Annotated in this window: 52 protein-coding genes (2 of these 52 cut by a window edge); 15 read left to right on the forward strand and 37 right to left on the reverse strand. The window is 35.6% G+C overall.

The features are described from left to right. The 5 genes from ACSVH5_RS10285 to ACSVH5_RS10305 form a co-directional block, all read right to left on the reverse strand. Positions 1-2,946, reverse strand: partial view of a T9SS type B sorting domain-containing protein gene (locus ACSVH5_RS10285; protein ID WP_438061351.1) — the 5' portion only. 11,313 nt of this gene lie to the left of the window's left edge; the window shows 2,946 of its 14,259 coding nt (coding positions 1-2,946); it begins with the start codon at positions 2,944-2,946; its stop codon lies off the left edge, out of view. A 158-nt stretch (positions 2,947-3,104) separates the two neighbouring features. Continuing rightward, complete coding sequence (locus ACSVH5_RS10290) at positions 3,105-6,185, reverse strand: PorP/SprF family type IX secretion system membrane protein (protein WP_438061352.1); 3,081 nt, start codon at positions 6,183-6,185, stop codon at positions 3,105-3,107. Between the two features lies 1 nt (position 6,186). Beyond that, positions 6,187-7,677 carry a gliding motility-associated C-terminal domain-containing protein gene (locus ACSVH5_RS10295; RefSeq protein ID WP_438061353.1) on the reverse strand — a complete coding sequence of 497 codons (1,491 nt, stop codon included), beginning with the start codon at positions 7,675-7,677 and terminating at the stop codon, positions 6,187-6,189. Between the two features lie 95 nt (positions 7,678-7,772). Then, positions 7,773-9,065, reverse strand: a complete 1,293-nt coding sequence (locus ACSVH5_RS10300; protein ID WP_438061354.1) for a hypothetical protein — start codon at positions 9,063-9,065, stop codon at positions 7,773-7,775. Between the two features lie 134 nt (positions 9,066-9,199). After that, positions 9,200-9,640, reverse strand: a complete 441-nt coding sequence (locus ACSVH5_RS10305) for a hypothetical protein (protein WP_438061355.1) — start codon at positions 9,638-9,640, stop codon at positions 9,200-9,202. Between the two features lie 353 nt (positions 9,641-9,993). On the opposite strand from ACSVH5_RS10305, the gene holB reads away from it, so the two are divergent. From holB to recA, 4 genes are all read left to right on the forward strand, one after another. Beyond that, complete coding sequence (holB, locus tag ACSVH5_RS10310; protein WP_438061356.1) at positions 9,994-11,142, forward strand: DNA polymerase III subunit delta'; 1,149 nt, start codon at positions 9,994-9,996, stop codon at positions 11,140-11,142. 5 nt (positions 11,143-11,147) lie between these two features. Beyond that, positions 11,148-11,531 carry a DoxX family membrane protein gene (locus ACSVH5_RS10315; protein WP_438061357.1) on the forward strand — a complete coding sequence of 128 codons (384 nt, stop codon included), beginning with the start codon at positions 11,148-11,150 and terminating at the stop codon, positions 11,529-11,531. A gap of 25 nt (positions 11,532-11,556) precedes the next feature. Continuing rightward, positions 11,557-12,066, forward strand: a complete 510-nt coding sequence (locus ACSVH5_RS10320) for an acyl-CoA thioesterase (protein ID WP_438061358.1) — start codon at positions 11,557-11,559, stop codon at positions 12,064-12,066. Positions 12,067-12,228: 162 nt separating this feature from the next. Continuing rightward, complete coding sequence (gene recA, locus ACSVH5_RS10325) at positions 12,229-13,236, forward strand: recombinase RecA (RefSeq protein ID WP_438061406.1); 1,008 nt, start codon at positions 12,229-12,231, stop codon at positions 13,234-13,236. Positions 13,237-13,439: 203 nt separating this feature from the next. Here recA and ACSVH5_RS10330 read toward each other — a convergent pair whose 3' ends face one another. The 11 genes from ACSVH5_RS10330 to ACSVH5_RS10380 all read right to left on the reverse strand — a co-directional run bounded on the left by ACSVH5_RS10330 (position 13,440) and on the right by ACSVH5_RS10380 (position 27,294). Then, a complete protein-coding gene (locus ACSVH5_RS10330) occupies positions 13,440-14,174 on the reverse strand; it encodes a lysophospholipid acyltransferase family protein (RefSeq protein ID WP_438061359.1) in 735 nt (244 codons plus the stop codon). A gap of 805 nt (positions 14,175-14,979) precedes the next feature. Then, positions 14,980-16,368: a murein hydrolase activator EnvC family protein gene (locus ACSVH5_RS10335; protein WP_438061360.1), complete on the reverse strand. Its 1,389-nt coding sequence runs from the start codon at positions 16,366-16,368 to the stop codon at positions 14,980-14,982. 106 nt (positions 16,369-16,474) lie between these two features. After that, positions 16,475-17,698 (reverse strand): murein hydrolase activator EnvC family protein, encoded by a 1,224-nt coding sequence (locus tag ACSVH5_RS10340; protein WP_438061361.1) that lies wholly within the window; start codon positions 17,696-17,698, stop codon positions 16,475-16,477. Between the two features lie 23 nt (positions 17,699-17,721). After that, positions 17,722-18,495, reverse strand: a complete 774-nt coding sequence (locus tag ACSVH5_RS10345; protein WP_438061362.1) for a DUF4292 domain-containing protein — start codon at positions 18,493-18,495, stop codon at positions 17,722-17,724. After that, positions 18,495-19,844 (reverse strand): tetratricopeptide repeat protein, encoded by a 1,350-nt coding sequence (locus ACSVH5_RS10350; protein WP_438061363.1) that lies wholly within the window; start codon positions 19,842-19,844, stop codon positions 18,495-18,497. The genes ACSVH5_RS10345 and ACSVH5_RS10350 overlap by 1 nt, the downstream gene beginning before the upstream one ends. Positions 19,845-19,857: 13 nt before the next feature. Beyond that, a complete protein-coding gene (locus ACSVH5_RS10355; RefSeq protein WP_438061364.1) occupies positions 19,858-20,874 on the reverse strand; it encodes a sugar phosphate nucleotidyltransferase in 1,017 nt (338 codons plus the stop codon). A gap of 135 nt (positions 20,875-21,009) precedes the next feature. Beyond that, on the reverse strand, positions 21,010-21,444 hold the full coding sequence (gene dut / locus ACSVH5_RS10360; RefSeq protein ID WP_438061365.1) for a dUTP diphosphatase: 435 nt from the start codon (positions 21,442-21,444) through the stop codon (positions 21,010-21,012). Positions 21,445-21,520: 76 nt separating this feature from the next. Continuing rightward, positions 21,521-22,984, reverse strand: a complete 1,464-nt coding sequence (locus ACSVH5_RS10365; RefSeq protein ID WP_438061366.1) for a lipopolysaccharide biosynthesis protein — start codon at positions 22,982-22,984, stop codon at positions 21,521-21,523. A gap of 185 nt (positions 22,985-23,169) precedes the next feature. Continuing rightward, a complete protein-coding gene (locus tag ACSVH5_RS10370; RefSeq protein ID WP_438061367.1) occupies positions 23,170-23,613 on the reverse strand; it encodes a GNAT family N-acetyltransferase in 444 nt (147 codons plus the stop codon). Positions 23,614-23,734: 121 nt separating this feature from the next. Next, on the reverse strand, positions 23,735-25,438 hold the full coding sequence (locus tag ACSVH5_RS10375) for a S8 family peptidase (RefSeq protein WP_438061368.1): 1,704 nt from the start codon (positions 25,436-25,438) through the stop codon (positions 23,735-23,737). Between the two features lie 134 nt (positions 25,439-25,572). Then, positions 25,573-27,294 carry a helix-turn-helix domain-containing protein gene (locus ACSVH5_RS10380; protein WP_438061369.1) on the reverse strand — a complete coding sequence of 574 codons (1,722 nt, stop codon included), beginning with the start codon at positions 27,292-27,294 and terminating at the stop codon, positions 25,573-25,575. Positions 27,295-27,662: 368 nt separating this feature from the next. Between ACSVH5_RS10380 and ACSVH5_RS10385 the strand changes: the two genes are divergently transcribed. The 3 genes from ACSVH5_RS10385 to ACSVH5_RS10395 all read left to right on the forward strand — a co-directional run bounded on the left by ACSVH5_RS10385 (position 27,663) and on the right by ACSVH5_RS10395 (position 28,749). Further along, the gene (locus ACSVH5_RS10385) at positions 27,663-27,830 is read left to right on the forward strand and encodes a hypothetical protein (RefSeq protein ID WP_438061370.1); all 168 of its coding nucleotides are present in this window, start codon (positions 27,663-27,665) and stop codon (positions 27,828-27,830) included. A 3-nt stretch (positions 27,831-27,833) separates the two neighbouring features. After that, complete coding sequence (locus tag ACSVH5_RS10390) at positions 27,834-28,046, forward strand: hypothetical protein (RefSeq protein ID WP_438061371.1); 213 nt, start codon at positions 27,834-27,836, stop codon at positions 28,044-28,046. A 433-nt stretch (positions 28,047-28,479) separates the two neighbouring features. Continuing rightward, entirely contained in the window at positions 28,480-28,749 is a 270-nt protein-coding gene (locus ACSVH5_RS10395) for a hypothetical protein (RefSeq protein WP_438061372.1), read from the forward strand. 54 nt (positions 28,750-28,803) lie between these two features. Here the strand turns inward: ACSVH5_RS10395 and atpG are convergent, their stop codons facing one another. The 10 genes from atpG to ACSVH5_RS10445 all read right to left on the reverse strand — a co-directional run bounded on the left by atpG (position 28,804) and on the right by ACSVH5_RS10445 (position 39,619). Further along, entirely contained in the window at positions 28,804-29,664 is an 861-nt protein-coding gene (gene atpG / locus ACSVH5_RS10400; RefSeq protein WP_438061373.1) for an ATP synthase F1 subunit gamma, read from the reverse strand. A 73-nt stretch (positions 29,665-29,737) separates the two neighbouring features. Beyond that, complete coding sequence (gene atpA, locus ACSVH5_RS10405; protein WP_438061374.1) at positions 29,738-31,315, reverse strand: F0F1 ATP synthase subunit alpha; 1,578 nt, start codon at positions 31,313-31,315, stop codon at positions 29,738-29,740. A gap of 38 nt (positions 31,316-31,353) precedes the next feature. Beyond that, the gene (atpH, locus tag ACSVH5_RS10410; RefSeq protein ID WP_438061375.1) at positions 31,354-31,887 is read right to left on the reverse strand and encodes an ATP synthase F1 subunit delta; all 534 of its coding nucleotides are present in this window, start codon (positions 31,885-31,887) and stop codon (positions 31,354-31,356) included. A gap of 2 nt (positions 31,888-31,889) precedes the next feature. Further along, positions 31,890-32,390: a F0F1 ATP synthase subunit B gene (locus tag ACSVH5_RS10415; protein ID WP_438061376.1), complete on the reverse strand. Its 501-nt coding sequence runs from the start codon at positions 32,388-32,390 to the stop codon at positions 31,890-31,892. An 85-nt stretch (positions 32,391-32,475) separates the two neighbouring features. Then, a complete protein-coding gene (atpE, locus tag ACSVH5_RS10420; RefSeq protein ID WP_077374818.1) occupies positions 32,476-32,667 on the reverse strand; it encodes an ATP synthase F0 subunit C in 192 nt (63 codons plus the stop codon). Between the two features lie 96 nt (positions 32,668-32,763). After that, positions 32,764-33,915 carry a F0F1 ATP synthase subunit A gene (atpB, locus tag ACSVH5_RS10425; protein ID WP_438061377.1) on the reverse strand — a complete coding sequence of 384 codons (1,152 nt, stop codon included), beginning with the start codon at positions 33,913-33,915 and terminating at the stop codon, positions 32,764-32,766. A gap of 513 nt (positions 33,916-34,428) precedes the next feature. Next, positions 34,429-34,656 carry an AtpZ/AtpI family protein gene (locus ACSVH5_RS10430; protein ID WP_438061378.1) on the reverse strand — a complete coding sequence of 76 codons (228 nt, stop codon included), beginning with the start codon at positions 34,654-34,656 and terminating at the stop codon, positions 34,429-34,431. 60 nt (positions 34,657-34,716) lie between these two features. Next, positions 34,717-37,332 carry a tetratricopeptide repeat protein gene (locus tag ACSVH5_RS10435; protein ID WP_438061379.1) on the reverse strand — a complete coding sequence of 872 codons (2,616 nt, stop codon included), beginning with the start codon at positions 37,330-37,332 and terminating at the stop codon, positions 34,717-34,719. Between the two features lie 86 nt (positions 37,333-37,418). Then, positions 37,419-38,114: an ABC transporter ATP-binding protein gene (locus ACSVH5_RS10440; protein WP_438061380.1), complete on the reverse strand. Its 696-nt coding sequence runs from the start codon at positions 38,112-38,114 to the stop codon at positions 37,419-37,421. A gap of 44 nt (positions 38,115-38,158) precedes the next feature. Beyond that, a complete protein-coding gene (locus tag ACSVH5_RS10445; protein ID WP_438061381.1) occupies positions 38,159-39,619 on the reverse strand; it encodes a DUF5687 family protein in 1,461 nt (486 codons plus the stop codon). Positions 39,620-39,752: 133 nt separating this feature from the next. On the opposite strand from ACSVH5_RS10445, the gene ACSVH5_RS10450 reads away from it, so the two are divergent. Both ACSVH5_RS10450 and ACSVH5_RS10455 read left to right on the forward strand, forming a co-directional pair. Further along, complete coding sequence (locus ACSVH5_RS10450; protein WP_438061382.1) at positions 39,753-40,805, forward strand: 2Fe-2S iron-sulfur cluster-binding protein; 1,053 nt, start codon at positions 39,753-39,755, stop codon at positions 40,803-40,805. A gap of 46 nt (positions 40,806-40,851) precedes the next feature. After that, positions 40,852-41,160, forward strand: a complete 309-nt coding sequence (locus ACSVH5_RS10455; RefSeq protein ID WP_159688993.1) for a hypothetical protein — start codon at positions 40,852-40,854, stop codon at positions 41,158-41,160. Positions 41,161-41,274: 114 nt separating this feature from the next. Here the strand turns inward: ACSVH5_RS10455 and ACSVH5_RS10460 are convergent, their stop codons facing one another. Next, on the reverse strand, positions 41,275-42,270 hold the full coding sequence (locus ACSVH5_RS10460) for a glycosyltransferase family 9 protein (protein WP_438061407.1): 996 nt from the start codon (positions 42,268-42,270) through the stop codon (positions 41,275-41,277). A 118-nt stretch (positions 42,271-42,388) separates the two neighbouring features. Beyond that, entirely contained in the window at positions 42,389-42,994 is a 606-nt protein-coding gene (locus ACSVH5_RS10465) for a DUF4254 domain-containing protein (protein ID WP_438061383.1), read from the reverse strand. An 89-nt stretch (positions 42,995-43,083) separates the two neighbouring features. Here ACSVH5_RS10465 and upp point away from each other — a divergent pair, with 89 nt between their 5' ends. Continuing rightward, on the forward strand, positions 43,084-43,737 hold the full coding sequence (gene upp, locus ACSVH5_RS10470) for a uracil phosphoribosyltransferase (protein WP_438061384.1): 654 nt from the start codon (positions 43,084-43,086) through the stop codon (positions 43,735-43,737). Here the strand turns inward: upp and ACSVH5_RS10475 are convergent. Further along, on the reverse strand, positions 43,732-44,661 hold the full coding sequence (locus tag ACSVH5_RS10475; protein ID WP_438061385.1) for a DUF6427 family protein: 930 nt from the start codon (positions 44,659-44,661) through the stop codon (positions 43,732-43,734). The genes upp and ACSVH5_RS10475 overlap by 6 nt on opposite strands. Before the next feature lie 143 nt (positions 44,662-44,804). On the opposite strand from ACSVH5_RS10475, the gene ACSVH5_RS10480 reads away from it, so the two are divergent. Further along, positions 44,805-45,035 (forward strand): DUF6341 family protein, encoded by a 231-nt coding sequence (locus ACSVH5_RS10480; protein ID WP_438061386.1) that lies wholly within the window; start codon positions 44,805-44,807, stop codon positions 45,033-45,035. A gap of 77 nt (positions 45,036-45,112) precedes the next feature. Here ACSVH5_RS10480 and purD read toward each other — a convergent pair whose 3' ends face one another. Further along, positions 45,113-46,387, reverse strand: coding sequence for a phosphoribosylamine--glycine ligase (purD, locus tag ACSVH5_RS10485; protein ID WP_438061387.1), 1,275 nt, complete (start codon positions 46,385-46,387; stop codon positions 45,113-45,115). 153 nt (positions 46,388-46,540) lie between these two features. Between purD and ACSVH5_RS10490 the strand changes: the two genes are divergently transcribed. From ACSVH5_RS10490 to ACSVH5_RS10500, 3 genes are read left to right on the forward strand one after another with little or no spacing between them, the layout of a single operon-like run. Beyond that, positions 46,541-47,860 (forward strand): phenylacetate--CoA ligase family protein, encoded by a 1,320-nt coding sequence (locus tag ACSVH5_RS10490; RefSeq protein WP_438061388.1) that lies wholly within the window; start codon positions 46,541-46,543, stop codon positions 47,858-47,860. A 32-nt stretch (positions 47,861-47,892) separates the two neighbouring features. Continuing rightward, the gene (locus ACSVH5_RS10495) at positions 47,893-48,132 is read left to right on the forward strand and encodes an ORF6N domain-containing protein (RefSeq protein WP_438061389.1); all 240 of its coding nucleotides are present in this window, start codon (positions 47,893-47,895) and stop codon (positions 48,130-48,132) included. 36 nt (positions 48,133-48,168) lie between these two features. Continuing rightward, positions 48,169-48,696, forward strand: coding sequence for an ORF6N domain-containing protein (locus ACSVH5_RS10500; protein ID WP_438061390.1), 528 nt, complete (start codon positions 48,169-48,171; stop codon positions 48,694-48,696). Between the two features lie 143 nt (positions 48,697-48,839). Here the strand turns inward: ACSVH5_RS10500 and ACSVH5_RS10505 are convergent, their stop codons facing one another. Genes ACSVH5_RS10505 through ACSVH5_RS10515 form a run of 3 tightly spaced genes read right to left on the reverse strand, consistent with a single transcriptional unit; the run spans position 48,840 to position 51,975 of the window. Then, a complete protein-coding gene (locus ACSVH5_RS10505) occupies positions 48,840-49,616 on the reverse strand; it encodes a glycosyltransferase family 2 protein (protein ID WP_438061391.1) in 777 nt (258 codons plus the stop codon). 1 nt (position 49,617) lies between these two features. Then, positions 49,618-50,967, reverse strand: a complete 1,350-nt coding sequence (locus ACSVH5_RS10510; RefSeq protein WP_438061392.1) for an exopolysaccharide biosynthesis polyprenyl glycosylphosphotransferase — start codon at positions 50,965-50,967, stop codon at positions 49,618-49,620. A 24-nt stretch (positions 50,968-50,991) separates the two neighbouring features. Next, a complete protein-coding gene (locus tag ACSVH5_RS10515) occupies positions 50,992-51,975 on the reverse strand; it encodes a UDP-glucuronic acid decarboxylase family protein (RefSeq protein ID WP_438061393.1) in 984 nt (327 codons plus the stop codon). A gap of 291 nt (positions 51,976-52,266) precedes the next feature. On the opposite strand from ACSVH5_RS10515, the gene ACSVH5_RS10520 reads away from it, so the two are divergent. Then, a complete protein-coding gene (locus tag ACSVH5_RS10520) occupies positions 52,267-53,391 on the forward strand; it encodes a glycosyltransferase (RefSeq protein WP_438061394.1) in 1,125 nt (374 codons plus the stop codon). Here the strand turns inward: ACSVH5_RS10520 and ACSVH5_RS10525 are convergent. From ACSVH5_RS10525 to ACSVH5_RS10540, 4 genes are all read right to left on the reverse strand, one after another. Then, positions 53,318-54,613 (reverse strand): O-antigen ligase family protein, encoded by a 1,296-nt coding sequence (locus tag ACSVH5_RS10525; RefSeq protein ID WP_438061395.1) that lies wholly within the window; start codon positions 54,611-54,613, stop codon positions 53,318-53,320. The genes ACSVH5_RS10520 and ACSVH5_RS10525 overlap by 74 nt on opposite strands. Then, complete coding sequence (locus tag ACSVH5_RS10530) at positions 54,585-55,649, reverse strand: hypothetical protein (RefSeq protein WP_438061396.1); 1,065 nt, start codon at positions 55,647-55,649, stop codon at positions 54,585-54,587. The genes ACSVH5_RS10525 and ACSVH5_RS10530 overlap by 29 nt, the downstream gene beginning before the upstream one ends. A gap of 30 nt (positions 55,650-55,679) precedes the next feature. Next, on the reverse strand, positions 55,680-56,939 hold the full coding sequence (locus ACSVH5_RS10535; RefSeq protein ID WP_438061397.1) for an MATE family efflux transporter: 1,260 nt from the start codon (positions 56,937-56,939) through the stop codon (positions 55,680-55,682). A 77-nt stretch (positions 56,940-57,016) separates the two neighbouring features. Further along, positions 57,017-57,671 carry the 3' portion of a hypothetical protein gene (locus ACSVH5_RS10540; protein ID WP_438061398.1) on the reverse strand. 329 nt of this gene lie beyond the right edge of the window, so the window shows 655 of its 984 coding nt (coding positions 330-984); its start codon lies off the right edge, out of view; the stop codon is at positions 57,017-57,019.

Genomic DNA, 57,671 nt, shown 5'->3' on the forward strand with positions numbered 1-57,671 from the left:
AATCACATAAGTACCCGAAGCTGAAATTGGAAGGACAAGGGTTCTTGAGGGATCATTCAAACTCACACTAGTACCATTGACATAATAGTTAAAATTTGGTGTTCCGCCAGTTACAGTAACGGTAACTTCGCCATTGGTACAGGTTAAAGGTTTGGTCAAATTGGCTTGTATCTGTACAGGAGCCGGGTCGATGATATTAATAGTAGCCGTATACGAACAATTTGCTGGGCTAGTGGATACATTTACAGTATAAGTCCCAGCTCCTAAATTGGGTAAGGTATAATCATTGGCCATTATAGGTCCAACACTATTGACTAAAGTCGCTCCTTTATACACACTAAAAAAGTATTGCGGATCTACATTTTCAGCGATCAACTTGATGGAAGCATCAGCAGCTCCATTACAAGTAGGTTGTGTTACAAAGGTTCTCACATTCATTTGACGGTTATTGATCACAATAGCCGGAATGGTAAAAATACATGGGAAAGTAGGTACTCCTATTTGCTTGATATAAACAGTATATACTCCAGGAGTTGTGATGGCAAAAGTAGGCGAATTGGGTACATAATTGGTACCATCTAAACTGAATTCGTAGCCTGTAGGAATGCCACCAACACTAATTTCACCAGGAGAACCACAAATCATGTCTTTCTTGGTAAAAGTTGGATTCAAAGGATTTTGGTAGACGTTAAAGTAAAATATACTCTGACAACCGTTGGCATACCTTAAGATCACTCTAAATTGTCCAGAAGTATTGGCTACATAATTAGGTCCTGTACCTACCGAATTCCAACACGAAGGGGCAAAACTTTCATTGGCGCAATCATTGGGCGCTACTGAAGGACAGCTGGCTTCGTTTAATTTTTCCCAAGTAATGGATTGGGCATCACTTATACCGGTAACTATAGATCGTGTAGCATTGGCCCCACAAAGGAAAATATAAGGTAATGCCTTCCCGTCGTTAGGACAAGTAGCTACTTTATCTGCAAAAGGAATCACTGGATTGGTATTGGTCACCCCAAAATAACTTACTGTAATTTCTTCAACAACATCTTTGCAAGTAAGCGGTGCTGTATTATGAACGTAATAAATTCCGGGTTGTGTTGCAGTAAAAGTTTGTCCTGTTCCGATAGGATTGCTTCCATCTCTATTTCTAGACCAAGAATAACCAGCATACCCATCTGCCGCTTTCAATACCACACTGGCCCCACACAAATAAACGGTTCTTGCAAAGGTACATTTGCTAATGTCTACCAAAAAGTTAGTCGAATCCGGTGAACCTAATTTACAAGCCACCGAAGCAAAACTTCCTTCTTCTTTAACCACAGTTGGATTAATGACCCCTTGGTAAGTGGCAAAAGCTTGGTTTTTGATTTCATTGGAACAAGCGGTTACCAAAGAATTACAATCGGTTGCCACTCTAACATTTAATCGAATGGTAAAAATTCCATCATTTACTTGTACAGAGGCATCTGGAATTTTAAAAATCAAGGTTCTAGTTACGGGATCGTACGATTGCAAAGTAGCTCCACCAGCCGTACTTAAATCAATATCGGTTAATGGATTGAAAGTAACATTTACAGGAAGTACATCTTTAATAGTAAAATTGGTTACATTATCATTACCCACACTTTGATAGCTGATTTCATAGGTTAAGTATTGCCCTAAATTGACATTACCACCCCCTATGTTTACACCACCACTTTTAACAAGTTTGGTTAAATCTACTTTAGGTGCAATAATATCTACGGCGTACGCTGCAAAAAAAGCGAAAACGGGATCAGACTGTCCTTTCGCTACTTGTAGAGTAAAACTAGTAGAGGTTTGATTATTTTTAACATAAGCAGGATTAGCCCCCAGTATTTCAAGCACTCCAGTATCATAGCCTAAAGTATTTGAACCCGATGGATTTCTAGGGGTTTGAACTCCATTGGTGTTTTCAATAGATGCGTTAAAAAAACGATTGGAGGGCGATCTAAATGGAGTAGTTACTTCTTTACCATCAATCTCAAGTTTTGTTCCGGTAACGGTTTTATCTCCATCCAAAGAAGCATAAGCCATTTGCAAATCAACATTACCAGAGGGTGGTGTTGTAAAACCTGAAACATCCATTTGCTGTATTTTTCCATCGAAAATGGCACTAAACCCATCAAAAACATTAAAGGATTTCATGGTCAGTGTAGGATCTTCATATACTACATAAAGTGACCAACCAGCAGATAAACCGGTCGAACCATTAGATCCTTGACTAGCCAACACATCAGCAACAGTATAGGTTCCAGAAATGCTTGATAAAGAATTAATCAAATTCGTCACATCAGCATAACAAGCATAAGGGGTATTAGGAAGCTCACCACTTCCTGCTGGAATAGGCGATACTATTGCATCATATATTACTTGACCTGTAATAGGAGTATAGGAAGCAGCTCCAGGTAATTTAAGTTTAACTTGATTAATATTGGCTCTGTTACCGTCGCCTGATTTTAAAGTGGCTGCCCAATACAATGCTGCATATTGTACTCTATAACAGGTAGTAACACTCCCATTGGATTGATTAGGAACCACTAAATCCGCACTACTGGAACTAAAAGTAGTAGCATCAGTGTCAATATCAATGTATTTCATTGATATATCTTGATTGTTTATAGTATTGTTATTGTTAGGCAAGTTATTTTGTCCTAAAATAGTATTACCCGCCAAAATCATTTTCCCTCTGGTTTCAATCTTTTTCCTAATGGTAAAATCCTTGAATTCTTGCCCATACAACCCTTGTATCATAAAAAACAAAATCCCCAATAGCGCCAAGGTATGGGATAGACCTCTTTTGGCATTGGAGAATTGCTTTGGTTGGTTGGGCGTGTTACTGTTGTTAAAGTAGCCAACTGTAGTAACAAGAAATGATAAACAAACCATAATAGGTTGCAGCAAATGGGTAGGTTTCTTCATGGTTGGGGCCTTTTTTTTTAAAGTCTTTCGCTGCTTTTATGGGGAAAAGCAGCGAAAAGAATGCGCTATTTATTTTTTAAAAATTCCTTTGGTAATACTATGCATTTTTTATGTCTTTTCCCTTGGTTAGAGGAAAAAAACGATATTTTTTTTTGTTTTTAATTCTCTACTTTAATGATCACCATTTTACTGTTGTAAGGTGTTTTTCCTTTGTTGGTCATTTCAGTCTGAGCTTCTTGTATGCTTTCAAATTTATTCACATAAATATAGTAACTGCTCGTACTAGCATCAAAGAAGAACGAAACCTCACGTTGTCCTGAAGCTACCATCTGAGTTAAGAATTTATCACGCTTAGCCGCATCTTTATGTACTGCTACAACAGCATAGAAAGCACTTTCGGTATTGGATATACGTTTCAAAATTTGCATGTTCGACTGTTCTTCTCCAAAATCAAAATCATTTACACTAAGTGGAGTAGCACTTGGTTTAGTGGTTTCTTTAATACGTTTCAAAGCCGCTTGGTCTTGTACATAACGGTCGGTATCATTTAGTGAATTGGCACGTTTGATTCTACGTTTTTTCTCTACCTCAACCGCAACTTTAATATTTTCTAAGGATTGTACCAATTTCGCATTTGTTTGAACACTAACGGCTTGTTCCGCTTTTAATTGATCGATGGATTTTAAATAACTCATACTTAAAGCATCGGTTGCACTCGCTCCTTTTTTGATGCGTTCGTCATACAAATTCTTGATTTTCGCAAGATTGTCCTCTTGCATTTTATTCATCATCGCTAATTGTGATTTTAAAGACTCAATGGCCGCATTGTCATTAGAAGAACTCTTGATTTCTTGTGGTTCTTTCACAATTCCTTTTTCACCCAAATCATTTTCTTCTTTCATATCGCGTAACTCCTTCGCTTTAGCGGCCACTTTCTGATCCAGCTGCGCCAATAAGGATTTTTGCATTTTACTAGATTCTTCGGCTTGTTTGGCGGCATCATCAATTGCTTTGGCACTCTCATCTTTTACCAACGGAACAGCAACTGCAGCGGCGGCTAACTTGGCTAATCGAATTCTTTCGGTCTCAGCATCGGCTTTCGCTTTAGCATCGGCAGCAGCTTTGGCGTCCGCAGCTAGTTTGGCTTGACGTAAACGTTCGGCTTCTGCATCGGCTTTCGCTTTGGCATCGGCAGCAGCTTTGGCATCCGCAGCTAGTTTTTCTTGACGTAAACGTTCGGCTTCTGCATCGGCTTTGGCTTTGGCATCGGCGGCAGCCTTGGCATCTGCAGCTAGTTTTTCTTGACGTAAACGTTCGGCTTCTGCATCGGCTTTGGCTTTGGCATCGGCGGCAGCCTTGGCATCTGCAGCTAGTTTTTCTTGACGTAAACGCTCGGCTTCTGCATCAGCTTTCGCTTTAGCATCGGCAGCAGCTTTAGCATCCGCGGCTAGTTTGGCTTGACGTAAACGCTCGGCTTCTGCATCGGCTTTCGCTTTAGCATCGGCAGCAGCTTTGGCATCTGCAGCTAGTTTTTCTTGACGTAAACGCTCGGCTTCTGCATCAGCTTTCGCTTTAGCATCGGCAGCAGCTTTAGCATCCGCGGCTAGTTTGGCTTGACGTAAACGCTCGGCTTCTGCATCGGCTTTCGCTTTAGCTTCTGCGGCAGCCTTGGCATCTGCAGCTAGTTTTTCTTGACGTAAACGCTCGGCTTCTGCATCAGCTTTGGCTTTGGCATCGGCAGCAGCTTTAGCATCCGCGGCTAGTTTGGCTTGACGTAAACGTTCAGCATCGGCTTTCGCTTTAGCATCGGCAGCAGCTTTAGCATCCGCGGCTAGTTTGGCTTGACGTAAACGTTCAGCATCGGCTTTCGCTTTGGCTTCGGCTGCTAGTTTGGCTTCGGCTGCTAGTTTGGCCAGACGTGCTTTTTCAGCGGCTTCTTTTTGAGCTGCTGTTGGAACTGCTGCTTTAGCTTCAGCATCCGCTTTCGCTTTGGCTGCTGCCGCGAGTTGTTTGGCTTCGGCATCCGCTTTGGCTTTGGCCTCTGCAGCTAATTTGGCTTTGGCTTCAGCATCGGCTTTAGCTTTAGCATTTGCAATTTCTTTTAATTTTTCTTGACGTAATCTTTCTCTTTCGGCTTGTGCCTCTAAACGAGCGGCATCCAACTTGGCCTTATCCTCTGGAGACAATAAAGTACTAGACGTTGGTTTGGGAGTAGGTTTGGGCGCTGGTTTTTGTGTAGGTTTTGTTACGGTACGAGTTGGAGTTTCATTGGCTTGGATTAAGGCCCCTTCCTCCTCATCATCACCATAGTAATAGTTGCTGTTTTTGAAACGATAGGCCAAAACAATATCATGGGAAGACCCAAAAGTATCGAATCCACCCATTGCTTTTTCAAAATTATATTCGATTGAAATACTAGAAGTAATATTCATTCCAATACCTGCAGACATGCCATATAAGGTATTGTAACCCGCTTGAGCCCAAACCCCTAAAGGGATGGAGAACATCGCTACACCCGATAGAACGGTCTTGTCTTTTTTAAACTCAGAACGCACTAAGGCTGAAAATTTGCTTTTATCAAAAAAACCATAGGTGTCCAAATAACCGGTATACATCACATGAGCTTGTAATCCTTTTTCAGGATCCTCTTTAAGCATTCCAGAGGTAGAAAAATTATAGGTCACCATATTATTAAAAGCCAATCCGAAATCTAAAAATGTTGTTCCATAATTAATTCCAGGACTCACTGTCATAAGAAAATTGGAAGGAATAGTATTCAGAGAAGGATCCGAAAGGCCGTTAGCAATTACTTGACCAGCATCTAAACCACTCTTATAAGCTCCTAAATTTATACCAAAAGTAAGGTTGCTCTCTTGTTCTAAAACTACATTATGTGTAAAATTGGCCAAGGCACCAAAAGTAGTCAACACACCATAATTTTGTTTAAAAACACCCAAACCAATCCCTTGATTTTCTAAAAACCGACCGGCATAACTTCCAAAATAAGTGGTAGGTGCATTATCAAATTGTACCCATTGTCTTTTGCTATAAATACTAGCAACACGGTTTTGTTCCCTTACAAAACTAAAGGTAGGATTGAGCACAAAACGATTGAATTTTAAAGAATTCCGAACCGGTAGTGAAAACGAAACCACTCCATCCTCCGCTGGATCAGCTTGAGCATAGAGTGCTAGGTGCATCCCATAAAAAAAGGCTATGAATAGTAATAGTTTCTTCATGTTATTTTAGTACCGTTATTGATCCTTTTTTCACTGTATTATCGGTAGTGGTAATAATGTAATAATAAATAGGATTCACTTGAGAAAAAGATAAAGGTTTGGCAACCGATGGCCAATCATTTTGATAATTATCGGTATCTAGAACGAGCTCACCCAAACTACTAATAATCTGAACTTTGGCTTTGGTACCATTCACATACTCTAATGGAATCTCCCAAGTATCATTGATACCATCTCCGTTGGGACTAACAATATTGGGAATTGCTGCCACATCTGGAAAAGGATTACTAGTGGATGTAATTTCAAATAATAAATCATTTGTAATGTTACAAGTCCCAGCTTGTGTAATCGAAACCTTATACTTTCCTCTAGCGGATGCAGTATAGGTGTTCGAGCTAGCTGAAGGAATCAGTACATCATTCAAATACCACTTATAGCTTGGATTCACAGCCGAACTGCTCACTATAACGGTAATATTTTGTCCAGGGGCTACTTGATTGATGGCAGGTACATTTAAACTGCTGGTAAACGATACTTCTTGCAAGTTAATACTTGCATTGGCCTCACAAGTACCAAAACCTACTTTGACGCTATATTGACCAATTGAAGTGGCAGTATAGGTTTGATTCGTGGCATTGGCAATCGCAACATTATCTTTATACCATTGATAAGTACTCCCTTTGGTAACCGACAAAATTGTTGGACCTTGACTAGCACAAAAAGGATTACCTAAACTGGAGGTAATCACGGCTGTAGCGCCAGAGCTTGAAGACGTTACCGTAACACGATTAGAATAAGAATTAGAGGTACAACTGCCATAATTGGTTTCAGCATAATAAATACCGGGAGTAGTGACTGTATAATTACCACCTGTAGCTGAGGCTACCTTTGTTGGTAAAGCGGTTGGTCCATTATCACGAAACCAATTGAAGGTAAGTCCAGGGTATTTTAAAGGAGAATCATTAGTGCCTATTCCCGGATTGTCTATTGATAGCACGTACGATCCACCTGTACAAACTACCACATTCGCCACACTGTTATTGATCGTAAATTGACTGTCTTGTGGTTTATAATACGCAGGAAACGGATTAGAGGGTTGAAACGTTGAGCCGGGTATCGTACTGCGTACTCGCAATCTATAGGCCTCACCACTGGTAGTAACCGGTACACCAAAAGAAATTGTGGCAGGAGAAGTTGTTATAGCTCCTGCAGCAGAAGTAAACACTACGGTAGGTGCGGCAAAACTGCCATTACCATCTGATAGTTCTACAATAAATTGATTCGAAGGGCTAATTCCAGTAGTTGGTGTAAAGCTAAAATTTATTGTAAATTTATCATTATTGAATGATGGATTGGCACAAATCTGTGTAAATGCGAAAGTAGGTTTTCCTATTGCTATTTGTGCCTGAATTTTATTGACAAAAGGAGCTAAGCCAATTGAAAAATAAAAAAAAATCTGTACTAAAAAAAAGACCTTATTATACCTTTTCATGTTAAAATCTGTGGTTTTTACTAAGGTTTTAAATAAAAAAAATAAAAACTTCGATTGTTGGGGGGCAACCAAAGTTTTTATTTTTTAAAAACAATCTAGTTATTATTTGAAGCTGTAATTTTTGAAATTTTCAATCTGAAATCAGGTCTCTTTTCATTAAAAAATTCTAAGAAAGCATCGGCATTACTCTTTTTATCATATACATTAAAAAAAGCACTGTTGCCATACCAATTTTCTAACTCTTCGTTATTGGGATTAAACTCGGTAAAAATATTTCCTTTACAGTAGTTGATATACAATTGTTCTAATTTAACTTTTTTCAAATTAGGAACAGTAATGTCAATTTTAGCATCTAAAACAACCGCTGGATTAAATCCAGAAATCACACTTCGTTTTAATTCTAAAAAAGTATTTTCAGCGACACGAACAGCATCTTTGATTAATCCATTTTGTGTATCGGCAGCCAAATCATCACTATCATTCACAAAAGTCATATTGCTTGCCACAATATTCGTTTGTTTTTTAGTGAAATCCACTTCCGCTTTTTGATCATAGGACGCTAAGTCAAAGCATCTTGAAGCACCGGTATTACTTGAAATGTAAGAAGAGCGAATCGCAATAGAGTTATCAATTTTACCCTGTGCACCGAAGTTGAATTTATAATCAATTCCGTTAGTTTTTAACGAAACCATTTTATTCATCACTACATCGCCACCATATACTTCAAAGGCATCGCCCGCACAGAAACTCACCATCACATTTTCCAAAATGGTTTTGTTTCCAACACCACCCATGAATAATCCGCTAAAGTTTCCGCTTCCTTTTACTTTTTTACCAGCATACTCGATACGTACATAGCGTAATATTCCTGAAGATGCCGCAGGATTATTACCACCGTACACCGTTAAAGCATTGTCTAAATCGTAATTTATAGATCCAACACCACCAAATTTATTAATTGGAGCATCACCTAAAATCACCAATCCTCCCCAATCACCCGCTTTTTTAACAGAGCGATTAGAAGTAAACACTATAGGATCTGTCTCTAAACCATCAGCGATGATAGTAGCTCCTTTAGTAATCACCAAAGCAGCACCTGAAACAAAATCTCCAATAATTACTGTTCCTGGTTCAATCGTCAAAACTGCATTATTGGTAACATAAACCGGTCCTTGTAAAGAATATATATTTTTCTTTAACAATTTGGTATTCTCCGTGATGTTTCCTGCCAAAATTTGATTTGGCTCACCATAGTCTACTTTAGAAGGCTTAAACTCCGTCCAGTTATTCATCCAATTGGTTGACCCAATGATACCTTTTTCTTGCTGCGCGGTGGCACTACAGACCACTAGCAACAATAATGCTAAAACTTGAATACTTTTTTTCATGAGGTTAAGATTTAGGGGATTATTTTAATACTCAATGCGTCGCAATATTTGATTTGAAATCCTAATTAGGTAGACAACAAATCCAACCAAAACTTGTAAAGAACAATAAAAAAACTTAACAATAAATAGGGCTCTTAATTTTCTCCAATACTATTCAGAGACTTTAAAGTTTCTTCATAGAATAAAATCGCGGTAATCAAATTGCCTTTATCAGCATAAGGAACCATTTTTCTTTGAAAATCAACGGTTACATCGATAAAAGCATTCATTCCTTCTGTTTGTGTGTTTAATGCTTTAGTGTTGTTAGCATCTTCAGGGATTCCTAAATCAGTTAGGGTAACTCCTGGCTTGCTTACTAAGGCTATATAAGGTAAGGTTTTTACTAAAACTTTAATTCTTTCGATATACAATTCCAACAATGGACCTTTTTGCATAGTTTCTAACTCCGGCTTCGTATAGTATTTTTTAATGATAGCCGTTCTACTGATAATACTCTGAGGAGCTTTAGTCTGTGCTGAAGCTACTCCTACAGTTAATAATGCTACTAACCCTAAAAAAATAATTTTCCCTTTCATGCTTTTCTTATTTGTTAATTAAAATGTTAATAACAAAAATAAACAAATTAACTTAACTCACAACTTTTTACGATAATTTTATGAATAAAAAATAGTACATTTTTGAAATAATAATGCACTTCATCGATAAAAAAGAACTTTAATCCTTTATTTTGCAAGTGTTTACAGATTTTTATCCTTCTGAAATTTTCCTAAAAAAAAGTAAAAAAAAGACAAAATTTAACACTCCAAAATTGTTAATAACAGTAATTATTTACAAAATAAAAAATGCCTTTTTTTTTCTAAAATAGGCTTTTTATAAAGATTAAATCTCTAAAATTTTCACCTCTGTCAATTTCTATTATCTTTGCTTTATGCAATTCTCAACTGTACTAGGTCAACAACACATTATCAAACACTTACTGAATAGTGCCGAATCTGGAAGAATTCCACATGCGCAGTTATTTGTAGGACCTGAAGGTTGTGGCACATTAGCTGTAGCAATTGCATATGCACAATATATATTATGCCAAAATTCTAATGGAGAAAATCTAAATGGCAATGAAAGTTGCAATTTGAAGTTCCAAAATTTAGCACATCCTGATCTTCATTTTGTGTATCCTACGGTTACAACCGAAGAGGTAAAAACCAAACCCAAAAGTATTGACTTCCTTTCGGATTGGCGCACTTTTGTCCTAAAAAACCCTTATGGAAGCCTTTTAGATTGGTATTCTTTTTTAGGTGTACAAAACAAACAAGGTGAAATAAGGGTAGATGATGCTCAAGAAATACTCAAATCTTTAGCCTTGAAAGCCTATGAGGGCGGTTACAAAGTAATGATTGTTTGGATGGCCGATAAACTGAATACCGCTGCAGCCAACAAATTATTGAAACTCCTAGAAGAGCCCCCTGCAAAAACAATATTCTTATTGATTACTGAGAATGAAGAAGCGATCATTTCTACGATTCGTTCTAGATGTCAAGCAATTCATTTTAATGGAATTCCGGAGCAAGATGTTGCCCAAGCCTTAATCCGTAACCATCAATTAGATCCAAAATCAGCACAAAATATTGCCCATCAAGCCCAAGGAAATTATAACAAAGCGTTGCATTTGTTACATCAAGACGCTGATGATTTGGTTTTTGAAGAATGGTTTGTGGTTTGGGTTAGAGCGGCTTTTAAAGCCAAAGGCAATGCGGCAGCCATTCAAGACTTGATGCAATGGAGCGAAGAAATTGCCCAATTAGGAAGGGAAAAACAAAAAAAATTTTTGGAATTTTGTATTGAAATGTTCCGACAAGCCTTACTGCTAAACTATCAAGCCGAAGCATTGGTTTACCTTGCGCCCAAAGTTGACAAATTTAAATTAGAAAATTTTGCCCCTTTTATCCACGGAAACAATATCAATGCTATTTTTACACAACTTTCTGAAGCCTTGTATCATATTGAAAGAAATGGCAATGCCAAAATAATAATAACTGATTTATCCATTCAATTAACCCGATTACTACATAAAAAATAATACTAATGAACAATACCGCCTCACTGCTACTGCTTGTCTTTCTGGCCATTACTTTTATCCAATCTGGCTATGATAAACTTTTTTATTGGAAAGATAACTTAAGTTGGCTAAAAGAACACTTTAGCCAAACCCCTTTAAAAAACCAAGTCCCTTTAGCCTTGGCCAACATCTTACTATTGGAATTGATTGCTGGCATTTTATGTATAGTAGGCAGCATCGAATTGTATTGGACTAATGGAAAACTTTATGGTTATTATGGCGCCTTGTTTTCTTGCATCACCTTATTAATGCTTTTGTTTGGTCAACGCATGGCCAAAGATTATGATGGAGCAAGAACTATAGTAATCTACTTTGTACCTGCTGTTATCGCTGTATATTGGCTTAATTAATGTAAATAAATTGTACGCTACTGATATGATTCCAAAACATCCTAAAGAATCTTTAACGATATTGACCGATCTGGTTTTGCCTAGTGAAACCAATCCATTGAACAACCTTTTTGGTGGTGAATTATTGGCACGCATGGATCGTGCCGCTAGTATTGCCGCTCGTAGACATTCGAGAAGAATTGTAGTTACCGCCTCAGTCAATCATGTGGCGTTTAATAGAGCCGTTCCAATAGGTAGTGTAGTTACGGTGGAAGCCAAAGTGTCACGATCCTTCAAATCCTCCATGGAAATTTATATTGACGTTTGGATTGAAGATAGAGAATCTGGAAACCGAACCAAGGCCAACGAAGGTATCTATACTTTTGTAGCCGTTGACGATACTGGTAGACCTGTTGAAGTCCCTACCATAGTACCCGAAACCGAACTAGAGCAACAACGTTTTGATGCCGCCTTAAGAAGAAAACAACTGAGTCTTGTGCTTGCGGGCAAAATGAATCCGCATGATGCTACAGAATTGAAAGCTTTATTTAGCTAGACAATCTCTCCCATTTTTTTTGTTTTGAATTGGTAACGTGAACAACAAAACCATTAAAAAAAAATGTATTTTTACCGTTCCGCATGGTAAACCAACTCAAGCTGCAAAGCTTAACCTATTCGCCAAAAAATTAGTGATAACCAAAAAAAGATGAAAGAAAAGATGAGTTCAGACAAAGAAGCCAAATTAAAAGCGTTACAATTAACACTTGATAAATTAGACAAAACCTACGGCAAAGGTACCGTGATGAAAATGGGGGACAAGGCCATTGAAGAAGTAGAAACCATCTCTTCTGGATCACTTGGAATAGACTTAGCTTTAGGAGTGAATGGGTATCCCAAAGGGAGGATCATTGAAATATTTGGACCTGAATCTTCAGGAAAAACCACACTAACGTTACACGCCATTGCAGAAGCTCAAAAAGCAGGAGGCATAGCGGCATTTATTGATGCAGAACATGCTTTTGATAGAAATTATGCTGAAAAATTGGGTGTTGATATCGAAAATTTAATCATTTCTCAACCCGACAATGGTGAGCAAGCTTTGGAAATTGCAGAAAATTTAATACGATCGGGTGCCATTGATATTGTGGTTATTGACTCGGTAGCTGCCTTAACACCAAAAAGTGAAATTGAGGGAGAAATGGGAGATTCCAAAATGGGGCTACATGCACGTTTGATGTCACAAGCTTTACGAAAATTAACAGGAACCATCAGTAAAACAAATTGTACCGTTTTCTTTATCAACCAATTAAGAGAAAAAATAGGGGTAATGTTTGGTAATCCTGAAACAACAACTGGAGGAAATGCGTTGAAATTTTATGCTTCAGTACGTTTAGATATTCGTCGTTCTACCCAAATTAAAGATGGGGAAAATGTCTTAGGAAACCGTACCAAAGTTAAAATTGTAAAAAACAAAGTAGCACCACCATTTAAAGTGGCGGAGTTTGACATCATGTATGGTGAAGGAATTTCTAAAACTGGGGAAATTTTGGATCTTGCAGTTGAATTTGAAATTATCAAAAAAGCAGGTTCATGGTTCAGTTACGGAGAGACCAAATTAGGTCAAGGTCGTGATGCGGTTAAAACCTTAATCAAAGATAACCCAGAATTAGCCGAAGAATTAGAAGTAAAAATAAAAGCACATATCAAAGAATTGGCCAACGCCTAATTGCTTTTTTTAACACCTAAAGCTATTTATTCATGAAATCATCATTGGATAAGTAGCTTTTTTTTAGAAAAAAAATTCATAAGTAGGAAAAATAACAAAGTTGTAATTGATGAGAATCGTCTATTTAAAAATAATAGGACCTTAGTTTCAAATTCTTAAAAAATAACCGACACTAAATTGTTAGGATTTCGCACAAAAAAATGCTAGACCCTAGAAAGTTGTTTCAAAATAATCCCTCGCACTTTTTCTTTCACTGTTTTTTTAGCCTCTTGAGTTAAGCCCTCAGTTTCAACTACTTCATGTACAAAGGCTCTAATCAAACCTGGACTACCGCTAAAAAAAGTATAGGAAAATCGTTTTTTGTTATCCGGAAAGGTAATGGGCACAATAGGCATTTGATGCTCAATGGCCAATCTAAAAGCACCATCTTTAAAATGATCTAAAACTATCGATTCATCATCAGGAACACCGCCTTCAGGAAAAATGCAGATGCTAAATCCTCTATTGATGCGTTGTTGAGCCGCTTCAAACACTTCTCTTCTGCTTTTGGCACATCCTCGGTCTACTAAAATACAGGTTCTTTTGTAGAAAAAACCAAAAAGCGGAATTTTTGCTAACTCCTGTTTACCTACAAAAACAAAGGGATTTTTAACAATAGCTAACATTAACATGATATCTAACATAGAGGTATGATTAGCAACAATCATATAACTCGAATGGGATTTTAAAAAAGTTGCGCGTTCTACAGTATAGGAAAATCCCATCCCAAATAGAATTGCTTTCGCCCAAAAGCGTGCCATTTTAAAAAAGTATGGATAACCACTTTCTGTAAGTATTGATACCAACAAAAAGGGAAACATTATTACTATAAGTAGGCCCATCAATAAATAAAACCATACCCTCCAAAAAATCCAAAAAGCAATTTTCAATAGTCTCATAATTCCAAAAGTAATGAATTTAGACTGTTATTTGCAAAAATAAAACACTACGGACAGGGCAACGCACCATTTATTTTTTCGCCACGAATTAAACTTTGATGGCAGATTGGCTAATATTGTTTACCACTGATTCGCTGATTTTCAAAGATTTAACCCAGAATCCGCATTAGAAATCTACTACAACTAAATTACTTCACCATTTTTTTATTTTTTAGGGGAGTTCAGTGAATGAATTTCTTCTTCAAAACCAAGTGCTTTTTTCACGAGTTTATATTTTTTGAGAGGAGTTCAAGATACGCTACGCTTGATTCTCCTATTTTTAAATTCAAAATACAAAAGTAGTAGCTCATTGGTTTATATTAATATAGGTATTCGCTGAACGTTGTTTCCTTCTTCAAAAATAGTCCGTGAGCTCTTGCTTTTATTGAATAATTCAGTTTCGCTACGAAGTCTAATGCGGATTCTGGGTTTAAAAAAGTGTTAGATAGAATTAATTTGAATGACACGAATCTTATCTTTCTTTGGCAGATTTGTGCTATTTATGATATTCAAATTTGTGTTAGTTTGTGGCTAATTGTTGTTTTTTTAAACTCATACGTTTGCCCTGACACTACGGAAGTAAAGTTTCTTGTTTGGGTTGGCAGACTTAAGTTGAAATGTTTGAGAACAAAAAAACCGAATATTCGCAAATTACAATCGTAAAAGCTTACAATAATTTGCGAATTTGCGGCAATCAATTTTAGAACCTAGAAGGGAAATGCCGTTCTAGATCAAAATCAAGACCAATAACAACCCTGCCCTTTAGCTATTTGGGAGACAACCACGGTTTTGGATTGATATAATGTAAATTCTGACACAAAGTGAATTTCAAAATGGTTTTGCCCTCTCCATTGGTACGAATAGTCCCTAAACTTTGTTTTGTACTCACTTTGTCACCCTTGCTTACATTGATATTACTCAAGTTTTGGTACACCGTAAAATAATCCCCATGTTGAATCATGACTGCTTTGTTATTGGCAATAGCTATTACTGAAAACACTTCTCCTGCAAAAACCGCTCTTGCATGGGCACCATTATAGGTTGCAATAGACAAGCCGCTATTTTGAATCATTAATGTTTTATAAACAGGATGGGCTTGCGTCCCAAAACCTAAGAAAACGGTTCCTTTATCAACCGGCCAAGGCAGTCTACCTTTGTTAGCTTTAAAATTATCCGAAACCAATTTGCTTTCTGAGGTCAATTCCATTACTGTTGATGAAACGGGTGCGATAGCTACAGCTTTGGAGGGATTGTCTTTAACAGAAACCATTATTTCTTTCGCTTTTGCATCTTTCTTAGGACCACTTTTGGCTTTTTCTGCCAAGGCTTTTTCCTTTGCCAATTTATCTGCTAAAGCCTTCTCTTTGGCAATCTTATCTTTGAGTGCTTTTTCTTTGGCTGCTCTTGCTAAAGCTGCTTTTCTATTAGCTTCAGCAATGGCTTTTCGGATCAATCGGTCAATTTCTCTGTCGATGTTACGAGCTTCTTGCTGCTTCTTTTTTATGTCTGCGATAATTCTATTTTTATCTTTTTGGAGCAAAAGCACAATTTTTTGTTGCTCTTTTTTAGCCTCTTCTAAAGATTTTTTTTCGGTTTCGTTCTCTGCAATTAGTTGTTCTTTTTGAATTTTTTGAGCTTTCAACTGCTCATAATAGCTCATTAATTCTTTGGATTTGAGTTCAATTTCTTTGCCTTGTGCTTTGCGATAACTCGCATATTGCTTCATGTATTGAAGTCTTTTATAAGCTTGTAAAAAACTAGAAGAGGACAGTATGAACATCGCCTTACTCTCTTCTGAACGACTCTTGTAGGATTTGAGAATCATTTCAGCATAATCTACTTTTAGCAAATTCAATTCATTGTCCAAACGGTCAATTTTCAACTCGTTGGCTTGCATGTCATTGCTCAATAATTGGGCTTGTTTTTCGGTAGTTTGAATTAAGTTTTCTTTGAGTTTAATTTTTTGAGTTTGCAAATCCATCACGTTGACAGCTGTTTTTTCTTTCTTTTTAACAGTCTGCAACTTTTTCTCATTCAGTATAATTTCTTTTTGAATCTTAGCTTTTCGGAGTTCTAGATTTTCTTGTGGGGATTTTTGAGCAAATACAAAAGTGGTAAAACCAAGTAATACTAAACTAAAAAGAGACTTAGGCATGTAGCTTTATTTTTTTTGCAAAAATAGGTATTTCTGAAGTAGCATTTAAAAAAGCACTATCTAATCTTTTGAGAAAATAGTGCTTTTAGTATAACTCAAAAAATGATTACATATTGTACAACCAACTCGCAGGATTATTATAGATAGCATTTTGGGAGATGGTAAATTTAAGGACGGTTTTCCCTTCGCTATTGGTTCTAATTTTTCCTAAATTTTGTTTGATCCCCACTTTATCACCTTTGGAAACCGATACAGAACTCAAGTTTTGGTACACTGTAAAACAATCTCCATGCTGAATCATTACCGCTTTGTTTACAGGAGAAAGCACCATAATATTGGTCACTTCTCCTGCAAAAACAGAACGTGCAAAAGCTCCTGATTCTGTAGTAATCTCTACACCACTATTGTTGATTACAAGAGTTGGATAGACAGGATGAGGCTGCTTACCATACCCCAAAGAGACAAACCCTTTTTCTACTGGCCAAGGTAACTTGCCTTTGTTGGCTCTAAAGTTATCGGCCAAAATTTTAGCCTCAGCTGTTAATGCTATTCTTGAGGATGAGCCCCCTGTCGCCGTTCCATCTTTGGCCGCTTTTCTATTAGCCTCGGCAATGGCTTCTCTAATCAATCGATCTATCTGACGGTCTATGGCTTTGGTCTCGGCTTGTTTTTTACGAATCGCAGCCATAATTTTGTTTTTGTCTTTCTTGATAGCATTGACCAATCGTTGCTGTTCTTTCTTCTGTTTTTCTAATGCTAAGCGTTCTTTTTCTCTTTCGGCAATGATCTTTTGCTTTTCCTTTTTCTGAATAGCTAAACGGCCATTATAGTCTTGCAATTCGAGTGATTTAGCTTTAATTTCTTCTCCCTGCATTTTTCGAAAACTCGAATATTGCTTCATATATTGCGCACGTTTATAGGCTTGCAAGAAACTCTCTGAAGACAACAAAAACATGGCTCTACTCTCTTCAGATCTGCTTTTATAGGATTTGACAATCATTCTAGCATAATCTTCTTTGAGTAGTTCTAACTCTTTTTTAAGTTTATTGATTTTAACTTGGTTGATGTACATATCATTTCCCAAGATCTTGGCCTGCTTTTCGGTGGTTTTGATTAATTTTTCTTGTAATTTTATTTTGTTGGCTTGCAACATTACCACCGTTACTGCCGATTTTTCTTTTTTCTTAACCGACTGCAATTGACTTTCATTTTCTCTAATTTCTTGAAGAATCTGTGCTTTGCGTTGTTCTAACTTTTCTTGCTGGGATTCCTGCCCCCAAACCAATGAAGTCAAACACAAGAAAAGTATACTTAGGAGAAATTTTGGCATATCAAAAATGTTTTGATTCAAATTTACTTAATTAAAATTCTTTTATAGCCACTTGGGACACTATATGGAAAAGAAAGTGCTTCGTTTACTGTTATGTTATTATAATTGAGTTTGATTTCGGTTTTCCCTTTGGGTTGAAACGCGACAATTTGAACATTTGATGGCATGACTACTGAAGCATACTGCTCATAATTGCTGTAGTCTATTTGGATGCTTCTCCCCTCCTTGACTTGTGCAATTTCTTGCTTTTGCAGCACAAATTGTAAGGCATCAATAAAAAACGATTTTTGAGTGTTGTCTTTAGACAAATCTTCTAGTTTATACTTTTGATCGGCCTCAAGGGTTTCTTTATAGTTGCCTTTTGTCAAATCATCTATAGCTCGTCCTACTAACAAATTTTGAATTTTTGAATAATCCAAATCGGTTCCAAGCCACTGGCTTAAACCTTTAAAATCACCTTCAAAATAACTCCCATTAACTTTTTCGTAATAGCTTACTCCTTCTGGAGTAATTAACGCTTTGGCCATAGTAATTCCCAAAAAACGAACACTCACTAATATTTGTTCGTCTTTTTTTATTTTTATCTCAGCCGTAACATTTTGTGACATTTTTTCATCAGCGTAATTCGCACTAGATTTGATGTACAAAGTCGAAAAATCATTTTTGTTTTGGTATAATTTTTCGATGACAGTACTAGTAGTATTCTTGTTTTCTTTTGGTGCAGTCATCACCACACCCGATTTAGATTTACAAGAAATCAGTGTTATGAGCACAAAAAGTAATCCGTATTTCTTCATTATTTCTTTTCTTTTACTAATTGATTGGCTTTGGAAAAAAAGAAGTCTTTTTTAGCCATATCTCCAAGACCATTGAATGTTTCGCCTAATTGAATATAAAAATTAGCTTCTAAAACTGGATTCTCAATCACATAATCTATTCCAGTTTCTAAGACATCTTTTGCTTTTTTAAATTGTTGTAATTGGTTGTATCCCAAACCAGCATAATAATAAAAATGAGGTTGCGATGGATACCGTTCTAACAAGGATTGTGCCTTTTTGGACAATACCTCAAATTGTTTCATTTCGGTGTAAGATTGAAGCAACAAGATAGGAGTTTCTAGTGGCAAATTAGGATCTGTAGTTAATGCCTTTTCATAATATTTTGCTGCTTTTTCCCATTGTTTTTTCTTGTAGTAAAAATTACCGACTTCTTTAGCAACAGGAACCGTTGGATCGGCCTCCAAGATACCAATAGCTTTTTCTAAATCAGCATCGTATTGTGGATTTTTTCCAGCGAAAAGCAAAAACTCATTCAACACTCGATGTTTAATTTTGTTGTCTATTTTGGCGCTTCCCAAGATGATATTCATCGATTGAACCGCTTTTGGACCGTCATTTTTCTCGATATGAAATTTGAATAAACTTACTTGCGCCCACTCCGAAGTTGGAATTTCTCGTTCTAACTTTTTGGCCACTTCGAGCATTTTCTCCACTTCATTGTTTTTGGAGTAGCGATAGATCAAATCGATATAATTGGATTCCTCTTTTGGAAATTTCTCAATCTGTCCAATCAGATGATCAATTTCGGTATTTTGATATTTTCCTTGTGATAATATTCGACTTTTATAACCTTCTCGTTGATCCGATTTTCCAACCGTTTCATTCAATTGGTTAATGAGTTCCAAAGCTTTGTCGTATTGGTTCGTTGCCATATACAAACTCACCAAATCTTCTTTAAAATTAGGATCCAATGGAATTAATTTTTGAAGCACCAAAATACCTTGAGTATACGACTTGGTGGCATACGTCACATCGTACATTCCAACCCAAAACCATTTATTTTTAGGGTCGATGCTGGTTGCTTTTTCGAAAGAAGCATAAGCACTTTCATAATTTTTTAAGGCTAAATAGTTTTTACCTAATTCATAATGTACTGCAGCATCATTGGGTTGCGACTTCAAGCATTTTTCAAGAGATACAATAGCTTTATCATAATTCTCGATTCCCTTTTGCTTTAATGCCTCATAAAAAGAATCTTGAAATTCGTTGGTAGCCATAGCAATCTCTTCCGGTTCAGTTTGTGCCTGAACGAAAGTTGGAATTCCAAAGAATCCCATAAACAAGAATGCTACAATGCTACGATTCATTTTACTTTATTTTTTATTCTAAAACCGAATAATCTCCAATACTTATGCTTGTAAAATTCCCATCATAGGTAACGTGATTTCCAATCATCGCATTATCTAAAGTTGCGTTTTTGATGTGAGCGTGCGTTTGTATCAAACTGTTTTTGATGGTTGAATCAAAAACGTGACACCCTTTTCCTAAAGATACATTAGGTCCGATAGTTACATTCGATAAAACAACATTCTCACCAATAAAACAAGGAGGAATAATAGTCGCATTCTCTAATTTTGCTGAAGGATCAATCAAATTAACACCGTCTTGCTGCAAGAATCCAAGCATACGGCCATTCGTTTCAACCGTAACATTTTTGTTTCCGCAATCCATCCATTCGTCTACACTTCCGGTTTTGAAAACTTTACCATTGGCCATCATTCCTTTGATACCGTCGTTGATTTGGTATTCTCCTCCGTTTTGGATGTTGTTGTCCAAAACGTTTTGTAACTCTTGCTTAAGTACGGCTACATCTTTGAAATAATAAATTCCGATAACGGCAAAGTCACTCACAAACTCTTTTGGTTTTTCTACCAATTCTACGATTTCATTTTGAGCATTTAGTTTTACTACACCATAAGCTTCTGGCTCATCCACTTGTTTTACCCAAATTACAGCATCTGCTTCTGGATCTAACTCAAAATCGGCACGAATCAAGGTGTCAGCGTAAGCAATAACTGCTGGACCTGATAACGATTCTTTGGCACACATAATAGCGTGACCCGTTCCCAACGGTAAATCCTGACGATAGATAGAAGCTTTCGCGCCTAATCCTTGTGCTAATTCTTGTAAACTCGACACGACATCGTCTCCAAAAAAGGCTTCATCTCCCAAAATAAAAGCAATCTCTTCTATCGGTTGTTTTAAAATTTTGGCAATATCTTCTACTAATCTATGTACGATGGGTTTACCTGCAACAGGAATTAATGGTTTTGGAACGGTTAAAGAATGTGGTCTTAAACGAGACCCGCGTCCCGCCATTGGTACTATTATTTTCATTATATTTTGAATTAGGATTTTAGAATTAAGTATTAAGACAAAACAAAATACTCTTCTGATTATTTTTTACTAGCTTTTATTCAAACACTGCCTTTGAAGACTGATAACTGAACACTAAAAGCTGAACACTGTTTACTATTTTACTCCCGTGCTACCAAATCCTCCGTCACCACGAGCGGTCTCTGATAATTCGCTCACTTTAACCCACTCGGCGCGTTCGTGTTTGGCGATTACTAATTGAGCAATACGCTCCCCATTTTGGATTACAAAGGTCTCATTGGATAAATTTACTAAAATCACACCAATTTCACCACGATAATCGGCATCAATTGTTCCTGGAGCATTCAGAACGGTGATTCCGTTTTTGGCCGCCAAGCCACTACGAGGTCTTACTTGTGCTTCGTAACCTATAGGCAATTCAATAAACAAACCTGTTTTTACGATTGCTCTTTCTAAAGGAGCCAAAGTAATGGGTTCGGTTAAATTGGCACGCAAATCCATTCCCGCCGAAGCGATGGTTTCGTAATGAGGTAATTCGTGTGCGGAGGTATTGATGATGTTGATAGTCATTTTTTATTTTTTAATTGTTTCGCGTCGGGACGTAGGGACAAGTCGCGACTTGTCCGTACCCTGTCCAGATATAGAGTTATTTTTTTCGTTTAATAATATTCAAAATTGTGGTTTTCTCATTGTGATAAATGAAATAAAGAAACGCAAGCAATAACGGGATTCCTACGAAATAATTTTCCCTAAATCCGTAAAAAGAAATCACCGAAAACACAATGGAGATTCCTAAATAGGACCCTATTTTCTCCATGTCATAAGGAATGGGGTAGTATTTATTACCTAAAATATAGGAAATTAACATCATACTCCCATAAGCTGAAATCGTAGCAATAGCCGAGCCGTAATAGCTAAATGTTGGAATCAAAATATAGTTTAGTAACAAAGTCAAAAGTGCACCAACTATAGAAATATACGCTCCAATAATCGTCTTGTCTGTTAACTTATACCAAACCGAAAGATTGTTGTAAATCCCCAAAAAGAAGTTGGCCAAAATAATCAACGGGACCACTTTCATCGCTTCCCAATACGATTCATTGTCTAATAATAAAAGTTTTAAAATATCTGCAAAAACGATTACTCCCAAAAGAATCAAAGAACCAAAAATGACAAAATATTTGGTAATCATCGCATAGGTTTGTGGAGCGTTCTCGTTACTAGCATGGCTGAAGAAAAAAGGTTCAATTCCTAATCGGAAGGCTGTGGCAAAAAGCACCATAAAAAGCCCTAATTTATAACAGGCGGAATAAGCTCCTACTTCGGATTTGGCAATGTTGTCCGGTAACCAATAATTTAATAAAATTTTATCAAAATGTTCGTTTACCGCAAAAGCAATTCCTGCAATTAAGATAGGCAAACCGTAGCGCATCATTTTTTTCCAAAGTACCGCATCAAAATTGCGTTTTAAAGAAACATAATTAGGTGAAAGGACCACAAAAGTGAGCAAACTCGCTAACAAATTGGAAACGAATATATACCCAATTTCAAAATTATCGACATACATATTCCCTAGAAAAGAGTCAGGGCTATCTGCATAAATTTTAGGTAAAACCAGTAAGAAATAAAGGTTGAGTGCTAAGTTTACGACTACATTGCCAATTTTAATGATAGCATACATCATGGGGCGTTTGTTGGCCCTCAATTTTGAAAAAGGGATAATCACCAAGGCATCTAAAACCAAAATCCATATAGAATAGGTAATGTATTGCACATCTACATGAGCCCATGTAGCTAAAGTGTTTCTGAAAATTAAAGCCCCAAACAAAAACAAAATGGAAGACCAAAAAATAGAAATGGTACTAGTGGCAATGACATTTTCTTTGTCGGTTTCAGCACTATAAAATCGGAAAAAAGCAGTCTCCATTCCGTACGATAAAATCACGTTGAAAAAAACCATCCAAGAGAGAACGATAGATACTTCTCCATACTCTGCTGTTGGTAAAATTCCGGTGTACAAGCGCACCAATAAAAAACTGAGCATACGAGGTAAAACAGTTGCTAAACCGTATATCGCAGTTTGTTTGAATAGACTTTTATATAATCCCAAAGTAGTTTGGTTTTGATTTGATTTAAGAAAACAAAAATAGCGAATTCAAGGTTGACTTAATAAAAAAAATAACTGCAAAGCTTTTGGTTAAATTTAAACATTGAAGTCATTGAAGCATTTCATAAATAGCAATATTTTTTGTTAATGCTATACTATACAACTTAATTGGCTAATATGTTTATAATTTAAGAAAGCCCCTCTTCGTTGATGATTTTCAAAAAATGAAAGCCTTTGGGCACATACCCTTGGTTGTAATAAAAACGATGGGCATTGAAGTTTCCTGTAAATGCATCTAAAACGATCATGGTGCAATTCGTAGCTTTGGCTTTAGCATCGATATAGTCCGTCATCATTTTCCCAATACCTTTGGCGCGATGATCGGGATGCACCACAAAATTATCGATTTCGATATATTTTCCTGACCATAATTTATACCCTTGCCAAAAACCCGTAATACCCAAACAAACTTCTCCTTCAAAAACGGCAAGCTGTTTATAGTTATGCGGAATCATTTCGGTAAGATAACTATCGTATTTTTCAATAGTAAAAGTGGGGTACAAATGACGCATCATGTCAATACGAGCCAGCATCTCTTCTTTAGTGCTCAATTCTCTAAGTTGGATTTTCATAAGTAATTTTAAAAGTGTAAAATTAGAGAAAAAGGGGTGAGATGGAAAGATGTGGGAAGGTGAATTTTGTATTAATTCATTAAAATTTGACAGATTTAAATGCAATTACATTAATAAATCTTTACTTCCCCTTTGCTCTTTGTTTCGCCAATTGCATCGCATTATAGACATTCAATACTTTTCCTGATTTAGAGAGTTCGGAAAATTTGGCTTTTTTACCCTCACCACCAGGGACCAAAACCTCCATGTCATAAGCCGTTCCAGATTCTAAAATAATTTGCTTAACTTCCTTAGCACTAAGTTTTGGATAATACGACCAAATCAAAGCCGCTGTTCCAGAAACCATTGGCGCTGCTAATGAGGTGCCTGAATCTATTTTGTATGAATTACCCGATGACGTAGTATAAATCTCATCACCTGGTGCGAACAAATCAACGTTTATTTTTCCATAATTAGAAAAATTAGAAACAAATGTGTTATCTAATTTTCGAGTTGTGGATCCCACATTAATAAAGTTTGCTACGACTTCACCTGGATTTTCATAATCTACATCATTTGGATAATATGGGTTTTCATCTACGTTAAAACCATTGTTTCCTGCCCCATGAACCAGTAAAACATTATGCTTTTCAGCATATTTATAAGCATCTACTACCCATTTTTTATGCAATGAAAATTCTTTTCCAAATGACATATTAATAATTTTAGCTCCATTATCTACAGCATAACGTATCGCTAAAGCAATATCATGATCATGTTCATCACCACGGGAAGAAACAACTAATGGCATAATTTTGACATTATGTGCTATACCTTTTATTCCTATTTTGTTACTCCTATTTGATCCAATGATACCTGATACCATTGTGCTATGATTCTGTTCCATTTTTTTTAGAATAATGGCTGAGTTCACATTATTATTTCCAATTCCTTTCTTTAAAATTTTTAGCTCATCTTCATTTAGACCTCTATCTTTATATTCTAAGTTTAAGGACTTATTTACTATTGAATCAAGCTGCATTTCTTGTTGCTTTATATCTTCAAAAGTTCTCTGACCCACCTCTAGACTTGCCATCATATAAAAAATTAGTGCTCCTAAATCTTTATCATTGTCATTGCGTCTCTGTCTATAACTTTTATCATTTATCTTGTACTTATTATACAAACTATCTAATTGTTGGTATGTATAATCTTCTTTTGGAAAAAAATGTTTTAAGGTGTCCTTTACCAATGGAAATATAGTAATGTCATGCTTTAACGATTTTAACCAATTTTTATAAAATTTGTTTTCGTCATCAAGAAGCTTGAGTGCTCTTTTAAATTCGAGATACTTATGTTTTTCGTGAATAGCAATTTCTGATTCTGTTTTATCTTTAAATAAAGCCCCCCACTCATCCACAATTCGAACAAATTCGTATCTATTCCAAACGACAGAACCTCCATTTTTATAACCTAGAAAATTCCAACCAGTACTATCATCGATATAACCATTGTTGTCATCGTCAATTCCATTATTTGCAATTTCTTTAGATTTAGTCCAGATTTGGCCTAACAAATCTTCATGTTTTAAATCGATTTTAGTATCAATAACTGCAACCACTATATTCTTATTTTTTGGCTTCTTTTTATTTTTACTATACCATTTATCTAGTGAAATTCCAGGAATAGTATCCTGTTGATAATCCTTCTGATACCAATCATTAGAATAGGCATTTTGCTTTTTGACTGGCAGGATGTCGTTTACTGATTTTTCTTGAGAATAACAGTTCACGCCTTGCCCTAAAACAACAATAAAAACGATAAAATAAAATAATGAAACTTTCATAAAAGCAGTTGATTTTTGTTGACCAAATGTATTAAACTTGAGCGGTTTTGATAAATTCAAACAAAAGTTGTTATTGGAATTCGCGGAATTCCGATAGTGTCAAAAAACACAATTCACTCAAAACATTAGAGTTACTATTGTTTTTTATTTACAAGTGATTTTATAAAAAAGCTAGGTTTTATTTTGTGCTTCTTATAAAAAGCTGCTGAAAAAGCCTCTGCAGAATTGAATCCAAATTCTTTTGCCAATGAAAGCATGGTATAATTGCGAAATATTGTTTGGGCTTGTAATTGATCTACTGCATACATAATTCTCAAATCGTTAATATAATGCACAAAGGTTTTTCCTTTATGTTCATTAATGACTTTAGACAAGTATTTGGTGTTAGTATTCAATTGTAAAGCTACTTTTTGAATAGTAATCGTATGCTCTAAATATCCTTTAGTACGTTCGAAGTCAACTAACTTCTCTAATAATTGCTCCACAACTTCTGAGGCTAAACCAAATGATTCTTGTGGTTTATTTTCTTGTAAAGAACTATCTTCATTTTTTATAGTTTTTGAAGCTGGAACATCAGGTAAAACGGGATGAATAATCGCTTCAAATCGTTTGCGGTATTGTTTTTTTAAATAAAACTGATAACCTCCAAAACCACCAACACCTAACACTAAAATTCCTAATACTAAAATTCCAGCAGAAGAAACGGACTGCTTTTTTTGCAAGGATTGTATTAAGGCTTCTTTTTCAGCAAACAAATGAGGCGTATCATATTCTGTGCGCAACACTTTGTTCAAATGTTTGTAATTTTTTTGTAACACACTATCTATTTCCATATAAGTGGTTAAATATTTCAACTGCTTCTCTTTGTCTCCGATTTGTTTGTAGTACTCAATCAAATAGGAATACCCCCCTACAAATTCTGGTGTGATTTTTTTTCTAATGTGGTACATAGAATCCACTTTTACAAAATTTTGAACTGCCAGTGATTTATCCCCTAAACCTGCATAAGATCGGCCTAAATAAAAATACGAAGCTAAAACATTCCCTGTATTTTTTACTTTTATTAAGCCTGGTAATGCCTTTTTGATACTGTCTAAAGCAGCTCTAAAATTTCTCTTATCTACTTGATTGGCTCCTTCATTCAAAGTAAACATTAACTGAAATTCTTTGTTTTTAGTAATCGTCGCTTCTTTGTATCCCAAAGTATTATAAAATGTAGTAGAGTCTGTTTGCTTCAATGACTTATGACAATCTGCTAATCCAAAAATGGTGTTTTGGTATGAATAAGAGTAGTAATCCCCTCGATAGTCTTTCGTTTTGTAATATTTATAGTTTTCATGATAGAGTTGTAAAGCCTCCTCCACTTCCCCCATTTCTTCTGATTTCGTGGTCCCAATATAGTCCCGAACCACATAATAATAATCAATATTAGTTTTTAAAGCGACTTGTTCAGCCAAGTTAAAATTTAGTAAAGCTTCATCAAACTTACGTAGATCTACCAACAGACCTGCTTTTTCGCAATAAGCCGCAGCAGGAAAGAATTTATTAGGGTCTATTTTGGAGTATTTAATAACACTATCTAGAAATTGAATGGCTTTTTGTGGTTGATCAGCATAATAAAGAATGGCATATAAATAATACCCTCTGGCTTTTCGAATTCCCTTATTCTCTTTTTTAGCTTTATCCAGATAGACTTTAGCCCACGCTAATTGCTTTTTAGCATTCCCGTCGTCTTTAAAATAATTATCGTCAATTGTATTATAGGATAATGAAGATGTTGTAGTCACTGCTTGCGACCAAACAAAAAGAGGAAATAGTACCAAAAGAACTAGTTTGATTGATTGTAAGCTATTCATTATAGTAGGGTTTGATACAAAAGTAAAGCATCTAGACTAAATTAGCAGTAAAAAACTACATTTTTACTTGTTTTTTAATTTACTGATTTAAAAGTATTTAGAAGTATAAAATGTCGGAATTCGCGGAATTCCGATAACAAATGTTTGCACAATTACAATTGCCGTTCTAGTTTTGACCTCAGAAAAGCAAAAGTATTTTCTATTAAAATTTATAAAAATATAGTTACTGCTATGAGGGACTGATGCAGCTGTCGTGTAACCCTATAAAAAACAGAGCAAGGAGTTTATAAAGCTATGGTCTCCAAAAACCAAGCACAAAAGTTCTCGAGAAACTTTTTATTAAAACTGGATTAAAAAAAAATGAAAAAATGAATTTAAAACCATTTTTTGGTCAACTAAATAGCACAAAAGTAAAAAATCTTAAAGGACCAACTTTAACTGCATTTTTAGTGCTAATTGCCGCGGCAGTTGAGATAATTTCTGATTGGGCCAATTTTATGGCTGGACTAATGGGTACACTACCTAACAATCAATAACAAATGAAACTACCAAAAAACTTCTATTTATTCTTTGGAATTACCTTTACCATCAACTTCATATATTCCTTTTTTGTGACCAAAGATGCTTACGAATTATTCTCTTTCCCAGTAAATATTTGGGTATACAGAGGCTATAGATTGTTAATTGCTGTAGTATTTTTAAAGATATATTTAAAAATGAGAACCAACGATATGACACAACTCAAACAATGAATATGAGTTCAGGTTACAGTATCCTAAAATCTAAAAAATTGTTTAAAAGTAAACTTTTCAGTCACACTAGTTTGCTGAAGATTAAAGACACATCTAATGAAATACTTTATCACTCAAACGATACAAAACATACTTTTAATTGTCTTCTTTTTTATTGTACTAAATATTTTTAGAAACGAAAAAAACAATACCCTATACAAACTCTTAGATTTAGAGCATGTCCTCTTAATCCTACTCTTTTCAGTAGCAAAAGCTACTCATGATACTTATAAAAAGAAGAAACAATAATCCAAAAAACATGACTTCTCTTATTCTAAAAATTATAAACGAATGGATTATCCATATTTTAAATCTAATTCTTACGCTTTTTAACTAAAAAAAGGCCGTTGGCACAATTTTAGCTATAGTTAGACAAACTAACCCAAAATTAACCATGCATAAAAAACTACTCTTTATACTATTCTTTTGCGCATTTTCTACTATATCCTATTCTCAAAAAAAAGGAAAGATTGCCTTACCTATCATTGAAGAAGAAATAGCAACTTCTCTATGGGAAACTAAAAAAACAAAGTCTAATTCTTGGTTAGTGATTTATGACCAAAAAAAATTGGATTCCATTTTAGCAATAAAAAGGGTGGTTACGATAAATGAAAAACCAAAGCAAAAACAACAAGTATTAAAGTGGAATCATAAGAAATATTAAAAACAAAAAGAGCCAACGTTTGTTGGCTCTTTTTGTTTTTGTGTATAGAACGAATTAAGAATTCAAAGCTTCTGCTCCACCAACGATTTCTAAGATTTCACTAGTAATTGCAGCTTGACGGGCTTTGTTGTACGTTAACTTCAATTGGTCACGTAATTCCGTTGCATTATCTGTTGCTTTATGCATAGCAGTCATACGAGCGCCATGTTCTGAAGCGAATGAATCTCTAATTCCTTTATATAATTGCGTTTTCAATGATTTAGGAATCAAAGTCAACACGATTTCTTCTTTTGAAGGTTCAAAAATGTAATCTCCAGGAGTAACCGCCTTATCAGCTTTAATTGGTGCTAAAGGCAAAAACTGTTCGGTTTGAACAATTTGAGTAGCAGCATTTTTAAATTGGTTGTATACCAATTCAATTCTGTCATAATTACCGGCAATAAATTGTTGCGTTAAATTATCAGCAATTGTAGCTACGTTTTCAAAACTCAAGGCGTCAAAAACTTTACTTTCGTTACCAACTACCGCAAAACTTTTGCCCAAAACATCGTTTCCTTTTTTACCAATAGCAAAAATATCCACTTGTTTTCCTGAATAATAGTCTGCACGTACTTTAACTTCCTTGATTACGTTAGAATTAAAAGCACCACACAAACCACGGTTAGAAGTAATAGCTACTAATAACACTTTTTTGATTTCTCTTTGTGTAGTATACTCACCTCCTACATCACCGTCTAAGGTAGCAGAAAGGTTTTGTAGTAACTCCGTTTGTTTTTCAGCATAAGGACGCATCGCAGTGATGGCATCTTGTGCTTTTTTCAACTTTGCAGCAGAAACCATTTTCATCGCCGATGTAATTTGCATCGTAGATGAAATGGAAACAATTCTATTACGGATTTCCTTTAAATTAGCCATTTTTTTGAGTATTAAGATTTAAGTATCAAGTATCAAGACATCTTAATTCTTGATACTCAATACTTAATACTTTTTAATTATATTTTGCTGAAATTTCTTTTGCTGCAGCTTCGATTACATCTGTAATTTCGTCTGTCAATTTTCCTGCTTTCAAAGCATCTAAAGTTGCTCTGTTTTTGTTGTTCATATATTCTAAGAAATCTTTTTCGAATTCTTTTACTTTATCAACAGGAACATTTCTCAACAAGTTTTTAGAACCCGCATAAATAATTGCGATTTGGTCTTCAACAGTATAAGGGTCGTTCAAACCTTGTTTCAAGATTTCAACGTTTCTTTTTCCTTTTTCAATTACGTTTAAAGTAACAGCATCCAAATCAGAACCGAATTTCGCAAACGCTTCCAATTCACGGAATTGTGCTTGGTCTAATTTTAAAGTACCCGCTACTTTTTTCATTGATTTAATTTGAGCGTTACCACCCACACGAGATACAGAAATACCTACGTTAATCGCTGGACGAACCCCAGAGTTGAACAAATCTCCATCCAAGAAAATTTGACCATCTGTAATCGAAATTACGTTTGTTGGGATATAAGCAGATACGTCACCAGCTTGTGTTTCGATAATTGGTAAAGCTGTTAATGAACCACCACCTTTAACGATTCCTTTTAATGAATCTGGTAAATCATTCATATTTTTAGCGATAGAGTCATCAGCAATTACTTTACAAGCTCTTTCTAACAAACGAGAGTGTAAGTAGAATACGTCACCAGGGTAAGCCTCACGTCCTGGAGGTCTTCTTAACAAAAGAGACACCTCACGGTAAGCTACCGCTTGTTTAGATAAGTCATCATAAACGATCAATGCTGGACGACCTGAATCTCTAAAGTATTCACCAATTGCAGCACCTGCGAAAGGAGCATATACTTGCATTGGAGCTGGATCAGAAGCATTAGCTGCAACGATTACTGTATAAGCCATTGCTCCTTTTTCTTCTAACATTTTTGCAATTCCAGCAACAGTAGAAGCTTTTTGACCAATAGCTACATAGATACAAAATACAGGTTGACCTGCATCGTAAAATTCTTTTTGATTTAAGATCGTATCGATACAAACTGTTGATTTACCAGTTTGACGGTCACCAATAACCAACTCACGTTGTCCACGTCCTACAGGAATCATAGCATCAACTGCTTTTACACCTGTTTGTAATGGTTCAGTTACTGGCTGACGGAAGATAACTCCAGGAGCTTTTCTTTCTAATGGCATTTCGTATAATTCACCTGTGATTGGTCCTTTACCATCAATTGGCTGACCTAAAGTGTTTACTACACGTCCTACCATTCCTTCTCCTGTTTTAAGAGAAGCAATACGTTGTGTTCTTTTGGCAGTAGAACCTTCTTTGATTCCAGTTGATGGTCCTAAAAGTACCACCCCTACGTTGTCTTCTTCTAGGTTCAAAACGATTGCTTCTAACCCATTTTCAAATTCAACTAACTCACCATATTGAACATTAGATAGCCCGTAAACACGAGCAATACCATCTCCAACATTAAGTACTGTTCCTACTTCTTCTAGTGTAGCACCAGATTCAAAACTTTCAACTTGCTTCTTTAATATTGCTGAAATTTCAGCAGGTTTGATTTCCGCCATCTTACTTTATAATTTAGACACTTAAATGTGTGATAAAACTAGTTACTTAATTCTCTTTTTAAAACTTGCAATTTGTTAGCAACAGAAGCATTGTATTGCTTGTCACCTATTCTTAAAATAAAACCTCCAATAATAGCAGGGTCTATTGTATTTTCAATTTGAATTTTTTTATCAGAAAGGGTGGCAATTTTAGCCAACACTTTAGCTTCTAAAGCAGCATCCATAGGAATTGCTGTAGTAACTTGTGCCACTTCAACACCATTCATGATATCAAATAATTTGTTGTATTCTGAAGCAATACCTTCTAGAATTTCGAATCTTTTGTTTTCGAATAATAGATGAAATAAGCCTTTGGTTACACCATTTGCAGAAGCAAAAACTTCTAAAAGGGCTTTTTCTTTAACCTCAACTTTCAAAGTTGGGTTTTGAATGAAAGTGCTTAATTCTAAATTAGAAGCAATAGTATCACCTATCCACTTCATATCATTGTTCACTGCTTCAGCAACTTGCTTTGCATTGGCAATGTCTAGAATTGCTTTCGAATATCGAATTGCTGCTCTTGTACCTGCCATGATTAGTTCAATTTAACGTCTCCTAACATTTTCTCAACTAATTTAGTTTGAGCCTCTTTGTTAGATAATTCGTCTTTTAATACTTTTTCTGCAATACTTAATGACAAAGTAGAAACTTGTAATTTCAACTCATTCATAGCCGCATTTTTTTCACTTTCGATTGCCGCTTTCGCTTGCTCAATCATTTTTTGGCCTTGAGCTTGTGCTTCATTTTTGGCATCAGCAACGATTTTTTCTTTCATTTCACGAGCTTCTTTAAGCATGCTGTCACGCTCTACTCTCGCTTCTTGTAAAATACGTTGGTTGTCTGCTTGCAAATCTTGCATTTCTTTCTTTGCATTTTCTGCAGATTCTAAAGCATTTTTGATTCCTTCTTCTCTTTCGTTTACTGCGTCAAGAATTGGTTTCCATGCAAATTTTTTCAACAAAAGGATCAACCCAACAAATATTACTACTTGCCAAATAAACAAACCAAACGAAAAATCATTTATTAACTTATCCATTTTTATCTCTATTATTTAATTTTAATGTTTTAATTTTAAAACAATAGTCACAACCAACCGTTGTAACTATTGTTTTTTGTTTTAATTACGCAGCGAATAAAGCAGCGAAACCAATACCTTCAATAAGTGCAGCTGCAATAAGCATAGCTGTTTGGATTTTTCCAGAAGCTTCTGGTTGACGAGCGATAGCGTCCATTGCTGAACCACCGATTCTACCAATACCTAAACCTGCTCCGATTACAATTAATCCTGCTCCTACAATAGTTGGAATTTGCATAATATATATATTAAAAATTAAACATTCAATTTAAGGTTAGAGGTTAGAAATTTGAGGTTAGAAAATTTCTAACTTCTCACTTCTAATTTCTAACTTTTAATGGTGTGCTTCTTCGTGGTGGTGTTCTTCGTTACCCGCTCCAAAATAAAGGGCAGACAACATAGTGAAGATATACGCTTGAAGGAAAGCTACTAATATTTCTAGAATAGAAAGTGCAAATGCCAATCCGAATGACAAAGTACTTCCAATCCAGCTCTTGAAAATAAACATCAACCCGATAATACTCATCAACACTACGTGACCTGCTAAAATGTTAGCATACAAACGTATCATCAATGAAAATGGCTTAATGATTGTTCCTAATAATTCAATAGGCGCTAAGATAAACTTCATTGGTGTTGGCACCCCTGGCATCCAGAAAATGTGTCCCCAATAATTTTTGTTAGCAGTAAAAGTTGTGATTAAATACGTTAAGATAGCTAATGAAAAAGTAATCGCAATATTACCTGTTACATTGAATCCAAATGGAGTTAACCCTAAAATGTTCAAGAAAAAGATGAAGAAGAAAATCGTCAATAAATAACTCATGTATTTTTTGTATCCTTTCTCTCCAATGTTTGGTATAGCAATCTCGTCTCTTACATAGATTACTAAAGGCTCAAAGAAACGACCTGCTCCTTTTGCAATTCCTCCATTTTTAGCATATGATTTGGCTAAGCTTGAGAATAAAACTAACATCAAAATAGAAACAAACATAATTCCAATTACACTTTTAGTAATTGATAAATCTAATGGACGAACATTTGTTGGATGACCGTGCTCTTCAGTAAGTGTACCTTTAGCATCGGTTTTATAAATTTTTTCGTGGTGTAATTTGTAGAAGTTACCGTTGTGCTCTGCAACATCGGCTAAAGGACCGTGGTGAAATGCAGCTGAAGAGAATACTTGCAAACCATTATCCCAAAGAATAATTGGCAATGAAAATCCGTAGTGTTCTCCAGTTTCTTTATTGGCATTAAAATTAAAAGAATGTGAATCTAATAAGTGGTGATTGATGAATTCTTTGATTTCGGTCTTAACATCTTTTGGTTCAGCGTGAGCTCCTTCATGCGCTACAGCTCCTTCATGACCCTCTGCTACTACTTCTACTTTAGTACTATCAACCACAGGGTTTGCAGTGCTAAATAAAGGAAGGCAGGCTACTAAAATTGCTACTAAAAATCGAAGTGGTTTGTTTGAAATCACCATAACAGTTAATTATCTTAATTTATTACGTTTCTGAAATTTGGTGCAAAGGTACATTTTTTATTAATATGCAAAAGAATATAAAAAATAATTTTTTTGCGGATTTGGCTTTTTCAACCCCCTATTTTTGCTTTTCGTTTACTAAGCGAATAGTGAAAAGTGTCTCAATTAGCAAAAAGAGAATAAAAAGTGCAAAAAAGTTTATTTTTTCGGCAGAATTTTGAAGCGTTGCTACTTTTAATATAGGACGCAACAAGAGGTAACAAAAGACCATTTTTACACTAGTTACCAGCAAAAAACTCATCCCTACATTATCAAAACTTTTCCTTTTAACCAATAGCAAAACACAAACGACCAAAAATGTAAATAAAGTAAACCAAGCATAAAGTTCTGATAAAGAATAAATAAATTTTTGGGTATTAATTTTTAATACAAAAAACAGCCATTTGTGTACTCCAAACGCAATTAGTATGACCAACAAAAGAGGAATATTTTTTTTGAAAAAAGAGAGATTCATTATTGATTTTTATTGATTTCATTTACTTGTCGGTACACATTGTACATGGCCAAAAAAACACCAACAATAACTAAAATTTTAACGTAATGTACTTTCGGACTAGGATGATTCTCATCCAACCAATGGCCTAAGTAAGCAAATAAAAAAATTAAGACCCCCATTTGAATCGGGATATTGATTAAGGCCAACCATTTATTTGGTTTTCGTTTATTGGGATTGGGTTCCATTGGTTTTCTTTGTATTTAACCTAACTATTTCAAGGGTAACCTACATTCAGGTCCTTTCGTTTAGGGATTCTTTGAAGTCACATAGACCTCTAAGTTTTTTCTCATTTGAACAATTTTGTAATTCTCCTCGCTTATCGTTATGGCTTTGTATACTTCTGAAATTGATCTTTGTTTATTAAATAATGCAGCTACATCATTGGCATACAATTCTGATGGAAAACCATGCAAACAAATCAGCCTTTCTTTATCGGAATAATTCTCGCAAGTATACTTCACTTTGGCTAAATTTTCTTTTTTCATAAAATCCAATACTTGTCTTTCAATGGTGTTTTCAGCTTTATGATCGTCGATTGGAATTGCAAAAACAATCATCCATTTTTTGCTTTCCTCTTTACTAAATGCCATTCGCTCCAAAGTTGGAATTTGAGTCGTTAGGATTTCTTCTGCTTTCTGACCTTCTTCTGTATTAGGATAAGTGTCGGCTACATATTGCATCGCTTCTTTATAGGCGGACAAACCTTTTGTTTTTGCCAATGCATTGGCTTTAAGGAGTTCAAACTTAGCCACAATTTCTTCACCTGTCAACTGATTAATCATCGTTGTACAATGGGCAATGACCATCGAATATTTCTCTTCTTGGAACCATTCATAACATTGCTTATACACATTCTCAGGGGCATCTTTGTCTGTAAGGCTATTAAAATTTGGATCTGTTAGTATTTTTGCATATCTAGAATCGGGGAATTGATCCTTGATTTTATTTTTAATTGCAGTTGCCTTTACTGGATTTGTTTCCTCATACATTTTATACAAATTATATAGTGTTGGAGGAACTAATTTTGGTTCAGGCTGATAGGTCAGTAATTTTTCTAGTTTGTCAATGGCCAGATCATATTCTTTGAATTTTTCTTTGTAAACGACGCCTAATTGATAATACTCTGTGTTGCGTTCATGGGCAATACTATCAATTTCTACTGATTGAGTAGGTAATTGATTTAAATAAAACGCTAAAGCGTATCTTGGATTTTCGACAGTTTTCTCTGTGGTTACTTCTTCCTCTATTACCACTTCATCAGAAATTTCATTGGCTCCTTTTTTTACATTGGAAAACAACCAATTGTCTACCAGTGCACGATTTCCAAACATTTTTTTAAACTCTAACTTTCCGAAAGCCACCGTTTTTGCGTTATAAAAATAAAAAGTGTTGGTAGCTTCTGTTGGTTGTGTATCGCTTGGAGGCAAAAATGCATTTTTATTGGGCAATCCAGGGCCGGTTGGAATCCCAGCAGGATCGGAGGAAACAGCCGTCAAATTCCGTTCAATATTCTCTAATTTTTGCTTTTGTATTGCCTCTTTAACAAGCTTAATAGAATCTTGCTTTTTAATGTCAATAATATATTTTTCGTAATAGGCATTTCGTTCTGAAGGAGACAAGGCCACTACATTTAAAATACTATCGTTTCTTTTCGTAGTCTTCTCCAATCGTATGACTTCATCTAAATCTTTGCGTTTTTTTTGAATTTTATAAAACTCTCTTGTTTTGGGATTCAATTTTACTAATGTACTATCATAATATTTGGCCGCCAAAGGATATTGGGCCGCCTTAAAATAAATAGTTCCAATATTTCTATAATTAGACGCTGTTAAATAAGTGTCTTTAGGCTTTGCTGCTAAAGAAGCTTTATAGAAAATAGTAGCCGAATCGGGTTTCTTATAATTGTCATAAAACAAACCCATGTTGTGGTAAATCACATCTAAAAAAGGGCGGTTTTCACGATCTTCAACCAATTCATTGTAGACGGCAACAAAAGCATTTTCATCTCCGGTTTCGTAATCAAATAACTGAGCTTTTCGGGCGTAGGATTGAATGATGTATTCTCTTTTAGCACTGCGATTCATTGCTATTACTGCATCATAGAAAAAAAGTGCGCTGTCTTTTTTTCCTAATTCTTGATACAATTGGCCTAAAATAAAACGATACCGAGCTTTTTCTTCATTTTTTTTAGTAAAATCTACGGCTAATTTGAGTTTAGCTACGGCACTATCTTTTTTTTCTAAATTCAAAAAAGCTTCGGCCAGCAGGGCATTGGCATCCGCAAAAGGTTGGTCTTTGAATTCCTCGTCTTTGAGTAATTTACTGATGTTTTTTACCACTAAAGCATCGTTGCCCAAGCGCATATTGGTTTTTTCACGCCAAACTTTTGCTTCATAAATTTTATCACTCTCTGGATATTTGTAAAGAATGTAATTAAAAGCATCTAGAGCAGGAATAAATCGCTGATCATAATACCTTGATTTCCCTAACAACAAGTAAGCCTCGTCCGTTTGATAATTTACTTCTCGTCCGCCAATATTCATAGAGTGTTTTTGAATGGCTTTGGTGGCTTTGGTTTCAGCCAATTTAAAATCAGGATTTTTAGCTGTATCCAGAACCTCTTTGCCTTCTACAAATTGCATACGTTCGACAGGTAGGACTTCCCAAAAATTTTCCTTTTTGTCTGTTTTCAAACCTATTAATCCTTTTTCTAATCCCAATTGCCCATTATAAAGTATGTTGTATTTGGTGGTCAAAGCATGAGAATTTCTGGCCAAAAAAGTGTTCTTCTTGGTAGAACAGGCTATCAAGAAAACGAAAAAAAGTAGGATATAAAAAGGCTTACAAGCGGTAGTCTTCAATAGGAAACGTTTTATCATTTAACTTGAAAAACATCATTTTAGTATAATGACTGGTAAAAATACGTTTCTTTTTGAAATATTCGAATTTAAACCGCAAAAAACGCTTCCAACTCGGCCAAAGTCTCGGTTGATGTTTGAATGTCTTTGACTACTTCTCCTTTGTTCAAAGCGACAATTCGGTTACAAACTTCTACCGTATGCAACAAATCGTGACTAGAAACCAAAACGGTTACGTCAGGGTTTTGAGCCAATTCTTTGATGATTTTTTTCAATCGGTTTACGGTTGTTGGGTCTAAGTTAGCAAAAGGTTCGTCCAAAATAACGACTTCAGGATTGCCTATTAACGTCGCAATTATCCCAACTTTCTTTTGGTTTCCTTTAGAAAGGTCTCTCAGGTATTTTTTGTTTTTTAGGATTTCGCCATTAAAAAACTCTTCGTGTTTTGCCAATAAGGCATCGACATCAGCTTTGTTTTGTCCGCGTAAATCGCCAATAAAATAAAAGTATTCTTCGGGTGTTAAATAGCCAATCAAAAAGCTTTCGTCCAAAAAAGAACCCGTAAAAGGTTTCCAAGCTTCGCTGGTATTCACTTGAACACCATTGTTAGTAATGGCTCCTGTTGTAGGATGAATTAAATCCAATAGCAAACTGAAAAAAGTGGTTTTTCCTGCGCCGTTGTTTCCGACCAATCCAAAACTTTCGCCTTTTGGAATTTCTAATTGGTCTATTTTTAAAACGGTGGTTCCGTTGTATGATTTTGAAAGGTTTTGTACTTGTATCATTGGAAAGTTAGAAATTAGAGGTTAGAGTTTAGAAGGCTTAAAAATTAGCTTTTTTGCTTGTAAGCCGCAATGGTTTTGTATTTTTCTCTTTTGTAAATTTTTTCAATTTGAAGGAACACCCAGTTTCTCATGGCAAAACCAATCACTCCCGCAAGAGCAACAAGGCCCAAACCTAATTCTTGTCCGCCAAAATATTTCCCCAAACCATACAAAAGCAAAGGCAAAACTAATTTTGGGATAGAGAGCAACATCGTGTTGACATTGAATGCTTTTTTGTCACCAAAAGCGCCTTGACTTTGTGTTAAATCGATTGGCGTTTTGGTAAAAGCACCTCCTAAGAGCACCAGATGTGAATTGATTCCAATATTGTAAATCGCACCAGCCACAATGGTCAAATACACTTGCCAACCAAAATAAAGATAGAAACTAGCCAAAATCGTAGAAGCAAAAGTTGCTATGACAATTAACCACCATTTGGAATTTAGATAGCCACGATACGGAATGTTTTGCGTCATCATTAATTGGTAATACGAACTATCCCAACTCGGTACAAATTGACCAAATGTGAATAAAAACCCACCCGAAACAAAAATCCCAGCGAAAATATACATCACTTGTGGCTGTGTTGGATTGCCAAAGAAAATCAATCCATAAAACAAAAATAGCACACTCATTAGAACCGTTGTTTTGGAACGTTTGTTTCTTTTGATTAACTTGATATCGTTCTTTAAAAAGGTACCCAAAGTTCCAAATTGATTCAACCAAGTCAAATCTTCTGTCTTGGCGACTTCACCTTTTACAGCCAAACCAGCATCGAGATACAATTCGTTTTTGAAATAAACAAAGGTGTAATAGTACAACAATCCTAAGATTACAAGTGGAACAAGAAACACTCCTGGTAAATGAAACAAAGCTTCAAAAAACGGAGCACTGTATAGCGTTACATCAAAATAACCGTAATATTGTAATCCACCAAGTACTGCAACAATAGCAAGGAAAATTCCAAATAATTGGTCTTTATTACTCAATATGATATTCAAAAAATTATTGATGTACACCAAGGCAAAAACACCCAAATGCCAATACACTACAGATACCACATCATACCCTTCATAAATCAAAACGACACTTAAAGGAATAAAAAGAAAAGCGTGCAAAATATTGAAAAAAGATAAGGCTGTCTTTCCTAGAGAAAAATGCACAATCGTAGGTCTCTTAATCGGTAAAACCAATAAAGGACGAATGTTGAGCACAGGTATTTTTTGAAGTAGTAATCTGAAGGCCAAATCAAATAGAAAGTAGTAGACCAAAAATTTATTGATGGTAACCAATGGATCTAAATGCATTTTCTTTAGAGCATAAAAACCACCTATGCCAAGTACTAAAAACAACAAGGTAAAATAAGCAATCAAAAAGCCCATTAAAATTTTCATCGCCAAGCTCGTTCCAAAGGAAGCTGAACGCAAAAAGGCTTTCCACTCGAGGTAAATAAAACGTAAAAACATAGTCATTTGGGTTTAGTTGAAGAGTAAGTAAACAAAAAATATAAAACGTTACAGATCAGATAAAAATTTTAATCAAAAAATCCTTTAGTCACCATACTAAATAGTTTTATTACTTTTGTAAAAAAATCAAATTATGCCTTCCTTTTTAAAACTCCTTATCAAAGAAGTAAAACGTGAAACCAAAGATGCCGTTTCCATACTTTTTAATGTCCCAGAAGAATTGAAATCCAATTATACTTTTACCGCAGGACAATACCTTAACTTGCGTTTAACCCTAGACAATCAAGAGATTCGCAGAGCTTATTCTATTTGTTCTGCTCCTGAAAGTGGGGAATTGCGAATTGCTGTAAAAGCCGTAAAAAATGGACTGTTTTCTCAATTTGCCACAAGCCGATTAAAAGCGGGAGACGTACTCGAAGTAGGACAACCCGAAGGAAAATTCACCTTCACTCCTGATGCAGAGCGACAAAGAAACTACGCCGCTTTTGTAGCAGGTAGCGGAATTACTCCTGTAATTTCTATCTTAAAATCGGTTTTAAAAAGCGAACCAAAAAGTTCTTTTGTCTTGGTTTATGGTAATAAAACACCTGAAGAAACCATCTTTCATCAAGAATTACACGACTTGCAACTGCAATATGTAGGCCGCCTTTTTGTACATTATGTTTACAGCAAAGTACACGCTGGAGAAGGCTTTTTTGGACGAATTGACAAATCGGTTGTGAATGCCGTACTTACGCAAAAACACGCCGCGTTGAATTTCGACAAGTACTTTTTGTGCGGTCCCGAAGAAATGATTACTACCGTTTCTACCATCTTAAAGGAGAAAAATGTAAAAGAATCGGCTATTAAGTTTGAATTGTTTACTTCTTCTACGCAAGAAAAAACCATTACTGCATCTGTTGATGGTCACACTACTATTACCGTATTGGTAGACGACGAAGAAACCACTTTCGAAATGTCGGCCAAACAAACCCTACTCGAAGCGACTCTTAAACAAGGCATCGATGCTCCTTATTCTTGTCAAGGCGGAATTTGCAGCAGCTGTTTATGTCGCATCACCGAAGGTACAGCCGAAATGAAGAAAAACTCTATTCTTTCTGATGACGAAATCGCAGAAGGTTTAATCCTGAGTTGTCAAGCCTATCCAACTTCTTCAACACTTCGTGTGGATTTTGATGATGTTTAAGCCCCCTAACCCCCAAAGGGGGAATGATTGAAATTAGCCGCGTTTTATGAAATCGATACGTGAAATTTTTAAAAACAAAGACTATCTTTTGGACGAACCTGAAGTGGTAGAATTGATGGACTATTGCGAGGCCTTGCAAGATGAAATTGTAGAATTCAAATTTCAACAAGCCAAGAACAAAGAATTAGCAATGCTCGATATGTTGAAAGAAGTGCTCAAAGGTTGCAATGCTATCGAAAAAGAACAAATGGAACACGAGCGTTTTGGCTACGAAGCGCCGAATTATCAAGCCACTATTTCGAATTTGAAAAGCTATATCCTAGAACGCTGTCGAGACGAGAAGATTTATTTATAATAAAAACCCAATATTGAAAATTCCAAATTGCAAAGTCGTCAAATCACAATAAAAAAATTCCAAATTCCAAACTAAATACTGTTGGAATTTGGAATTTTATTTTTTGAAATTTATTTAAAGTTTAGCCACAACCTCTGCTGGTACAATCGTTCGCATAGCCTCTTCATAACCTGCTACTTTTTTATTGCCATATACCGAAGTAGGTAACTTTGGAAACAGATTTCTATCCGCCACCAAGGCATTTTCTATGGGTTGATTAAAAGGCGAAAAACCAGCGTAAGGATGGGTTGCTCCCCAAAGTGTAATGACTTTTACGCCCAACATCGCGGCAATATGTGCATTGCCAGAATCCATAGACAACATTACATCAAGGTTACTAATCAATTGCAGTTCTTGTGTAAACTTGATTTTCCCTGCCATGTTTACCACATTTTTATAGGGTTTTGCAATGGAATCCAGTATTTCGGCTTCTTTTTTTCCTCCACCAAAAAGCAAAATAGTTTGCTCTGGATTCGCTGCCACTTTTGCAATGACTTCCTGCATTAAATCCAAAGGATACACTTTCGATTCATACTGTGCAAAAGGAGCTATTCCAATCAATTTTTGATTCGGATTACCAATGATTTTCAAGATTTCATCGGACAAAACTGCTTTTTCAGGAAAGATAGGGTTGGATAAATCTAAAGGAAAACCTAGTTTTTCAAAAACTTGGCAATGTCTTTCAAACATAGTCGTTAGGGGCTTGAATACCTTCTTTTCAGGACGCGTCAGGGCTTTTTTTCCAGCTCTACCTTTGTCTACCGCTACCACTTTTTTAGCAGATAACCTAAAATAGGTACGAACAATCTGAGAACGAAGTACATTGTGTAAATCCACAAATGCATCAATATGGAGTGCAGACAATTCTTTGTAAAGTCGAATCAATCCCAAAAAACCTTTGTGATTTACTTTTTCGTCAAAAGCAAAAAAAGTAAGGTTGGGAATGCCATCAAAAAAAGGTTGAAAAAAAGGTCGAGAGACCATCGTAATTTTAACTTTGGGATACTGTTGAGCAAAAGCACGAATAACGGGAACGGTCATCGCTACGTCTCCCATAGCCGAAAGTCGGATAATCGCGATATGTTGTATAGTACTAGACAATGAAGTAACTTTTATAAAAAAAAGGAAATAAGAATTTTAAGTGGTACTTAACGCTCTTATTTCCTTTAATGAAGAATTAATATACTGTTTATTTTTTATTCTGATATAAAACTGGGTTCAATTCATCGTCGTTGTACATTTTCATTTGTTTGTACACTTTCATGAACTTGTCACCGTTTTCGATGTCTTGCAACAAATCGTCGATGGCAGTAGACAAATCAGTTCTTTGTTCCAAAAGTACATTTAACTTGGTTTGACAATTGTCTCTGTGTTCTTGAGAAGCTTCAGCACGAGTGGCTTCTTCGTTCATATGATAAATTTTCAAAGCCAAAATAGACAAACGGTCAAACGCCCAAGCCGGACTTTCAGAATTGATTTTTGCTGAATCTTTTACCGCTACACCGCTGTATTTTTGAAGAAAATAACTATCGATGTATTCTACCATATCGGTACGTTCTTGATTCGATGCATCGATTTTTCTTTTCAATGTCAAAGCTGCTACTGGATCGATATTCGGATCACGGATGATGTCTTCATAATGCCATTGTACAGTGTCTATCCAATTTTTCAAGTATAATAAATGCTCGAATTTTTCTTTTGGGTAAGGATTATTTATCGGTTGATCAACGCTATCAAATTGATGATAATCTTTGATGCTTTGCTCGAATACGGAATACGCTAATTTTGAAAACATATCTTTTAAATTTTAAAAAGACAAAGATACTTTTTATACTTTTATAGTATTCAAAATTTTACAAAAAATACATTTCAAATTCGCTTATCATGCAAATCCATAATTTATCGGAATCCAATAGTGTTTTAAATCATTTTTTAGCACAAATCCGCGATGTATCCATTCAAAATGACAGCCTTCGTTTTCGCAGAAATATTGAACGTATTGGCGAAATTATGGCCTATGAATTAAGCAAAGTCGTGTCCTATGAAGACGTTAGCATTTCAACTCCTTTGGGAACAAAAGCTACCACAAAAATCAAAGACCCTCTGGTTATTTGCTCCATACTTCGAGCTGGATTAACCTTGCATCTCGGTTTTTTGAACTACTTTGATGCTGCCGAAAATGGTTTCATTTCTGCTTATCGTCATCATCCGAATAATGATGATTACTTTGATATTTTGGTCGAATACCAAGCCGTTGCCGATATTGAGGGCAAAAACGTACTCCTTGTTGACCCAATGCTGGCCACTGGACAATCTATTGTTGCGGTTTACAAAAAATTGGTTGAAAAGAAAACACCTGCCGCGCTTCACATTGCCGTAGTAATCGCTGCGCCAGAAGGAATCGCTTACTTAAAAGAACATTTGCCCAGCACTTGCCACCTTTGGATTGGAGCAATCGACGATAAGCTAAACGAGAAAAGTTATATCGTTCCTGGACTAGGAGATGCCGGGGATTTGGCTTATGGCCCTAAACTATAACTGAGAGAAGAAAGTAAATAGACTACATACAATCAAAACACCTAATAGTAATTCTTGTTTTACCTGCTGTTGAAAAACCTCTAAGGCGTTGGTTCCCATAATAGCCAATGGCGCGAATGCAAAAAGCAATACATCATTGTTTTTATCAGGTGAGATAAAAAATACAACTATAGCAATTACAAAAAATCCAATTACCTTTTTATAGGAACTATGCAATAATTGAGGTTTATTAGCATAAGACAACAGCATAACGATTAACAAGAAAAGAGCTGTTGTCATAAAAATGGAGAAGGCCCAATTTTGATAATTGTTTGTGAAATAATTTAATACGGGATCTACATACAACTTATCAAGCCAAAATTCCTCAATAGTCGTGTTTTCAATAGTTAGATAAACCAAAAAACCAATCGCTACTACAAATAGTGCTATGAAAGGTAAAAACCAATTTCTATAATCGCTAGATACATGAAAAAGCACCGAAATAAATACCAAAGCAATGAACAAAATACACCAAGGTTGAAAAATTGAGGCGACCAAAATCCATAAAGCGGCATCAAATATTTTTTCCTTGGATGCTTTTAAGGATTGCAAAGAAAGTAATCTGCGTAGGGCCAAAAGCAAGAATACATTTGCTACTACAATCTTTAAATTATCAAACAACGACGGAAAAAAAAGTAAGAACAAAAAGAAAAAAAACACCGTATAAGTACTGTCTTTACTGAGTCCATTTTTTTTACAAATAAAATTGGTAATAAAAAGTGACCCTGCCAAAAGCAAAAAAACAAATCCCTTTTGCACAATCAAAAGTATCGATTTGAGCCAAATCATATCTTGAAATTGGTACAATAAAAAGAAAAACAACATCAATATTACTACTAACGAATAATTTAATGGTGTAGATTTTTTAAAAACACTTGTAATCATAAGGATATTTTATACTTTTGTGACTGTAAATATAATACTTGTTTAAAAAGGAATTGCGCAAGTGACTAAAGATTCTTTATTTTTTGATTGCTTTTACACTTTCGCCACACTAAATAACCAAACACCATTAATTTTAATCAAATATGAAAGCATTTTTTGAAGCGATACAATTTTTATTTGTAGACATTTTATTCAAACCACTAGATTGGTTACGAGAATTTGAACTATTTTCTTGGTTTGGGGCCAATACCATCAACTGGATTTTTATGATTATTTGTTCTGCTGCCATTGTATATTGGATCAAACAATTACAAATTTTTGACGAAGCAGGAACTGAAAATCAAGACACGACTGCACACTCTTTCTTAAAATAGTTTATTTCTATTTTATGGCTAAAATAAAAAAAGCCCAGTAGTTACTGTTTTACTACTGGGCTTTTCTATGGAAACTTTTACACTAAGTCAAATCCTATATCTTTTCTATAATTCATTTTGTCGAATTGAATTTTAGATACATTGTCGTAAGATTGCTGTAAGGCTTCTTGAAAACTAGTCCCATAAGAAGTAATCGCTAGTACGCGTCCTCCATTGGTAACAACAGCTCCGTTGTCTAATTTGGTACCCGCGTGGAAAACAATAGAATTTTCTACGTTTTCTAATCCTGAAATTACTTTTCCTTTCTCGAAATCTTCTGGATAGCCTCCTGAAACTATCATCACGGTAGTAGCACTTCTTTCGTCGACTTCTAAGTTAAAATCGGCAAGTTTTTCATTGGCTACTGCCAAAAATAACTCTACTAAATCTGACTTCAATCGAGGTACAACTACTTCGGTTTCTGGATCACCCATACGAACGTTATATTCAATCACAATCGGTTCATTGTTCACGTTAATCAAACCAATAAACACGAAACCTTTATAAGGAATACCCTCTTTTTGCAACCCAGCAATAGTAGGTTGTACAATTCGGGTTTCGATTTTTTCCATCAAAACAGCATCTACATAAGGCACAGGAGAAACCGCTCCCATTCCGCCAGTATTCAATCCCGTGTCGCCTTCGCCAATTCGTTTGTAATCTTTGGCTGTAGGCAAAATTTTGTAGCTTTTACCATCGGTTAGTACAAAACAGCTTAACTCGATTCCATCCAAAAATTCCTCGATAACTACTTTTGAACTTGCAGCGCCAAATTTTTGTCCTACCAACATGTTGCGTAATTCTGCTTGAGCTTCGGCTAAATCCTGAATGATTAAAACACCTTTTCCAGCAGCTAATCCATCGGCTTTAAGAACGTAAGGCGGTTGTAACGTCGCCAAGAACTCACACCCTTTTTCTACTGTTTCGGCTGTAAAACTATCGTAAGCCGCAGTAGGAACTTGGTGCTTCATCATGAATTCTTTAGCAAATTCCTTGCTTCCTTCAAGTTGCGCTCCCAATTTTGAAGGACCAATAACAGGGATGTGTTTTAAATCGGCATCATTCAAAAAGAAATCATACACGCCTTTTACTAATGGGTCTTCTGGTCCTACGACAACCATCTCAATGTTTTCTTTTATCACCACGGCTTTGATGGCTTCAAAATCTGTAGCGCTAAAATCTAAATTGGTTGCTATAGTAGCGGTTCCTGCATTTCCAGGAGCTACAAATAGCGTATCACAAAGTGGACTTTGAGTCATTTTCCAAGCAAAAGCATGTTCTCTTCCGCCCGACCCTAATAGTAAAATATTCATGTTGTAGTGGTTTATTGTGTTGATTTTTCTTCTATTGAAGAAGTGGTGCAAAAATAATTGCTTTTGAACGTAAAAAATAATTTAATTGTAAAAAGTTCGTGTATATCTACCGATGCCCACTTAGATAGTTTATTTTTGATAAAATTTTATGCAATGTTTCGTCTTTTTAATTTAACCCTTCGCCTAAATGGTTTTCCGATTCGTGAAGCACAATTGGAATTGGATGCCATTTTTAAATTATCCGATGCCGAACACCAGGCCTTTTTAGCCAAAAAAAAGAACGAAATTGTAGCGTATCATCTGGAAAATAATGCTTTTTATAAAACATTAGTAGGGAAAACAAGTGTTGAAAACTGGCACGATTTGCCCGTTTTGAACAAACAACATCTTCAAAAACCATTGGCAGAAAGATTGTCGAAAGGTTATACAACCAAAAATGTGTATCTCAATAAAACCTCAGGCTCAAGCGGAACTCCTTTTGTTTTTGCAAAAGACAAATACGCCCATGCGCTAACTTGGGCATCGAATATCGCCCGATTTGGTTGGTACGGTATCGATTTTAACCACTCGTACCAAGCCCGATTTTACGGCATTCCGATGGATTTTTTGGGCTATAGAAAAGAACGACTCAAAGACTTTTTGAGTCATCGCTATCGCTTTCCTATTTTTGATTTGTCGGATAGGATTTTAGAAGGATTTTTGAAAGAATTTGAGACCAAAAAATTTGATTATATCAATGGCTATACTTCTTCGATTGTTTTGTTTGCCAAATTTTTGCAGCAAAAAAACAAAGTGCTCAAAACGATTTGTCCTACGCTGAAGGTATGTATGGTCACTTCAGAAATGCTTTTCCCAGAAGACAAGATACTCTTAGAAAAACAATTTGGCGTTCCGGTGGTTAATGAATACGGCGCCTCTGAGTTGGATTTGATTGCCTTTGAAAATCAAGACGGAGAATGGCAAGTCAACGCTGAAACTTTATTTGTAGAAATTTTGGACGAGAATAATCAAGCAGTTCCAAATGGTACTCCTGGACGAATTGTAATTACTTCTCTATTCAATAGAGCGCATCCTTTTATTCGCTATGACTTGGGTGACATTGGAATTTTAGATGAAAAAAGCACTGCAAAAAAACCTATTCTCAAACAACTAATTGGGCGAACCAATGATGTGGCGCAATTACCTAGTGGAAAAAAATCACCGGGGCTGACTTTTTATTACGTAACCAAAAGCATCATTGAGGACGACGGTACTATCAAAGAATTTATCATCAAACAAACCCAAATCGATACGTTTGAAATTGAATATGTAAGCCCAACCGAATTGACCGCAGCACAAATTCAAAAAATTGAAAGTGCTATTGCCTTGTATTTAGAAAGTGGATTGCTATTTAGTTTCATTCGAAAAGAAAAACTCGAACGAAGTCATCGTGGGAAATTGAAGCAGTTTACTTCATTTTTAAAAAGTAAATAAAATCGTATATTAGTGTTTTCAAAAGAGAACATATGACTATCAATTCGCTACTTTCGGAAGAAACTATTGCTAACAAAATATACTTTATCCGCAACCAAAAAGTAATGCTGGATCGAGATTTGGCTGCACTTTATGGCATCGAAACTAAAGTATTAAATCAAGCCGTTAAACGTAATATGTCACGTTTTCCTGAAGATTTTATGTTTCAACTTACTGAAATTGAATTCCAAAACTTGAAGTCACAAATTGTGACTTCAAAACCGTTAAGGTGAAAATTTGTGACCTTAAAACAACCAAAATCATAATTTATGGAAAACAAAATACTACTTTCTGAAGAATTTATTTCTAATAAAATTTACTTTATTAGAAACCAAAAAGTGATGCTCGATAGAGATTTGGCGATACTTTACGGGATTGAGACTAAAAGATTAAAAGAGCAAGTTAAACGTAATATTTCAAGATTTCCAGAAGATTTTATGTTTGAGCTTACTAAATCAGAATTTGAAAATTGGAGGTCGCAATTTGCGACCTCCAATTCAGATAAGATGGGCTTGCGCTATTTACCTTATGCTTTCACCGAACACGGTGTTTTGATGTTATCGAGTGTATTAAAAAGCGACAAAGCCATTCAGGTAAATATTCAAATTATGCGCATTTTTACCAAAGTACGACAAATGCTTTTGGACACCACAGAATTAAAAATCGACATCCTCCAGATTCAGAAAAAATTAGAAAATCACGACAAAAATATTGAGTTGGTTTTTTCGTATTTGGATGAGTTGATCGAGAAAAAAGAAAACGAGTCACCCAGAACAACCATTGGTTATAAAAAATAAATTGTTCTTTGATTGCTAACAAATAAGCTAAATCTCTCCTTTTAGCCCCGGGAGGAGCGGCATCCTTTGTTGACGGGGTTCGGCAACAAAGATATAGCGGATCACGGGACGATGCTACCTGATAAAACCCCTTGTTTCTGCTCCTAAACGATAACTAAATTCTTAATATACCTTGGCTTAACAACCAATTGTGTGAACAAGAAGCCGAGCATAATGAACAAAGCCACCACAAAATTATACCGATGAAATTGGTGATAAACGGCAAAGTTGTGTTGCAGTAAAGCGACCTTGGAGGCCGAAAGCGAGTTGTTGCGAATGCGGTAATAGGCCAAACTTTCGGGGACGGGTTTGGCGCTTTTCAATTTCTTTAGAATGGTAAGCCAAAGCATCCAATCTTGACGTTTTCGAATGGAAGAAATGGCGATTTTTCCGAAAAAATCTGCGTCGTAAATGCCAGTTAAGTTACCTACATAGTTGCAAAAAAACAGCTGACGATAGGACAGATTCCTTGGAGCTTCGACTACTTTGTGCAATGGATTTCCTGCTTCGTCTATGCATTCGTAAAAAGAAAAAGTAAACGGCTGCTGTTGTTCTTGCATAAATTGAAGTTGACGCTCCAATTTATTGGGTTTCCATACATCATCGGCGTCCAAAAAAGCGATGTAGTTGCCTTGGCAATGATGGAGGGCGTTGTTGCGCGTAACACCTGTTCCGGAATTGATTGGGTTTTTGAAAATCCGAATGCGGTGGTCGGTTTGAGCGATATGTTGAACTATGGTAAGTGTTGTGTCGGTTGAGCCATCGTCTACCAAAATTACTTCCCAATGCGGATACGTTTGTTGTTGTACCGAAGCAAGCGTATCAGCAATAAAATCGGCTGAATTGTAAGTTGGAATGATGATAGAAACTAGTTTTTCCATATTAATACGCTTTATCTTCGCCTTTGATGGTGTTGAAAATGGTTATGAAAATGATTTTTATATCCAACAAAATCGACCAATTTTCCATATAGAAAATATCATATTTTACTCGATTGATAATATCCGCTTCTTTTTCTACTTCACCACGATAGCCTTTGGTTTGTGCCAATCCAGTTATGCCGGGTTTTACAAAATGACGTACCATAAACTTATTGACGCGTTGCGCATACATTTCGGTATGACTCACCATATGTGGTCTTGGTCCCACAACCGACATTTGACCCAAAAAAACATTAATAAATTGCGGCAACTCATCGATGCTGGTTTTTCTCAAAAATCGTCCCACTCGAGTAATTCTTGGATCATTTTTAGAAACTTGTTCCAAGTGGGCTTCGGGGTTCAAATTCATAGAACGGAATTTGTAACAATTGAATTCGTGGTAGTTCAGTCCATTTCTTTTTTGTACAAAAAACAAAGGTCCTTTGGATTCTAGTTTGATGATAATCGCCAAAATTGGGGTGAGCCAAGAGAGAATAAATAAAATGATTCCAATAGAAAACAAAATGTCAAACGATCGTTTGATAAATTGATGTAATGAATCGTCTAATATGATTTTTCTTGAGGGAATTACTGCAATATAATCGTAATATTCAAACTTATAATTGATAGAAAAAAGTTGCTGCGGGTTAGGAATAAACTTCAACGTCTTTAAGTTATTGTCTGCAAAATCCACCAAGTCCGAGATTTGTTTCTGACTCAAATCGTCCATCGCACAGTACATCTCGTCTATTTTATGGGTTAAAACATACTCACAACTTTCTTTAATATGATCTTTGCGATGGTGTTCTAAGTCGAATACTTTCTCTAAAACATAACCATAATCTGGGTTCTCGGTAAAAAAAAGCTGTAAAGGTGCAATGTTTTTTGGGCTACCCAAAAGAACCACTTTTCTAAAATTACCTCCAAAAAGCACTCTGAACTTTTGTAGAAAAAAGTAAATCGCCAACTTAAAAAACAACATAACAGCAATAACAATTGCGCTAAAAAAGAACGTCTTTTGAATACTCGAGCTTGAGTTATTGATAAAGATTACGGCTAACGAAAACAAGGAAAATAGCATCCATTGCTTGAAAGCACAATTCAAAATAGCAATAACTTTGGTGTAGCGATAGACTTCATAAAATCCTAAAGTTGATGCAATAACGAACCAAGCCATAATTAAGGCAATAGGATTATACGACAACAAAGGCAAATCGGTACAATAAATAGCGGCTACTAAAATGATTGCACTATCCAAAACATAGGAAAAGGGCCGAATGTATCCTGAATATCTACCGGTTTTGGTCTTCACTGATGATGAGAATGAGCTTTGGGATTAAAAAATATATTTCGAAAAATCCTTGTGTTCTTCCTTAGATAACTCTTCTTTTGAAAGTGATTTGAAATAATCATAAGTAATTTTCATTCCTTCGGCACGGTCAATGGTAGGCTCCCAACCCAGAAGCTCTTTGGCCTTAGTAATGTCGGGTTGGCGTTGTAAAGGATCGTTGATAGGTAACGGATGATACACCACTTTTTGTGAAGTGCCTGTTAGTTTGATAATTTCCTCGGCAAAATCTTTAATCGTGATTTCGTCTGGATTTCCAATATTTACGGGATATACATAATCTGAATGCAACAATCTAAAAATGCCTTCTACTTGGTCGTCTACATAACAAAAAGAACGCGTTTGCATCCCATCGCCAAAAATAGTTAAGTCCTCTCCACGAATCGCTTGTCCAATAAACGCTGGAATCACACGACCGTCGTTGAGACGCATTCTTGGTCCGTAAGTATTGAAAATACGAACAATTCTGGTTTCTACTCCGTGAAAAGTGTGGTACGCCATCGTAATCGATTCCTGAAAACGTTTCGCTTCATCATAAACCCCACGAGGACCAATAGTATTGACATTTCCATAATATTCCTCCGTTTGCGGATGCACTAAAGGATCTCCGTATACCTCTGAAGTAGACGCAATAAGAATTCGGGCTTTTTTAACTCTCGCCAAACCCAATAAATTATGAGTGCCTAATGACCCAACTTTTAAGGTTTGAATTGGAATTTTTAAATAATCAATAGGACTTGCTGGTGAAGCAAAATGCAAAATATAATCTAAGTTTCCGGGAACATGCACAAACTTGGTAATATCGTGATGGTAAAACTCAAAATGTTCTAATTTAAATAAATGCTCGATGTTCTTTAAATCTCCCGTAATCAAGTTGTCCATCCCAATTACGTGGTATCCATCATTAATAAAACGATCACACAAATGCGATCCCAAAAATCCAGCGGCTCCGGTGATAAGTATTCTTTTCATTTTTTGCATATTATTCAACAACAAATGTAATCGATTTAAAGAAAATTCCTTTACAACCCCCTTCATTCTTTTTAAATTAGAAGCAGGAAGCAAAGGCTTTTTGGGCTACATCGTCCCGTGATCCGCTATATCTTTGCTTTTTAAAAGAAAAAAGCAAAGGATGCCGCTACTCCCGGGGCTAAGGAACAACAATAGGCTTTCTTGGGTATATTTTTTAATCAATTATAAGCTTATTCTAGAATAAGTTCTTTAGAAAACTTTATTTTTGTTTTGTAAGCAAAAGAAAAAAAATTGAAAGTTGTACATATTATCGAAGCATTAGGCGGTGGCGTTTATACCTATTTTGAAGATCTCACCCATCATTTCGAAAAAGAAGCTATTCGTCATAAAGTACCAACTTTCATCCTCTATAGCGATAACCGCAAAGAAATCGATCCTCAAAAAGTAGCCCAATTGTTCGCTACCATCCCAAATAAAAAAGTGGAGATGAAAAGAGAGATCCACCCAATTTCGGACGGTAAAGCCATACAAACCCTCATCCGTGAACTCCAAGCCATCAAACCCGATGTGGTGCATTTGCATTCCTCCAAAGCTGGTGTTTTAGGAAGAATCGCTTGCTGTTTTGTGAGTCCAAAACCACTCGTTTTTTATACGCCACACGGCTATGCCTTTCAACGCACCGACATTTCTCCTTACGCCAAAAAAATGTATTGGTGTATTGAAAAATACTTCCAAAAAATTTTCGGTGGAATTACCATCGCTTGTGGTGACTCTGAGTTTGAATTAGCAAAACAATTAGGAAAAGCCGAAATGATAAGAAATGGTATAGACATTTCTACCATCCAAAACCACCTGCAACCTGTTTCGAATGCTAAATTAACCATAGGAATAGCCGGTAGAATAACTGCTGCTAGAAACCCCAAACTATTCAATGCCATTGCCTTGCAATTTCCAGAGTATCAATTTGTATGGATTGGCGATGGAGAAGAGCGAAATCAAATTACGGCTCCAAATATCAAAATTACCGGTTGGTTTCTAGAAAAAAAACAGGTGTATGAGCAAATAAATGCTTTAGATATTTATCTTCAAACCTCCCTTTGGGAAGGACTACCCATCGCTGTTCTAGAGGCTATGGCCTTAATGAAACCAGTAATTGCAACAAAAATAAATGGTAATAAGGATACCGTTATTCCTAACGAAACAGGCTTCTTATTTCAAGAAATATCAGAATTAGCCTCCCACTTCAAAAACCTAGAAGACCCCATTACTAGAACCCAATTGGGTAAAAATGCAGAAGAAAGATGCAAACTTTTATTTGATACTACCAAAAATTTTACGGCTCTTACGGAGCTATACCAGCAGTATCTTTTTGCTGCAACCAAAGACTCCCAAAAACAGAAAACCAAAAGCCGCTGAATGTAATTCCATCAAAACGCAATAAAAAATCATCCGTTAAGTTCGAAGTGAAAAAGAGAAAGAAAAAAGAAAAAATCAATGCGTTTTTCAAATCGATTCCTAGATAACCAATAGTGCCAATATAAAGCAACACTATTATTGGTCCTGCAACACCAAATTTGAGTAAAAAATCGAGAAACTGATTGTGCGTAGGAAAGGCATATTTAGCCAAAAAATGTTGATGGGTTTGTTTAAAATACTTCACCAATTCTGGTTTTCCATCCGAAGCTCCCACTCCAAAAGGCAAATGTTGCAACGATAATTCCCAAGCCGATTTCCATATAGAAACTCTAGTTACGAGAGAATTAAAAACCTTTATTTCGGGGTGATCAATTTCGTCTAACTTTCCCACCTTGTCCATATAAGCAAACGTCACCGAACTGTATTTTTCTTTCATATAAGGATTTTTTTGAACAAAAAGTATCAAAATTCCCGCTATTACTCCGCCAATACATAGACCATATAACATCATTTTTTTTAGATTAAAATGTGCTAAAAAAAACGAAAACACTACAAAAAAATATCCTGCCAATACATTGAATAATGCCATTCGAGTATTCACCAAAAGCACAAAGAAAAAAGAACAGGCAAATACAATAAAGGTTAAAAAAACAACGCTTTTATCTTTTCTCATTTGCCAACTTTGTACTAACAAATACAAAGCCGCAATACTCACAAAAGCCAAGTGCATATTGAGTGCTGGAGCATGAATCCCGATAGAATTGGCGAAAACATAACCCATTTCCCAAAGGTGAACACCCTGCCAATATTTAGAGACATACTCCGGAAAAACAACTACAAACCGAAATGCAAAAACAATCATTAGTAAGGTGGTACTATTTACATAATACCCCAACAATTTCGAAAAAGAAATCCTTTGGTAATTCCCCAAAATAAATAAGGGAAACAAAACCAATGCCGCGCTCTTTTCAATGGATTTGATCCCTTGCCTCAAATCATCGTTGTTCCAAAAAAGTACTAATTCTAACAAAAAAGGAGACGCAATTATGCCAGCTAAAACCAACGCTTTTTTGGACCATTGTATTTTCTTACAATAGAAAATATTAAAAATTGCAAAAACAAAAATTAACCAAGTACAAGGCTTTCTAAAAATCAAGGTACATGCGATAGCTACCAAAAAAAAAGCAAAAATCTTATTGAACTGTTTTTCGGAAATGGTCATAATAAAGAGCATAATAGATTAAGGGGAAAACACCCATTTTGTGACGAATCGCCGATCCTAAATCGGGTTCGAAAACACCTTGCAGTATAAAAAAAGAGAACACAAAAAGAAGCATCCATAACTCGTACACATATTCTTTTTTGTCTTTTATACAACGAGCCAATCGAACTAATAAAATGTAAAACAAGAATAATTGCCAAATTACAAACAATACAATCTGTGGAGAAAAAATATGTTTCAATCCATTAAGCGGAACATTTACCGTAAAAAAACCATACAAAATACCTATGATTTCTCCATACCAAGTATCTGTTTTTACGGGAGAAACAATACTAGAATTCGCATCAACAGAACCCATTCGAGCGCTATTAATAAGCTCTCGGCTTTGCTCCGAAAAAAATTGCCCTTGTACAAAGCCATAACTCAATGACAAAAAAATAATTATTGCTATTCCGTAAAATAAAGTTGCAAAAGTTCGATTCGAAATTTTGATACAAGTAACCCAATACATTCCCATGGCAACAATGGGCAATAAGACAAAATACGGTCTATATATCGCTCCAAAAAACACAAAAAGAGACAAGCTTATAAATAGCGTTTTCTGAAAAGAAAATAGCTTTTTTTGAAATAAAAAAACAATTGTCGAGAGGTACAAAAAAGTAATAAACTCCTTAGAAGGCATCGACATAAAAACAGCTATCATAGTAAAAGCCAAATACACCAAAACGTTTTTAATAGTCACTTTCTCGAACGTACTTGGAACACCTATTTTATACAAAACCCCCATCAGAATAGGAAACTGAATTAAGGCAATCACAGCAAAAGGCAAATATCGTAAACCTGTTATTTTATAGAACAAAATCGTTAAAGGATAACTTCCAAAATAGCCTATTTCGTTACCCTTATCATAAGCAATTATAGCTGCATCATAATAAAACCGTTTGGGTAAAACAAAACTAGCAGCAAAAGCCACAAGAAGATTGAGTCCTACAAGGAGGAAAAAAGCTGCGGTGTTTTTTTTTAGGAATAAAGACATTCAGGTCTAATTGAAAATATAGTAACAAACTTAACTCAAAAACAGCTTAATTCCGTCTTTGACATACACAAAAAGGGCCGTTCCAAGATTCCAAAATAAGGCACTTACCGAAAAAGCAATAGCGGCACCCAACATTCCATAAGAAGGAATCAACCAATAATTAAGTAAAAAATTAAGGACAAGAGCCCCCAAAACAATGCGTTGAAAAATACGTTGACGCCCTGTCATATTCAGATAAACAGGAGCCGACCCAAAAAAAACACAAAAACCTTGACCCAAAACCAGTACTACTAATGCCTCTTTGGCCACTACATAACTAGGACCAAAAAAATGCAAAATAAACTCTGGAAAGAGAACCAATATGATAATAACCGGTAGTGTAACTGCAACGATTAATCGGGAACTATTTTGGACTATTTTCTGTACTTTGTCCATTTCTTTATTTGAAAAACTAGCTGCAATAGCTGCCGAAACGGTAATATTTACCGTTAAAATAATAACAGACAACAAAGTCATTAATTTGACCGCCACAGCATAAAAAGCTACGCTAGCATCGCCGTGGTATTTTTTTAAAAAAAGAATATCAAAACTCATCATTAAAAAAATAGCCATTCCACTTACGGCAATCGGAAATGATTTAGTGATAATTTCACGAGTAGAAAAACAATCAACAGTAGAAGTTGCAGGTTTTTTTCTGAAAAAATAAACGGTCAATAGTGTCGTTATCACTCCAGAAAAAACAAAACTCAACAAAAAAGCATCCACCAAATACGGTTCTAATTGCCATTGCACTAATAAAAAAGCTACCACAATTATCGGTAAGTATTTGAAAATATTTCGAAATAGTTCAGCAACTCCTACTTCCTCTAACGCCCTAAAAACCTCAACATTTAGTATAGAAAGCCCATAAAAAAACAAGGCTGCCGAAGCTTTTATCAGAAGTAGATAAGTAGCATCGTCCGAAAAAAATAGTGCCACAACAGAGGCATCCAATGCTACTATACAAACCAATAAGAGCAACGAAGCTACAAAAAGCATCGAGACCATTTTTAAATATACTTTTCTCAAATGTCCCAAAGAGAAATCCGGATACAAACGCCCTTTGAAATACAAAATGGATTGATCAAAACCCAATAAACAAATACTCCCGATAGCAAAAAGAAATGTGCGAACAAAATCATATTGCCCTACTACTTGAGGCGTAAACTTTTGCGTTAAAAACAACGTAAATCCAAACAATAGCACCACACCAAAAACCCTAATAAACAAGGTTAGTAAACTTTGCCTCACTACAGGATTTTGAATGGTTTTAATGAAATGAAAGTGCAGCGATCTTAACACATTTGGTCTTGTTAGCAAAATTTTTTTTAGAGAGCAACCGCTTTAGATTTAGCCAATTGCTTTTGATAAAATCGGAGGAACAAATGAACACCTACAAATACAAATAAAAGAGCGATTGGCAATACCAACTTCATCTTTCCATTTATGGCTATTGAAGTAGTACTATTCAAAGTGAAAGTTACCTCTTTGATGGTTTTTTGAAAGTTGATTACTTTCAAACGGTTTTTACCTTGTTGGTAAACCAAATCTTGTTTGGTTTTTATAATATCATTGAGTTGCGTATTTTCATTATAGTACATCAATTTGTCGTTTTTTAACGAACTCTTTACATTGTCCGAAAACCCATTCAAAACTCCATTAATTTGTTGAATAATGGTATCATTTTGTGCAATAGTTTGTTTCAAATTTGCGACTTCCACCTCCTGTATTGCTGAAAAATAGTCCGATTGATTGAGATAGTTCAGCAATGGTGTAATCAATTGTTTTTCGGTTGCAGACCCATTGGTCACTACAGCAATGGTATGATACGTGTAATTTTTACTGGTTATATTATCCTCTAATACTTTTTTGACTTCACCAACCTCGGCCATTAATTTAATCAATTCAAAATTTCGCTCTTTGTCTTCAATAAATTTATAGACATCGGCAATGGGTTTGATTTCAATTTTTCTTACAACTTCA

The sequence above is a fragment of the Flavobacterium sp. RSSA_27 genome (assembly GCF_051547125.1).
Classification (GTDB): Bacteria; Bacteroidota; Bacteroidia; order Flavobacteriales; family Flavobacteriaceae; genus Flavobacterium.

Bases quoted from the DNA above. Each gene is read 5' to 3' on its own strand.
- ACSVH5_RS10315 (WP_438061357.1), top strand. From the start codon at position 11,148: ATGAACAATACCGCCTCACTGCTACTGCTTGTCTTTCTGGCCATTACT.
- atpB (WP_438061377.1), bottom strand. From the start codon at position 33,915: ATGGTGATTTCAAACAAACCACTTCGATTTTTAGTAGCAATTTTAGTA.
- ACSVH5_RS10385 (WP_438061370.1), top strand. From the start codon at position 27,663: ATGAATTTAAAACCATTTTTTGGTCAACTAAATAGCACAAAAGTAAAA.
- ACSVH5_RS10380 (WP_438061369.1), bottom strand. From the start codon at position 27,294: ATGAATAGCTTACAATCAATCAAACTAGTTCTTTTGGTACTATTTCCT.
- ACSVH5_RS10290 (WP_438061352.1), bottom strand. From the start codon at position 6,185: ATGAAGAAACTATTACTATTCATAGCCTTTTTTTATGGGATGCACCTA.
- recA (WP_438061406.1), top strand. From the start codon at position 12,229: ATGAGTTCAGACAAAGAAGCCAAATTAAAAGCGTTACAATTAACACTT.
- ACSVH5_RS10330 (WP_438061359.1), bottom strand. From the start codon at position 14,174: ATGAGACTATTGAAAATTGCTTTTTGGATTTTTTGGAGGGTATGGTTT.
- ACSVH5_RS10320 (WP_438061358.1), top strand. From the start codon at position 11,557: ATGATTCCAAAACATCCTAAAGAATCTTTAACGATATTGACCGATCTG.
- atpH (WP_438061375.1), bottom strand. From the start codon at position 31,887: ATGGCAGGTACAAGAGCAGCAATTCGATATTCGAAAGCAATTCTAGAC.
- dut (WP_438061365.1), bottom strand. From the start codon at position 21,444: ATGACTATCAACATCATCAATACCTCCGCACACGAATTACCTCATTAC.
- ACSVH5_RS10305 (WP_438061355.1), bottom strand. From the start codon at position 9,640: ATGAAAGGGAAAATTATTTTTTTAGGGTTAGTAGCATTATTAACTGTA.
- ACSVH5_RS10395 (WP_438061372.1), top strand. From the start codon at position 28,480: ATGCATAAAAAACTACTCTTTATACTATTCTTTTGCGCATTTTCTACT.
- ACSVH5_RS10350 (WP_438061363.1), bottom strand. From the start codon at position 19,844: ATGAATCGTAGCATTGTAGCATTCTTGTTTATGGGATTCTTTGGAATT.
- holB (WP_438061356.1), top strand. From the start codon at position 9,994: ATGCAATTCTCAACTGTACTAGGTCAACAACACATTATCAAACACTTA.
- atpE (WP_077374818.1), bottom strand. From the start codon at position 32,667: ATGCAAATTCCAACTATTGTAGGAGCAGGATTAATTGTAATCGGAGCA.
- atpA (WP_438061374.1), bottom strand. From the start codon at position 31,315: ATGGCGGAAATCAAACCTGCTGAAATTTCAGCAATATTAAAGAAGCAA.
- purD (WP_438061387.1), bottom strand. From the start codon at position 46,387: ATGAATATTTTACTATTAGGGTCGGGCGGAAGAGAACATGCTTTTGCT.
- ACSVH5_RS10415 (WP_438061376.1), bottom strand. From the start codon at position 32,390: ATGGATAAGTTAATAAATGATTTTTCGTTTGGTTTGTTTATTTGGCAA.
- ACSVH5_RS10370 (WP_438061367.1), bottom strand. From the start codon at position 23,613: ATGAAAATCCAACTTAGAGAATTGAGCACTAAAGAAGAGATGCTGGCT.
- atpG (WP_438061373.1), bottom strand. From the start codon at position 29,664: ATGGCTAATTTAAAGGAAATCCGTAATAGAATTGTTTCCATTTCATCT.
- ACSVH5_RS10440 (WP_438061380.1), bottom strand. From the start codon at position 38,114: ATGATACAAGTACAAAACCTTTCAAAATCATACAACGGAACCACCGTT.
- ACSVH5_RS10495 (WP_438061389.1), top strand. From the start codon at position 47,893: ATGACTATCAATTCGCTACTTTCGGAAGAAACTATTGCTAACAAAATA.
- ACSVH5_RS10505 (WP_438061391.1), bottom strand. From the start codon at position 49,616: ATGGAAAAACTAGTTTCTATCATCATTCCAACTTACAATTCAGCCGAT.
- ACSVH5_RS10465 (WP_438061383.1), bottom strand. From the start codon at position 42,994: ATGTTTTCAAAATTAGCGTATTCCGTATTCGAGCAAAGCATCAAAGAT.
- ACSVH5_RS10430 (WP_438061378.1), bottom strand. From the start codon at position 34,656: ATGGAACCCAATCCCAATAAACGAAAACCAAATAAATGGTTGGCCTTA.
- ACSVH5_RS10390 (WP_438061371.1), top strand. From the start codon at position 27,834: ATGAAACTACCAAAAAACTTCTATTTATTCTTTGGAATTACCTTTACC.
- ACSVH5_RS10480 (WP_438061386.1), top strand. From the start codon at position 44,805: ATGAAAGCATTTTTTGAAGCGATACAATTTTTATTTGTAGACATTTTA.
- ACSVH5_RS10455 (WP_159688993.1), top strand. From the start codon at position 40,852: ATGAAATCGATACGTGAAATTTTTAAAAACAAAGACTATCTTTTGGAC.
- ACSVH5_RS10490 (WP_438061388.1), top strand. From the start codon at position 46,541: ATGTTTCGTCTTTTTAATTTAACCCTTCGCCTAAATGGTTTTCCGATT.
- ACSVH5_RS10515 (WP_438061393.1), bottom strand. From the start codon at position 51,975: ATGAAAAGAATACTTATCACCGGAGCCGCTGGATTTTTGGGATCGCAT.
- ACSVH5_RS10500 (WP_438061390.1), top strand. From the start codon at position 48,169: ATGGAAAACAAAATACTACTTTCTGAAGAATTTATTTCTAATAAAATT.
- ACSVH5_RS10445 (WP_438061381.1), bottom strand. From the start codon at position 39,619: ATGTTTTTACGTTTTATTTACCTCGAGTGGAAAGCCTTTTTGCGTTCA.
- ACSVH5_RS10345 (WP_438061362.1), bottom strand. From the start codon at position 18,495: ATGAAGAAATACGGATTACTTTTTGTGCTCATAACACTGATTTCTTGT.
- ACSVH5_RS10475 (WP_438061385.1), bottom strand. From the start codon at position 44,661: ATGATTACAAGTGTTTTTAAAAAATCTACACCATTAAATTATTCGTTA.
- ACSVH5_RS10335 (WP_438061360.1), bottom strand. From the start codon at position 16,368: ATGCCTAAGTCTCTTTTTAGTTTAGTATTACTTGGTTTTACCACTTTT.
- ACSVH5_RS10530 (WP_438061396.1), bottom strand. From the start codon at position 55,649: ATGTCTTTATTCCTAAAAAAAAACACCGCAGCTTTTTTCCTCCTTGTA.
- upp (WP_438061384.1), top strand. From the start codon at position 43,084: ATGCAAATCCATAATTTATCGGAATCCAATAGTGTTTTAAATCATTTT.
- ACSVH5_RS10525 (WP_438061395.1), bottom strand. From the start codon at position 54,613: ATGACCATTTCCGAAAAACAGTTCAATAAGATTTTTGCTTTTTTTTTG.
- ACSVH5_RS10375 (WP_438061368.1), bottom strand. From the start codon at position 25,438: ATGAAAGTTTCATTATTTTATTTTATCGTTTTTATTGTTGTTTTAGGG.
- ACSVH5_RS10450 (WP_438061382.1), top strand. From the start codon at position 39,753: ATGCCTTCCTTTTTAAAACTCCTTATCAAAGAAGTAAAACGTGAAACC.
- ACSVH5_RS10355 (WP_438061364.1), bottom strand. From the start codon at position 20,874: ATGAAAATAATAGTACCAATGGCGGGACGCGGGTCTCGTTTAAGACCA.
- ACSVH5_RS10300 (WP_438061354.1), bottom strand. From the start codon at position 9,065: ATGAAAAAAAGTATTCAAGTTTTAGCATTATTGTTGCTAGTGGTCTGT.
- ACSVH5_RS10340 (WP_438061361.1), bottom strand. From the start codon at position 17,698: ATGCCAAAATTTCTCCTAAGTATACTTTTCTTGTGTTTGACTTCATTG.
- ACSVH5_RS10295 (WP_438061353.1), bottom strand. From the start codon at position 7,677: ATGAAAAGGTATAATAAGGTCTTTTTTTTAGTACAGATTTTTTTTTAT.